The organism is Pontibacter sp. YIM B11418 (genome assembly GCF_059278805.1).
Genome location: NZ_JCAEMH010000009.1, coordinates 1 through 57671, shown reverse-complemented (window position 1 = coordinate 57671; position 57671 = coordinate 1). Strand labels below are relative to the sequence as shown.

At 50.0% G+C, this 57671-nt stretch carries 51 protein-coding genes; 33 read left to right on the top strand and 18 right to left on the bottom strand.

Annotated features, from left to right (window positions below; all coding sequences use genetic code 11):
- The first annotated feature begins 10 nt into the window (after positions 1-10).
- Entirely contained in the window at positions 11-1390 is a 1380-nt protein-coding gene (locus AC4QZR_RS19025) for a sigma-54-dependent transcriptional regulator (RefSeq protein WP_494482333.1), read from the top strand.
- Here AC4QZR_RS19025 and AC4QZR_RS19020 read toward each other — a convergent pair.
- The 4 genes from AC4QZR_RS19020 to AC4QZR_RS19005 form a co-directional block, all read right to left on the bottom strand.
- Positions 1387-4107, bottom strand: coding sequence for an ATP-binding protein (locus tag AC4QZR_RS19020; RefSeq protein ID WP_494482332.1), 2721 nt, complete (start codon positions 4105-4107; stop codon positions 1387-1389). The two genes, AC4QZR_RS19025 and AC4QZR_RS19020, sit on opposite strands and share 4 nt — an antisense overlap.
- 167 nt (positions 4108-4274) lie before the next feature.
- Positions 4275-5057, bottom strand: a complete 783-nt coding sequence (locus AC4QZR_RS19015; RefSeq protein ID WP_494482331.1) for a TPM domain-containing protein — start codon at positions 5055-5057, stop codon at positions 4275-4277.
- Positions 5058-5063: 6 nt separating this feature from the next.
- Positions 5064-5501: a TPM domain-containing protein gene (locus tag AC4QZR_RS19010; RefSeq protein WP_494482330.1), complete on the bottom strand. Its 438-nt coding sequence runs from the start codon at positions 5499-5501 to the stop codon at positions 5064-5066.
- 89 nt (positions 5502-5590) lie between these two features.
- The gene (locus tag AC4QZR_RS19005) at positions 5591-6169 is read right to left on the bottom strand and encodes a LemA family protein (protein ID WP_220626875.1); all 579 of its coding nucleotides are present in this window, start codon (positions 6167-6169) and stop codon (positions 5591-5593) included.
- 748 nt (positions 6170-6917) lie between these two features.
- Between AC4QZR_RS19005 and AC4QZR_RS19000 the strand changes: the two genes are divergently transcribed.
- Positions 6918-7919 (top strand): sugar phosphate nucleotidyltransferase, encoded by a 1002-nt coding sequence (locus tag AC4QZR_RS19000; protein ID WP_494482329.1) that lies wholly within the window; start codon positions 6918-6920, stop codon positions 7917-7919.
- A 27-nt stretch (positions 7920-7946) separates the two neighbouring features.
- On the opposite strand, the gene AC4QZR_RS18995 is transcribed toward AC4QZR_RS19000, so the two are convergent.
- A complete protein-coding gene (locus AC4QZR_RS18995; protein WP_494482328.1) occupies positions 7947-8603 on the bottom strand; it encodes a 2OG-Fe(II) oxygenase in 657 nt (218 codons plus the stop codon).
- A gap of 219 nt (positions 8604-8822) precedes the next feature.
- Between AC4QZR_RS18995 and AC4QZR_RS18990 the strand changes: the two genes are divergently transcribed.
- From AC4QZR_RS18990 to AC4QZR_RS18975, 4 genes are all read left to right on the top strand, one after another.
- Entirely contained in the window at positions 8823-11033 is a 2211-nt protein-coding gene (locus AC4QZR_RS18990) for a prolyl oligopeptidase family serine peptidase (protein WP_494482327.1), read from the top strand.
- 150 nt (positions 11034-11183) lie between these two features.
- Positions 11184-11627 carry a DUF5362 family protein gene (locus tag AC4QZR_RS18985; RefSeq protein WP_494482326.1) on the top strand — a complete coding sequence of 148 codons (444 nt, stop codon included), beginning with the start codon at positions 11184-11186 and terminating at the stop codon, positions 11625-11627.
- A 132-nt stretch (positions 11628-11759) separates the two neighbouring features.
- The gene (locus tag AC4QZR_RS18980) at positions 11760-12503 is read left to right on the top strand and encodes an acyl-[acyl-carrier-protein] thioesterase (RefSeq protein WP_494482325.1); all 744 of its coding nucleotides are present in this window, start codon (positions 11760-11762) and stop codon (positions 12501-12503) included.
- Between the two features lie 288 nt (positions 12504-12791).
- Positions 12792-13265, top strand: a complete 474-nt coding sequence (locus tag AC4QZR_RS18975) for a GNAT family N-acetyltransferase (RefSeq protein WP_494482324.1) — start codon at positions 12792-12794, stop codon at positions 13263-13265.
- A 153-nt stretch (positions 13266-13418) separates the two neighbouring features.
- Here the strand turns inward: AC4QZR_RS18975 and AC4QZR_RS18970 are convergent, their stop codons facing one another.
- Complete coding sequence (locus AC4QZR_RS18970; RefSeq protein WP_494482364.1) at positions 13419-13742, bottom strand: DUF4286 family protein; 324 nt, start codon at positions 13740-13742, stop codon at positions 13419-13421.
- 49 nt (positions 13743-13791) lie between these two features.
- Between AC4QZR_RS18970 and AC4QZR_RS18965 the strand changes: the two genes are divergently transcribed.
- Positions 13792-14427 carry a YdeI/OmpD-associated family protein gene (locus AC4QZR_RS18965; RefSeq protein WP_494482323.1) on the top strand — a complete coding sequence of 212 codons (636 nt, stop codon included), beginning with the start codon at positions 13792-13794 and terminating at the stop codon, positions 14425-14427.
- A 216-nt stretch (positions 14428-14643) separates the two neighbouring features.
- On the opposite strand, the gene AC4QZR_RS18960 is transcribed toward AC4QZR_RS18965, so the two are convergent.
- From AC4QZR_RS18960 to AC4QZR_RS18945, 4 genes are all read right to left on the bottom strand, one after another.
- Positions 14644-15210 (bottom strand): hypothetical protein, encoded by a 567-nt coding sequence (locus AC4QZR_RS18960; protein ID WP_494482322.1) that lies wholly within the window; start codon positions 15208-15210, stop codon positions 14644-14646.
- A gap of 262 nt (positions 15211-15472) precedes the next feature.
- The gene (locus tag AC4QZR_RS18955; RefSeq protein WP_494482321.1) at positions 15473-16042 is read right to left on the bottom strand and encodes a hypothetical protein; all 570 of its coding nucleotides are present in this window, start codon (positions 16040-16042) and stop codon (positions 15473-15475) included.
- A gap of 53 nt (positions 16043-16095) precedes the next feature.
- The gene (locus AC4QZR_RS18950; RefSeq protein WP_494482320.1) at positions 16096-18444 is read right to left on the bottom strand and encodes a TonB-dependent receptor; all 2349 of its coding nucleotides are present in this window, start codon (positions 18442-18444) and stop codon (positions 16096-16098) included.
- Between the two features lie 232 nt (positions 18445-18676).
- Complete coding sequence (locus tag AC4QZR_RS18945; RefSeq protein ID WP_494482319.1) at positions 18677-19003, bottom strand: hypothetical protein; 327 nt, start codon at positions 19001-19003, stop codon at positions 18677-18679.
- 316 nt (positions 19004-19319) lie between these two features.
- Between AC4QZR_RS18945 and htpG the strand changes: the two genes are divergently transcribed.
- From htpG to AC4QZR_RS18930, 3 genes are all read left to right on the top strand, one after another.
- On the top strand, positions 19320-21143 hold the full coding sequence (htpG, locus tag AC4QZR_RS18940) for a molecular chaperone HtpG (protein ID WP_494482318.1): 1824 nt from the start codon (positions 19320-19322) through the stop codon (positions 21141-21143).
- A gap of 229 nt (positions 21144-21372) precedes the next feature.
- On the top strand, positions 21373-22275 hold the full coding sequence (locus AC4QZR_RS18935; protein WP_494482317.1) for a toxin-antitoxin system YwqK family antitoxin: 903 nt from the start codon (positions 21373-21375) through the stop codon (positions 22273-22275).
- 73 nt (positions 22276-22348) lie between these two features.
- A complete protein-coding gene (locus AC4QZR_RS18930; protein WP_494482316.1) occupies positions 22349-22633 on the top strand; it encodes a hypothetical protein in 285 nt (94 codons plus the stop codon).
- A 58-nt stretch (positions 22634-22691) separates the two neighbouring features.
- Here the strand turns inward: AC4QZR_RS18930 and AC4QZR_RS18925 are convergent, their stop codons facing one another.
- Entirely contained in the window at positions 22692-23054 is a 363-nt protein-coding gene (locus AC4QZR_RS18925; protein ID WP_494482315.1) for a YraN family protein, read from the bottom strand.
- Between the two features lie 168 nt (positions 23055-23222).
- On the opposite strand from AC4QZR_RS18925, the gene lipB reads away from it, so the two are divergent.
- From lipB to porN, 9 genes are all read left to right on the top strand, one after another.
- Entirely contained in the window at positions 23223-23939 is a 717-nt protein-coding gene (gene lipB, locus AC4QZR_RS18920) for a lipoyl(octanoyl) transferase LipB (RefSeq protein ID WP_494482314.1), read from the top strand.
- On the top strand, positions 23940-24344 hold the full coding sequence (locus AC4QZR_RS18915) for a hypothetical protein (protein ID WP_494482313.1): 405 nt from the start codon (positions 23940-23942) through the stop codon (positions 24342-24344). It begins immediately after the preceding gene.
- A 31-nt stretch (positions 24345-24375) separates the two neighbouring features.
- The gene (locus tag AC4QZR_RS18910; protein ID WP_494482312.1) at positions 24376-25542 is read left to right on the top strand and encodes a DUF4271 domain-containing protein; all 1167 of its coding nucleotides are present in this window, start codon (positions 24376-24378) and stop codon (positions 25540-25542) included.
- Between the two features lie 61 nt (positions 25543-25603).
- Entirely contained in the window at positions 25604-26395 is a 792-nt protein-coding gene (locus AC4QZR_RS18905) for a uroporphyrinogen-III synthase (RefSeq protein ID WP_253401804.1), read from the top strand.
- A gap of 154 nt (positions 26396-26549) precedes the next feature.
- Positions 26550-27509 carry a PorP/SprF family type IX secretion system membrane protein gene (locus AC4QZR_RS18900; protein WP_494482311.1) on the top strand — a complete coding sequence of 320 codons (960 nt, stop codon included), beginning with the start codon at positions 26550-26552 and terminating at the stop codon, positions 27507-27509.
- 225 nt (positions 27510-27734) lie between these two features.
- Complete coding sequence (gene porK, locus AC4QZR_RS18895; protein ID WP_253401808.1) at positions 27735-28754, top strand: T9SS ring complex lipoprotein PorK/GldK; 1020 nt, start codon at positions 27735-27737, stop codon at positions 28752-28754.
- 76 nt (positions 28755-28830) lie between these two features.
- The gene (porL, locus tag AC4QZR_RS18890; protein WP_253401810.1) at positions 28831-29631 is read left to right on the top strand and encodes a type IX secretion system motor protein PorL/GldL; all 801 of its coding nucleotides are present in this window, start codon (positions 28831-28833) and stop codon (positions 29629-29631) included.
- Positions 29632-29679: 48 nt separating this feature from the next.
- Positions 29680-31278, top strand: a complete 1599-nt coding sequence (gene porM / locus AC4QZR_RS18885; protein WP_494482310.1) for a type IX secretion system motor protein PorM/GldM — start codon at positions 29680-29682, stop codon at positions 31276-31278.
- Between the two features lie 24 nt (positions 31279-31302).
- A complete protein-coding gene (gene porN, locus AC4QZR_RS18880) occupies positions 31303-32160 on the top strand; it encodes a type IX secretion system ring subunit PorN/GldN (protein WP_253401814.1) in 858 nt (285 codons plus the stop codon).
- Between the two features lie 272 nt (positions 32161-32432).
- Here porN and uvrC read toward each other — a convergent pair whose 3' ends face one another.
- Genes uvrC through porW form a run of 3 tightly spaced genes read right to left on the bottom strand, consistent with a single transcriptional unit; the run spans position 32433 to position 39450 of the window.
- Entirely contained in the window at positions 32433-34250 is a 1818-nt protein-coding gene (uvrC, locus tag AC4QZR_RS18875; protein ID WP_494482309.1) for an excinuclease ABC subunit UvrC, read from the bottom strand.
- 12 nt (positions 34251-34262) lie between these two features.
- On the bottom strand, positions 34263-36569 hold the full coding sequence (locus tag AC4QZR_RS18870; protein WP_494482308.1) for a penicillin-binding protein 1A: 2307 nt from the start codon (positions 36567-36569) through the stop codon (positions 34263-34265).
- Between the two features lies 1 nt (position 36570).
- The gene (gene porW / locus AC4QZR_RS18865) at positions 36571-39450 is read right to left on the bottom strand and encodes a type IX secretion system periplasmic lipoprotein PorW/SprE (protein ID WP_494482307.1); all 2880 of its coding nucleotides are present in this window, start codon (positions 39448-39450) and stop codon (positions 36571-36573) included.
- A gap of 315 nt (positions 39451-39765) precedes the next feature.
- Here porW and AC4QZR_RS18860 point away from each other — a divergent pair, with 315 nt between their 5' ends.
- The 11 genes from AC4QZR_RS18860 (at position 39766) to AC4QZR_RS18810 (ending at position 49051) form a co-directional block, all read left to right on the top strand.
- The gene (locus AC4QZR_RS18860) at positions 39766-39996 is read left to right on the top strand and encodes an AtpZ/AtpI family protein (protein ID WP_253401823.1); all 231 of its coding nucleotides are present in this window, start codon (positions 39766-39768) and stop codon (positions 39994-39996) included.
- A gap of 5 nt (positions 39997-40001) precedes the next feature.
- Positions 40002-40385 carry a hypothetical protein gene (locus tag AC4QZR_RS18855; RefSeq protein WP_494482306.1) on the top strand — a complete coding sequence of 128 codons (384 nt, stop codon included), beginning with the start codon at positions 40002-40004 and terminating at the stop codon, positions 40383-40385.
- A gap of 44 nt (positions 40386-40429) precedes the next feature.
- A complete protein-coding gene (gene atpB, locus AC4QZR_RS18850; protein ID WP_494482305.1) occupies positions 40430-41464 on the top strand; it encodes a F0F1 ATP synthase subunit A in 1035 nt (344 codons plus the stop codon).
- Between the two features lie 37 nt (positions 41465-41501).
- Positions 41502-41765: an ATP synthase F0 subunit C gene (atpE, locus tag AC4QZR_RS18845; protein ID WP_007653345.1), complete on the top strand. Its 264-nt coding sequence runs from the start codon at positions 41502-41504 to the stop codon at positions 41763-41765.
- Between the two features lie 133 nt (positions 41766-41898).
- Positions 41899-42393, top strand: coding sequence for a F0F1 ATP synthase subunit B (locus AC4QZR_RS18840; protein ID WP_494482304.1), 495 nt, complete (start codon positions 41899-41901; stop codon positions 42391-42393).
- A gap of 54 nt (positions 42394-42447) precedes the next feature.
- Positions 42448-43005, top strand: coding sequence for an ATP synthase F1 subunit delta (atpH, locus tag AC4QZR_RS18835; protein WP_220627318.1), 558 nt, complete (start codon positions 42448-42450; stop codon positions 43003-43005).
- Positions 43006-43007: 2 nt separating this feature from the next.
- The gene (gene atpA, locus AC4QZR_RS18830) at positions 43008-44588 is read left to right on the top strand and encodes a F0F1 ATP synthase subunit alpha (protein ID WP_253401829.1); all 1581 of its coding nucleotides are present in this window, start codon (positions 43008-43010) and stop codon (positions 44586-44588) included.
- A 68-nt stretch (positions 44589-44656) separates the two neighbouring features.
- Positions 44657-45544, top strand: a complete 888-nt coding sequence (gene atpG / locus AC4QZR_RS18825) for an ATP synthase F1 subunit gamma (RefSeq protein ID WP_253401831.1) — start codon at positions 44657-44659, stop codon at positions 45542-45544.
- A 169-nt stretch (positions 45545-45713) separates the two neighbouring features.
- Complete coding sequence (gene pafA, locus AC4QZR_RS18820) at positions 45714-47432, top strand: alkaline phosphatase PafA (RefSeq protein WP_494482303.1); 1719 nt, start codon at positions 45714-45716, stop codon at positions 47430-47432.
- A gap of 48 nt (positions 47433-47480) precedes the next feature.
- Positions 47481-48053: an inorganic diphosphatase gene (locus AC4QZR_RS18815; RefSeq protein WP_253401835.1), complete on the top strand. Its 573-nt coding sequence runs from the start codon at positions 47481-47483 to the stop codon at positions 48051-48053.
- A gap of 113 nt (positions 48054-48166) precedes the next feature.
- Positions 48167-49051 carry a UbiA family prenyltransferase gene (locus AC4QZR_RS18810; RefSeq protein WP_494482302.1) on the top strand — a complete coding sequence of 295 codons (885 nt, stop codon included), beginning with the start codon at positions 48167-48169 and terminating at the stop codon, positions 49049-49051.
- On the opposite strand, the gene AC4QZR_RS18805 is transcribed toward AC4QZR_RS18810, so the two are convergent.
- The 4 genes from AC4QZR_RS18805 to AC4QZR_RS18790 all read right to left on the bottom strand — a co-directional run bounded on the left by AC4QZR_RS18805 (position 49048) and on the right by AC4QZR_RS18790 (position 55399).
- On the bottom strand, positions 49048-50559 hold the full coding sequence (locus AC4QZR_RS18805; RefSeq protein WP_494482301.1) for an NAD(P)H-hydrate dehydratase: 1512 nt from the start codon (positions 50557-50559) through the stop codon (positions 49048-49050). The genes AC4QZR_RS18810 and AC4QZR_RS18805 overlap by 4 nt on opposite strands.
- A gap of 136 nt (positions 50560-50695) precedes the next feature.
- On the bottom strand, positions 50696-53110 hold the full coding sequence (locus tag AC4QZR_RS18800) for a DUF5686 and carboxypeptidase-like regulatory domain-containing protein (RefSeq protein ID WP_494482300.1): 2415 nt from the start codon (positions 53108-53110) through the stop codon (positions 50696-50698).
- An 81-nt stretch (positions 53111-53191) separates the two neighbouring features.
- Positions 53192-54049, bottom strand: a complete 858-nt coding sequence (locus tag AC4QZR_RS18795; RefSeq protein ID WP_494482299.1) for a phosphatase PAP2 family protein — start codon at positions 54047-54049, stop codon at positions 53192-53194.
- Positions 54050-54193: 144 nt separating this feature from the next.
- On the bottom strand, positions 54194-55399 hold the full coding sequence (locus tag AC4QZR_RS18790; RefSeq protein ID WP_494482298.1) for an NADH-quinone oxidoreductase subunit D: 1206 nt from the start codon (positions 55397-55399) through the stop codon (positions 54194-54196).
- A 223-nt stretch (positions 55400-55622) separates the two neighbouring features.
- Here AC4QZR_RS18790 and AC4QZR_RS18785 point away from each other — a divergent pair, with 223 nt between their 5' ends.
- The 3 genes from AC4QZR_RS18785 (at position 55623) to AC4QZR_RS18775 (ending at position 57502) form a co-directional block, all read left to right on the top strand.
- Positions 55623-56423 (top strand): hypothetical protein, encoded by an 801-nt coding sequence (locus AC4QZR_RS18785; RefSeq protein WP_494482297.1) that lies wholly within the window; start codon positions 55623-55625, stop codon positions 56421-56423.
- A gap of 86 nt (positions 56424-56509) precedes the next feature.
- Positions 56510-56971 carry a hypothetical protein gene (locus tag AC4QZR_RS18780; RefSeq protein WP_494482296.1) on the top strand — a complete coding sequence of 154 codons (462 nt, stop codon included), beginning with the start codon at positions 56510-56512 and terminating at the stop codon, positions 56969-56971.
- Between the two features lie 45 nt (positions 56972-57016).
- Positions 57017-57502, top strand: coding sequence for a hypothetical protein (locus AC4QZR_RS18775; protein WP_494482295.1), 486 nt, complete (start codon positions 57017-57019; stop codon positions 57500-57502).
- The last annotated feature ends 169 nt before the right edge of the window (positions 57503-57671 follow it).

The window sequence follows — 57671 nt, the reverse complement described above, 5'->3', positions numbered from 1 at the left end:
GCTTATGATTATGCCCAAGATACTCTTAATCGACGACGATCCTACCTTTTGCCTGATGCTGAGCACGTTCCTGAAACGTCAGCAGTATGAGGTAAAAACCGCCTATACCGCCGGCGAAGGCCTCAGCCAAATCAAAGCCGACACCTTCGACCTGATCCTGACCGATTTCAGGCTACCCGACAAAAACGGGCTGGAACTGCTTGAGCAAATCCGTGTGCTCGATACCCGAGTACCTGTCATCCTGATGACGCACTACGCCGACATTCGCACAGCTGTGAGAGCCATCAAAATGGGTGCCTTTGAGTACTTGGCCAAGCCCATCAATCCGGACGAGACGTTATTGACCATCCGAAAGGCCCTGACCCTTGGGCGTGAGGGCCATGTCGCGACGAAGCCCGCTATACCTGCGCAGGGCGGCTTTACTTTCGTGAAGGGTGCCAGCCCCCAGTCCAACCAGTTAGAGGAATACATCGCCCTGATTGCGCCCACTAATATGTCGGTGATCATAGAAGGCGAGAGCGGCACGGGCAAGGAGTATGTGGCCCGCAAAATACATCAGCGCAGCAAGCGCCACGACAAACCCTTTATCGCTATAGACTGTGGTGCTTTGTCCAAAGAGCTGGCCGGAAGCGAACTATTCGGTCACGTGAAGGGATCGTTTACGGGTGCCATGGGCGACAAAGAAGGACAGTTTGAGGCAGCCAATGGCGGCACGCTGTTCCTGGATGAGATCGGCAACCTTTCTTATGAAATACAGGTGAAACTGCTGCGGGCCATACAGGAGCGCAAAGTGCGCAAGATCGGCAGCAACACCGACCTTGATGTGGACGTGCGCATCATTGTGGCTACCAACGAGGACCTGGTGCAGGCCGTGAGCAAGGGCGAGTTCCGGGAAGATCTGTACCACCGACTCAACGAGTTCAAGATCAATATTTCCCCGCTCCGCGACCGCAAGGCGGATATCCTGCAGTTTGCCAATCACTTTCTGCAAGTAGCCAATCACGAACTTGAGCGCAACGTATCAGGCTTTGATGCCGCTGTGATGGTGGCGCTGGAAAGGTATAGCTGGCCGGGAAATTTGCGGGAGTTGAAGAACGTGGTGAAGCGTGCTGTGCTGCTAGCCAAAGGTTCCGAAATAACATTAGACGATTTGCCACCCGAAATCGCCTACCATATACCTGAGCCGACCACTATTGTGGCGCAACCGGATGCCACGCAGGTAGCCCTGCCTGTGACAGATCTGCGCACCGCTACAGAGCGCAGCGAAAAAGAGCTGATCATCGAAATGCTGGAGCGCGTGAAGTATAACAAATCCAAAGCAGCCCGTTTGCTCAACATTGACCGCAAGACGCTCTACAACAAAATGCGACAGTATAACATCGAGGCTTAAGCGGCGGCTTCTTCAGTTTTTTTGCGTTTGCTGAGCTCCGTTTCGAGTGATGTGAGTACCAGGGTGGCCTCGTGCTGCAGTTCTTTGGCTATAGCAGGCAGGTTGTTGGTTGGTAAGTCCGGTTGGTGCAGCACCTGCTCGAGCGCATCAATGGAAGGCAACACGGCATGAGCCTGCAGATGGCGGAAAGCAGTTCTCATCTTATGCGCCAGTTCGCCCGCCTGATTCCAGTCTAAAGCTGCCGCTGCAGCTGCCAATTGCACCACGGAGCGGCGATTATCCGTTACCAGCACCTCCACAATCTCCCAGAGCGCCTCCTGGTCATCCCCCACAAAAGTACGAAGTTCATCTAAGGTATAGGTGGTAGGTATAGGCTCGTTCGTTTTTTGTGCTTTGGCTTCCGATTCTGCAATACCAGATGTGCCTGCTATACCTTGAGGTTCATTTATACCTTGAGTGCCTGCTATACCTGTCACCTCTATTTCCTTTCCCTTTTCAATTAGAGTTGCGGGTTCAGGAGTCGCTCCAGGTATAGCCTGAGTAGACAGTGCTTTGCTGAGTTTCAGGTATAGGTCCTGTTCGGTGAAAGGCTTGAGCAAATGGTCTGATATACCTGTTTTGGCAAAGAAACGCTTGTTACTGCTCATGATGTTGGCCGTGAGCGCCATGATAGGTATACTCGGATTCTCTTTCCGGATCGCTCTGGCAACTGCTTTTCCGCTCATACCTGGCAGCTGTATATCGGTGAGCACAATGTCAAACTGCTTCTCTTTGATCAGTTGCAGCGCCTCCTGTCCGTCATTAGCCAGCGTGACCTGCATGCCTTTGCGGCCCAGAATCAATTGGCACAGGGTACGGCTGTAGGCATCGTCGTCAATTACCAGCACGGCTTTGCCTGCCAGCACATTGGTGGCCGAAAGTTGCGGCTGAGGTATAGGCTCGGTTTCGGGTGCTGCTGCCCGCTGCATCGGTAGCACAATGCTGAAGGTGGTGCCTTCGTTTGGTACGCTGCGCAACGTAAGCGAGCCTTCCTGCATCTCCACTAGTTTCTTGCTGATCGACAGTCCCAGTCCCGTGCCGCCATACTTCCGGATGATCGAATCATCGGCCTGATTAAACTCACCGAACACATGGGCGGTCTGTTCCATCGGTATACCTATACCTGTATCGGATACCTCAATCAGCACCACGGCGCGATTACGGCGCTGCGATTTGAGTATGCACGATACACGTACCTCGCCGTCGTGGGTGAATTTGATGGCATTGTCTACCAGGTTGAAAAGCACCTGGCGGAGCCGCAGCGAATCACCTGACAGGTAACCGTTCAGTTGTTCATCCATCGTGCAGGAGAAGCCAATACTTTTGGTGCTGGCCTTGAGCCGGAACGTGCGTTCCACCTCTGCCAGGAGTTGCTTCATCTCGAAAGGCGCCATGTGCAGGTATAGCTTGCCGGCTTCGAGTTTTGAGAGGTCCAGCACGTCGTTTACAATATGCAGAAGGTGCTGACCTGCCCCATGTATGGCCTGCAAATGCTCCTGTTGCTGCTCCTGCAATTGAGTATGGCCCAGCTGCTCCGAAAAGCCCAGCACTACGTTGAGCGGTGTACGAATCTCGTGACTGATATTCGCTACAAAGGCCTCCTTGGCGCGTGCCAGCTGAATGGCCTCTTTGCGGGAGCGCTTCAGTTCGGCTTTATACCTGCTGCTACGGCTAAGGTCCCGGAGGATGATCAGAATGAAGGCGATGCCGCTGGCAAGTCCGAACACGCCGACCAGCAAAAGCACAAGCGATGTTTCTTTGGCTACTTCCTGTGCCTGCGCTGCATTCTGGCTGGCCTGTTGTAATTCGTAGCGCTCCAGGTCGTAGACCATGCGGCGCACCTGGTCCATAATCTGTTTATCCTGTTGCAGGAGCGCCAGTTCTTTGGCCACCATGGCTTCCTGCTGCTTTTGCAGTTCACGCTCCACATCCTTGAGCACAATGCGCACCTTGGCAATAGAGGCCATGTTGGTTGGTGCAGCTTTGCTGGTATCGGCACTATATTCCTGCTTTACATTTAGTTGCGGCACAACAATAGGCTGCGGTGGCTCCTCCTGCTGTTTTGGCTCGTTTCGTTTGCCAAAGAGTTTGTTCAGCAGGCCTTTCCTGTTCTCGTTTTGTGGCGGTTTTGTCGTTACCGTATCTGTATTGTAAGCCAGCCTGTCGGATATGGTTGTTTTGGTGCGCTGGTTAATGGTGGTGGTAGCAGGCTGTCTGGTAGCCGCCGACGCGATCTGCTTCAGGGCTTTGTCGGTATAGGCGTTGCTGCCGCGCTGCTCCTTTTTCTTGTTCACGTGCTCCTCCAGGCTCTTTCGCTGAGCCAGCAGCAGGGTAGACACCGAGTCGATCTGAGCCAGTTCAGCGGGATTATCCTGCATGAGGGTACAGAGCGAATCGAGTTGGCTGTTGATGTTGCCCAGGTTGTCGAGGTACTCCCGGAAGTGCTTGTCCTCGGTGGTGAGGGTATAGGCGCGGATAGCACTTTCTGCCGTGGCGATGTCAGCGAGGGTATGCTGCAGCTTGGCCAGCTTGGCATTTGGTTCCGCCAGCACGTTAACGGAGCTGAGTAACAGCGTGAAGCTGTTGTAGGTTAGGTAAATGGCAAAAACCACCACCGAAAGTGCCAGCGTGAAGCCGATGACGACCTTCGATTTAATGTTTTCGTTGTTTATTTTCATACGCGCAGATTCCCCTCCATTTGCAAAGATACGGATTTTCGGGGAGCTATACTTTCTGTAACGGCAAGTAAGCCAGAATCATATACAGAAGGCAACAACGCTTGCAAAAGGTTGAAAATGGGCTACGTTGTGGTAGAGTTTAGGAGAGAACCAGCAGGTATAGCGGCTTACCAGCTACTGCTGGCACCGCCGCCGCCAAAGGAACCGCCGCCAAATCCGCCGAAGCCTCCGCCTCCGCCACCAAAGCCGCCACCACCTCCGAACATGCCACCGCCCGTGCGGAAAGTACCAAAGGAACCCGGACCTAAAATTGGTCCTCCGAGCGTGCGCACGCCACGGCCTCCTCTGCCTCCGCCACCTTTAAAGCGTGACATGATGAATACCAGCACAATGACGATAATGATGATGGCCATCAGCGAAGGCCCTTCGCCTTCTCCCTGGCTGGCCTGTGGGTCGGCCTGGTACTCGCCACTCGCCAGACTAATGATCAGGTTGGTCGCTTCGTTCAGTCCTTTGTAAAACTCCCCCTGTTGGAAGTTCGGCTTAAGTGTGCGCTCGGTAATGCGTTTGGCAATGGCATCGGGTATGATGTGCTCCATGCCGTAACCTGTCTGTATGGCCACTTTGCGCTCATCCAGCGCGACCAGTATGATAAGGCCGTTGTCGTTTTTGCTGCCCCCTACGCCCCACTGCTCACCCAACTCGGCGGCATATTGGTTGGCGTCGTAGTCGCCTATGGATTTAATGGTGACAATGGCGATCTGGGTAGAGGTGGTATCGTTGTAGTTGACCAATTTCTGTTCCAGTGACTGTATTTCTCCTTTGCTCAGGATGCCAGCCAGGTCATTTACCAGGCGCGGTGGGTTAGGCCTGGGCGGAAAATCATTGATTTGCGCAAAGGCCAGGGTGCTACACAAAACAAGGTATAGGAACAGAATAGATCGCTTCATGGTGTGTTATTTTCCGAACGAAATATCATCGCTCAGTTCGTTAAGATCGCCTTTGTCGTTGTAAGGGAAGTGCGATTTGAGTTGCTCGCCCGCCCTGATCACGCCTTTGGCAAGACCCGCTGCATACTCTTGTTTTTTGAAGTGCGAAATCACCTCAGCCGTAATGTCTTCCCAGAAATGGTCGGGCACGATGGCGTTGATGCCGGCATCTCCTAGCACAGCGAACTGATGGTCTTTGATGGCCACATAGAACAGAACACCGTTGCGTTGCTTGGTCAGGTGCATGTGCAGTTGGGCAAATACCTCGGTGGCACGGTCGAGCACGTCGCCTTCGCAGTTGTTCTCGATGTGCACGCGTATCTCGCCGGACGTGTTGCGCTCCGCCTGCTGTATGGCCTCCATGATGACCTTTTCGTCCGCGTCGGTTATGGTATCTTTAGGCATATTGTTGATGGCTAAATGGTTGCATGGTTAAATTGTTAAATCATTAGCGAGCCAACCATTTAACAATTTAACCATTTAGCAATTAAGGTCTAAAACTGCACGGTAGGAGCACGTTCGGCACCTGGGTCGGCCTGGAAGTGGCCTTTGCGTTCGAAGCCGAAAATGCCTGCCATCAGGTTATTGGGGAAGGACCGGACTGTTGTGTTATAATCCTGCACGGACTCGTTGAACTTACGCCTCTCCACCGAAATGCGGTTTTCTGTACCTTCGAGCTGCGCCTGCAGTTCCAGGAAGTTCTGGTTCGCTTTCAGTTCCGGATAGCGCTCTACCGAAACAAGTAGTCGGCTCAGAGCGCCTCCCAGTTCATTTTGGGCAGCCTGGAAGCGCTGCAGGTTTTCTGGCGTCAGGTCATCCGCATTAAGTTGCACGCTGGTGGCTTTGGCGCGTGCGTTGATCACACTTTCCAGGGTTTCGCGCTCGAAGTTAGCGGCACCCTTCACGGTGTTCACCAGGTTGGGTATCAGGTCAGCGCGGCGCTGGTAGGCGTTCTGCACGTTCGCCCATGCTGTTTCCACAGTTTCGTCTTTCTGCACCATCGTGTTGTAGCCACAAGACGAAAGCGAGTTGATCATCAGGAAACCGATCAGGTAGAAGAAGATTTTTTTCATGTTTATTGAGGGGTATAGTTTGTATACGATATAAGTACAAAGCTAAGCGATATGATTACGGAAAACATAGGATGACGTTGTAAAATTGGTTTTTGGAGGTAAAGCTATGACTCTATGTTTGGCATAACAGATGCTTCTTGTAGGTATAGCAACCAGAATTGTTTCATAGTTTCGCCTGTACGGCGGGCACTTACTTTTTTCCTTGATGAAAAAAGTAAGCAAAAAAATCAAGACCCTCCAAACTCGCTGAACGCTCGAACAGTGGAGTGTCGTTTGGTGCACCTGGTGAAGGCTATTGGTTTCATAGTTGAAGGGGCAAGTTAGTCTTGCTATACCTGTCAGGGGTGTGTGACTGGAACTACAACGCCTTATACTAATAAATCGGCAACGGCAGAAAGGCCCCCTCCTGTTTTTAGGAGGGGCTAGGGGAGGTAATTCCCCTTCGAAGGGGCAGGGGGATGTTCAGTAAGGTAGCGTCTTAGATTGAAGAAACCACGAAGCTATACCTGAAAAACTGAAAATATTCGAGACCCCATTTTTAGATAAAGGCTCTCGCCTTATAAAGAGGGGCAGGTATGGCAAGCGTTCCTGCGGCCTCAGTAAATTCTCTAGTACTGTAACTCCGTGTAATAGCAGCCCTATACCTCGCTCCTGACAATTATTTCCATCTAAACTTCCTCCTCATTTCCTCCTCTTTATCCACTAAATCTTGACGAAAAATTACTATATTGCTGCAAATGTGTAGTATATGAAAGTCGTGATTCCTGTTGCTGGTGTTGGTTCTAAACTCCGTCCGCACACACATACCCAGCCCAAATCGCTGGTGCCGGTGGCAGACAACACAATACTGGGCCATATTGTGGAGCGGCTCATACAGGCAGGTATACAGGACTATGTATTCATCATTGGCTACCTCGGCGACAAGGTGGAAAACTACGTTCGGCAAAAATATCCTGAGATCAGGGCGCAGTTTGTAGTGCAGGAGCCCCGCGAAGGGCTCGGACACGCCCTCTGGATCGCCCGCGAAACCTACCGCCACGAAGAGAGCGTGCTCATCATGCTCGGCGATAACATTGTTGAGGCGGATCTGCCTGCCATTATCGCTTCCCCTAAATCGGTACTGGGTGTGAAAAAGGTGGCAAAGCCCTCGCTGTTTGGCGTAACGGAAGTCGGGAACGACGAGTACATCGTGAAACTGGTGGAGAAGCCGAAGATTCCGAAATCGAATTTTGCGCTGGTGGGCCTCTACAAGATCATGAATCCTGAAAAGCTGGTGAGCTCACTCGAATACATTATCACCGAAGGTATACATACCCACAACGAGTACCACCTCACCGATGCGCTCATGCACATGATCCGGCAGGGCGAGAAAATGGTGACCTGGAACGTAGACAACTGGTTTGACTGCGGCCGCAAAGAAACCCTACTCGAAGCCAATGCCAAAATTCTGAGCCGCCCCCGTTTTCGGGATATGGATTACTCAAAAGAATATCCGGGCAACATCATTATTCCGCCGGTGAGCATTGGCGCTAACTGCAACATCACCCATTCCATCATCGGGCCTAATGTAGCCATTGGTGAGAACGCCACTATTTCGCGCACTTCGCTGAGCAACTCTATTATTGGAGCTTACTCCGAGCTGCAAAACGCTGTGATGCACGACTCCATCATCGGCTCCGACGCCAGCTTCAAAGGCCTCAGCCACAGCCTCAACATCGGTGACAGCACGGAAATTAATTTTGCGCAGTAACCTGGTATCCCGCTTAAAGCATTGATCCTACAAAAACGTCAGCTCGTTCAGCTGGTCTAGCATCCAGCCGGTGAGGCTGTAGCGGTGGCGGTTAGCGGCCAATACCTCGTGCGGGATCATGTCAGCACGGAAACAGGCCAGGCGACCGGCAATAGGCAGTACATCCACTTCTTCTTCCGAACCGTCTCCGTTAGGCAGGTATAGGCGCAGGTTGCCCCCGTTTTCAGGCTGCCAGTCTTCGTTCAGGTAGCAAATGAACGACAGGCGACGGTGGTCATCGGTCCTGAACTGGTCGAGGTGGCGCTGGTATACCGTGCCCGGAGGGTATACGGTAAAGTGGAATTCAAAGTCCCTGAGCCCCAGAAAACAGGTGCGGTTGATGTAGCGCAGTAGTTCGTGCATACGGTCTAGGAAAATCTGGGTGGGAGGCAATGCTTCTGATGGCTCGATCCAGCGGATAAAATCGCCGCGTACCTGTTTATTTACTGTAACGCTTTCTGCGGGGCCAATGCCGGCTTTTTTGAAAGTGCCTTCTTCATGCTGGTGCTGCAGCACCTCCAGCAAATTACGAACCTCGTCCGGCTGTAAAAAATTATCGATAATCGCATATCCCTTGTCAGACAATCTGTCCGCAATCTGCTCGAAATGCAGCAACTCTACTCCCTCTTCTTCTTCGTTTATCATATATAAAGAATCTGCTTTCTTAAAAAAAGCCAACAAATGTAGTGCACAGATGCATTGCTTGTATGTGCTGACCGGAAAGATATTTTATGAGCATACGTTGCTGATTCCTGAGAAGTATCGTATGCCCATTTTGAGCACCTAGAGGGCGATTATACCTATTGTGAAGTAAAATGTTTATCTTAGTTGCATGTTAGACCTATGTCCAAACGATAAATCTGTATGAAAAAAACAACTGTCCTTTTACTGGCAGGCGGCCTGACCGCCGTCTCGGCCTGCAAATCCACCCAAACCGAGAATACCGCCACTGGCATGAATACCGAAACCACAACAACGGCGCCCGCAACGGCTGCTGACACACCAACAGAAATTCAACTAAATTACCCCGAAACCAAAAAAGTAGACCACACCGACGATTATTTCGGAACGAAGGTGGCCGACCCTTACCGCTGGCTCGAAACTCACAACGAAGAAGTGGACCAGTGGATAGAGGCGCAGAACAAAGTAACTTTTAACTACCTCGATGGCATTGAGTTCCGCGACCAGATCAAAGATCGCCTGACCAAGATCTGGAACTACGAGCGCTATGGCGCCCCGTTCGAGGAAGGCGGCAAGTATTACTTCTACAAAAACGATGGTCTGCAGAACCAGAGCGTGCTCTACGTGCAGAACTCCCTGGAGAGCGAGCCGAAAGAGTTCCTCGACCCGAACAAATTCTCCACTGACGGTACAGTGGCTCTGACCGCACTGGCTTTCGACAAAGACGCCAAGTATGTGGCATACGGCACTTCAAGCGGCGGTTCTGACTGGAACACCTACGAAGTGATGGAAGTGGCTACCGGCAAGAAGCTCGATGACAAAGTGGAGTGGGTGAAGTTCTCCGGCCCGAGCTGGTACAAAGACGGCTTCTTCTACAGCCGCTACGATGCCCCGACCGAAGGCAACAAACTCGCCAATAAGAACGAGTACCACAAGGTATACTACCATAAGATCGGCACGCCGCAGAGCCAGGACAAGCTCGTGTACGAAGACAAAACCAAGCCGCTCCGCAACTTCTACGGCCAAACCACAGACGACGAGCGCTTCCTGATCCTGAACGTGTCGGAAGGTGCCAGCGGTGCCAACGCCCTGTACTACCGTGACCTGAAAGATCCGAAGTCTACTATCAAGCCGATCATCGATAATTTCGAGTCGGAGTACAACGTGGTGGACAACATCGGTGATAAGCTGCTGGTGCGTACCAACAAAAACGCCCCACGCTACCGCCTGGTGCTGATCGATCCGAAGAAGCCACAGGAGCAGAACTGGAAAGTAGTAGTGCCGCAGAATGAGAATGTGATGAACAACGTATCCTTCGTAGGAGGTCGCATCATTGCTTCTTATATGAAAGATGCCGCCAGCGAAGTGGTGGTATTCGACACTAACGGCAAGCAATTGAATAAAGTAGAATTGCCGTCAATCGGTACGGTAGGCGGTTTTGGTGGTGAGAAAGACGACAAAGAGACCTTCTTTACGTTTACGTCCTTCACTTATCCTCCAACCATTTACCGCTACGATGTGCCGAACAACAAAGTAACGCTGTTCCGCAAGACAGAAGTAGACATTGACACGGAGGCGTTTGAGACCAAGCAGGTGTTCTATACCTCAAAAGATGGTACCAAAGTGCCGATGTTCATCGTGCACAAGAAAGGCCTGGAGCTGAACGGCAACAACCCGACCTACCTGTACGCTTATGGTGGATTCAACATTTCGCTTACGCCAAGCTTTAGCATTGCCAATATGCTGTGGCTGGAGAACGGCGGCGTATACGCCATGCCGAACCTGCGCGGTGGCGGTGAGTACGGCGAAGACTGGCACAAGGCGGGTATGACGCCGAACAAGCAGAACGTGTTTGATGACTTCATCGCGGCAGCAGAGTACCTGATTGCCAACAAGTATACCTCCAGCGAGAAACTGGCCGTGGGTGGTGGCTCGAACGGTGGTTTGCTCGTAGGTGCCTTCATGACCCAGCGTCCGGAACTTGCAAAAGTAGCCCTTCCTGCCGTAGGTGTAATGGACATGCTCCGTTTCCACAAGTTCACCATCGGTTGGGCCTGGGTACCGGAGTACGGTTCTTCTGACGACGAAGCACAATTCAAGAACCTCTATACCTTCTCGCCGCTGCACAACATCAAAGAAGGCGTAAAATACCCTGCTACAATGGTGAAAACAGCCGATCACGATGACCGCGTGGTGCCAGCGCACTCCTTCAAGTTCATTTCTGAGCTACAGGACAAAGGTGCTCCGGGCAACCCATACCTGATCCGGGTAGATGTGCGTGCAGGCCACGGTGCCGGCAAGCCGACTTCCCTGGTGATTCAGGAGTGGGCCGATACCTGGGCGTTCATGTACAAGAACATGGGTGTGAACCCGTATGCCAAGCAGCAGCCGTAACAGGTATAGCTGATATTTGAAACCAGAAAAGCCAGTGCTGCAGCGATGCAGTGCTGGCTTTTTATTTTTAGTGCCGGTCAGGAAGTTTATTTGATTTATATAGGAATATTGTTATGTTTAGATAGTCGTCCAACCTTAAACGATAACTGAATGGATACAGAATTTTACAACGAGCAGCCTCAAGGGTTAAGCATTAATTTAGAGTCAAGAGATTTTCTGCAGAACACGGCAAGGTGGGGCAAGTTCTTGGCCATTGTTGGTTTTGTAGGAGTTGGCCTAATGGTCCTGTTTGGGATTATGGCTTTATTCATGGGCACTAGCCTTGGCGGTGGAGCGATCAGTGAGGCCTTCCTGAGTCTGTTTTATCTGCTTTTTGGGGCGCTTTATTTATTGCCGGTTCTATACCTGCACAGGTTTTCCACCAAGATGCTAGCAGGACTAGACCGAGACGATGAAGCGACAGTTACGCACGCCTTCAAAAACCTGAAATCGCTTTTCAAGCTCTTGGGTATTTTGACAATAGTTATGCTGGCGTTTTACTTATTAATGATGATAGCGATGAGTGCAGGGGTCTTTTTTGGACGATCTCACTAACATTATAAACAGCATAACAATATACAACAGAAGCACACCTGCAGTAGGTGTGCTTCTTTATTACAGCTATAACCTGGCTTGACCCCAACCCTGATTCTTGCGTACCTTGCAAAGCGAACTACCCCACATGCTATGAGATCAACGACAGGACAGAGCGGATTTACCGTGCGCTCAACCGAAACAGACCTGAACGGTCAGGCGACCTTGCCGGCGCTGGTCGGCTACATGCAGGAAGCCGCCTGGGACAACACGGCTACCATGGGTATCTCGATGTATGAGTTGCTGGAGCGCGGTCTCACCTGGATATTGCAGCGCATGCGTGTCGAGATGTTCCGCTACCCGAAGCACCGTGAAAAGATAACCGTCGAGACCTGGGCCTCGGGCCGTGAGCGAGTCTTCCTACACCGCGACTTCAGGGTATACGGCGCCGACCGCGAACTCTTGGGGCAGGCAACCAGCGTATGGCTGGTGATGGACGTAGTGAAGCGCCAATTGGTATCGGTGCCCGATTTTATCACGGCCATAGAAGTAGTGCCAGGACAGGAGCCATTGCCTTTCGCCAAAGGCAAACTGCCGCAACTGGAGCAGGTCAGCTACGAGCAGCAAATGCCCGTCCGCTGGCACGACATCGACCTGAACCGCCACGTCACCAACACCCGCTACCTGCAATGGGTACTCGAAACGCTACCTGTAGAAGTGCTCGAAAAGCAGCAACTACAGGAAATAGACATTATCTTTAAGGCCGAAACCACCATCGGTGACTCCGTAGTAGCCACCGCCGGGCCAGCCGAAGAGGCTAATACGTTCCTGCACAAACTCACAAGCCTCGAATCAGGTAAAGAACTGGTACAGGCGAAGACGAAGTTTGGGAGCTAGAAAGTCGGGGAGTTTGATAATTTAAAAGATTCAGGTAGCATAGAGAACCTGTAGACCTGTCCGAATCGTGCAAGAAGATTTCGTTTAGGGGCAAGAAAGTATGCTATCAACTTCAGGAATAGAGAATCTAAACTGTCATCTCGAAAGAATTGAGAGATCTGGATTATTTCAGAACCTTAACTACATTTCAGATTTCTCCCAAAAGTCGAAATGATAGAATAGCCCTTAAGTTGGCGTCATTGGGGCAGAAGGGGTAACAATGAACAAACAGCAATTAACAATTCAGAAATGATCAACATCAGAAGAGGAACCATAGACGACTTGCCTCAGGTACACGATTTAATAAAAGAGCTGGCTGTGTACGAGAAGGCGCCGGATGAAGTGACCAACACGGTTCAGGATATGCACTGGGACGGCTTCGGGGAAAACCCGATTTTTAAGTTCTTTGTGGCCGAGGCCGAAGAAGGTATAGTAGGTATAGCACTTTACTATATGGCGTATTCCACATGGAAAGGGAAGATGCTTTTCCTAGAGGACCTGGTGGTGACCGAGCGTTTACGCCGTAGCGGCATCGGCAAAATGCTATTCAACGCCGTCGCCCAAGAGGCGAAGGAAATCGGTGCCAAACGCATGAAATGGCAAGTGCTGGACTGGAATGAGCCGGCTATCGCGTTCTATAAAAAGATAGGCGCCAACCTGGATGGCGAATGGATCAACTGTAACTTCAACGAAGAACAAATCAAAGGATACAGCGCTAACTAAAGAGTGGTAGTTTATGCCTTGTTGGTGTGCTGTTCGCGGTCCATTGGGTGAAGCTATACCTTGAATAAGCATTCTGGCACTACGCAGTCAGATAAAAACTGGCCCGTGCTATACCTAAGCACGGGCCAGTTTTTTATCAGCAGTAGTTGATTACTACTCTCGTTCCACATCCCGGCCAACGATTTCCAGCAAAGAGCGGAAAGCGACGTATTTCTCCGGGTAGCGCTCCTGTGCCTTCGCCTGTAGGGCGGGGGCATGGTCGCGCTGGTATTCTTCCAGGTCCTCCAGGCTGCGGCAGGTATACTGCACCGCGTAAGTGGTGCCGCCATTGTCCTCTTCGTGCAGCAGGCGGGCTATCTGGTTGTTCAGGAAATAGCCGGTGGCCATCACCTCCGGTATGTGCGTGCTCTTCATCCAGTCCAGCCACTCTTCGGCCACGCTGTTGTCGATATTGATGGTTACGTTGTATATGATCATACTCAAAATTACGATTTTTCTGTTAGTTTAGAGCTCTAATAGGTATACGATGATGCAGGACATAGCCAATAAATTAAATCTAAAAGCAGAGTGGCAGGTGCTGGTGCTCAATGCACAGGCAGGTATAGCGGAGGCTCTAACGGCCCAGGGTATAGACGTACACAGTACACCTGCTATAGGTATAGCCTATGATGCCGTTCAGGTGTTTGCCACCGATAGTCGCGAACTCAACTACTACGTGCCACTTGCCGTGCCTTCCCTCAAACCAAATGGGCAGCTTTGGATAGCCTATCCCAAGAAATCGTCAGGTATAAAATCGGATCTGAACCGCGATAACGGTTGGGAAGTGGTATCAGGTTTAGGATACGCTGCGGTCAGGCAGGTGGCGATAGATGATACATGGTCTTCGCTGCGGTTCAAACACGAATCCGAAAGAAGCGCGCCGTCTAAGTTTGGGGTTGATGCGCCAGGTATAGACCGCAAGAACAGAACAGTAGAAATACCGCAGGACTTGCGCGAAGCACTGGAGTCGGCTGGGTTGCTGGAGACATTTGAGAAGCTGGCCTTTACGCACCGCAAAGAACACGTGCTGGCCGTGCAGGAAGCCAAACGACCTGAAACCCGTGCCAACCGCATCGGCAAAACCATTCAGATGCTGATGGGGCAACAACTCCTTGGCCGCTAGTGTTGTTATAACGTAGATTTTGAGCGTATTCAATTCGGCTTGGTTCAGTTTGCCGACTTGTATCTGGCAGATAAGGTATAAGCCAACTAACCTCGAACAGGTATAGCGCTAGTGGACAACAGATAAGGATCATGTTCTATACTTGACACCAAAAATCAAAAGACCGCAGCGGACTATACCTGCTGCGGTCTTTTTTTATGAGTTCTGAGAGAGCGCTTAGTTCGTCACGATCACATTGAAGCTCACATCGACGTCCGTTTCGCCGACAGTTGTGTTGGTGCCCGTTTTGAGACCTCCCGGCTGATGCTTCAATACTACTTTTAACTTGCCATTGCCTATACCTGACCCAGTTGTCACAGTAGACTCTAGCCCGACAGGGCGGTTATTCTGATCAAGGTCGGTGATGGCCACATTTACTGTCGCATTGCTGCCTGCATCCGGTGTGAAGGTATACACAAGCAGGTGCTCGTCACGCTCGTTTTTGATCTCTGCCGTCATATCGGCTACAGGGTTTTTGCTTTCGTCGGTTATGGTCACCACAGCCGTGTATTCGGTGCCTGGCCGAAGTGTGAGCGGTGCGTTCTGTACCGGTGTACCGGTCAGGGTACTGATGGTTGCTTCTGTGTCCTGACCTTTTCCGGTCGGGGTCAGCGAGATGGTGACAGCAGTTATTACCTCCTGTTCATCCTCCGGACCTGGCTCGTCGTCATCTTTGCAGGAAGAAAAAGTGAGCAGGCTGCCCATCAGCAGGAAAGCGAGATATGGTCTGAGTAGTTTGTTCATGCTTTTTAGTTTCGTGAGGATTCTCCAGTTAATCAGGGGCTAAATATAGTGTTTTATTCAGAAGATGGAGCGCTGCAAGTGCCAGTGCATTTCCAGGCAGCTGGTTAAGCGGATTTACGCCAAATACAATGCTGTAGTTATAAAGGCCCACTGCTAAACCGGAAGCCGCTTTTTCACAACTCAATCATTTAGTCCTATGTGATGAATGAGAAAGGGGGCGCCGACTGGCTCCCCCTTTTTGTGTTATGCAGCTATCTAAAGGCTACTGAACTTTGGTGTTAAACGTGATATCCACGTCCGTCTCGCCGGTGTTCTCGTTGCTGGTGCTGCTCTTTGTGCCCGGCTGGTGCTTCAGTAGAATACGTACTTTTCCTGTTCCAGCAGCATTGGTTGTTGCCGATGTTTCCAAACCTATCGGGCGGCCATTGGCATCCTTATCGGTTTTGCTGAAAGAAACCAGACTCTGTGGCGTCACCTGGTAGAAAATCTCGTGTGCTGTTCCTTCTTCACGAATATCCGTTGTCAGATCGTGCGTGTCGTGGTGATCGCCGTGCGCTTCCTCAGAGGCAAAGGCGATGGAGCCTGTATATGTGGTGTTGGCGCTGAGCACTAACTGATCTATTACCGGAGCTTTGCCGCCCGGGCCGTCCAGGTCTTCCCAAGTAGCTGTAATTGCCTGGCCACCATTGGCAGGTGTAAGCGTCAGGGTCACAGTGGTTACCACATCGTGCTCGTGGTCTGGCTCCGGATCCTCTTCATCTTTACAAGCCGAAAAAGTGAGCAAGCTGCCCATTAGCAGAAAAGCGAGGTATGGTCTGAATGATTTTTTCATGATTACTAAACTGTTTTAGGTTTAATTAATTGAATCTCTAAAAATAAAGGTGACTACAGCGGGACCTTGATGCGGAACATGATCATGCGGCCCATCTCGTCGGCAAAGTACCGGAGACGGTTCTGATAATCGCGGTAGCTGGTGTTGAGCACGTTACTGCCCACTATACCTAGCTCCACCTGTTGCTTCCCGAACTGCAGTTGCGTGCCCGCCTCGGCGTGCAGCAGGAAATAAGCATCAGGTGCGGCTAAAACAGGATCAGACTGCGCATCAGAACGGCCCTGGCGACCTACATACAACCCCCCGAGCGCCAGGTAGCTGTCAGATAGCCGGGAGGCACTCCTGTTCTCGAAGCTGTAACGAAGGGTATTGTCGGTGCGGCCAGGCGTAATGAACGGCAGGTAACTGTCTGTTTCCCTGTTCTTGGCGTATACCAGCGACGTTTTGTTGTTCAGCGTCAGCCGGTTGGTCAGGGCATAGTCCAAGTTAAGGTCCGCCCCCCAGAAACGCGCATCGGCCTGCATGTACTCGGCCTGCAGGTAGGCGCCCCCTATGCCTAGCGCATAGTCTGGCAGTATCTGCAGGTAAATGTAATTGTTAATGGTGTTGTAATAGAGACTAAGCTCCCCGTTCAGCCGGGGGTTAGAATGGTAATTGAAAGTGGCCATCGTGTTCACGGCATCTTCTGAAATCAGTTCCGGGTTGCCGCGCTCAAAAGAAGCCGCGCTGTTGTGCAGCCCGTTGGCAAACAACTCATAAGCATGCGGTGCTCGGGAGGCGTAGCCCACATTGGCACTCAGCGTAACGTGGTAGCCCAGGTCGTACAGTGCACCGAAGCTTCCGGAAAAGTTATGAAACGTGTAAGACGGGCGCAGCACGCCCTCCGTACGATTCCACCGCTTAATGTCGAGCGATTTGTTGTCGTAGCGGATGCCCGCCTCCAGTTGCAGGTTATCCTTTCGCCATTTCTCCGAGATAAAAGCACCGATCGTGGTATTGATAAAGTATGGCAACAGGGGTCTGGTGTTGGCAGCATAGGTATTATTCTGCCAGATAGTAGATACCCCCATGCTTCCGGAGAGATTAGCAACCGGCTTGTGCTCCCATACCAGCTCGGTCGTGTGCGTCTGCAGGTCCAGGTCCAGTTGCGGACGGTCGCCGGTGTTGCGGTGGCGGTCATACTCCTGCCGCACGTTCTGCTGCAACCCGTAGGTGAACTGCAACTCACCGGCCTCACCTGTCTGGTAAAAAGCCTTAGCCTTGAGCAGGTGGTGTGTCACGTCCTGGTAAGGGCGGGCAATGGTATAGGTAAAGCTGCCCGTCTCCTCCGGCTGTTCCCGCCCGATAGCGTTGGCCAGATCCGTCAGGTTACCGATGTGCGCCGATGACAGAAAGCCCAGCTTGGTGTGGAAGTAACTATAGTAGAGTTCTGCCCCGAAGCGCTGCCGCTTATAGCCTAGGGTAGCTGCCAAGTTCTGCTCTTCAAAGCCTGTGTTGTCTAAGTTATACCTGGGAGCCTGCGCACTGCCTGCTTTCTTAACAGAGGTATGGAGGCGCCAGCTCAGCGGCAACTGCCGAAGCCTGCCCTCTGCCATGCCGGCTACCGTGCCCATGCGGTTGTTGGTACTGCCAATCAGGGTAAACTCGCCGCTTATACCTGCAGAGTCCGGTAACGGACTAGGCTCTACCAGCACAATGCCGCCAATGGCATCGGAGCCGTAGCGCACCCCCGCCGCCCCTTTGATCACCCGCATCTGCTGGGCGTTCAGCGGGTCGATTTCCGGGGCGTGTTCGTTCCCCCACTGCTGCGATTCGTGCCGCACACCGTTGTTCATGATCACCACGCGGTTGCCGAACAGGCCATGTATAACAGGCTTGGAAACAGTTGGGCCTGTTTGCACAGAGCTTACTCCTGTCAGCTTTTTCAGCGACTCGCCCAGCGAAAGTCCGCGGGTTTCCTCCAGTTCGCGGCCTTGCAGCGTTTCGGTTGCCTGCGCCTGCTCCTGCAGGCGGCTTCCGGTAATCTCTACAGCTTCCAGTTGCTGCGCATCGATATGCAGGGTCAGGTTTCGCACGGTAGAGGTGGTCATCCGAAGCGAAGGCCTTTCCGTTACATAGCCGATGTAGGTCACCTTTAAGGTATAGCTGCCGCGGCACAAATGGTGAAAATGGTAGTTGCCGTATTCATCCGACAACGTGCCCCGCTGCAGCTCCTCTATATAAATAGTGGCGCCGATCAGTGGTTCCCGGGTGTCGTGGTCCAGCACCTTACCCGAGAGGGTCAGGCCGCAGTCTTGTTCCGGATTGTCGCCGTCCAGGTATAGCTGCTCCTGCGCCACTGCAAGAGGAGCAATCAGGAGTAACTGCCACAACAGCAGGAAAATGCATTTAGATCTGAACACAGAATGTTTAGAATTTAGGTATAAGGTATAGACTACAGCGTCCCTCTAACCCGTCGGCTGAAAAAAAACCGCAGGTATAGGTATAGCTATTATGCCAGGAAAATAAACAGGATACCAGCAGGCAGCACACAGCGTCGCATCAGGGCAGCAGGTATGCAAAACTGATAAACCAGCCTAAAGACAGGTGTCGGGAGAGGCGACACGCCGTAAGACCGGAAAAAAAGCGAAAGGTTTAGCCGAGTGCGGGCGGGCCGCGAAGTTTGAGGCGGGCAAATGAATTAAAAGCCGAGTACTGGGTATACCGGGCGGTATACTTTGTGAGTACAACAGGTGCTGCAAAGGTATAGACTGTGGTGGCGCTTTGATAGGGCGCTCCAAACAAATCCTCGACCGGACAGTGGTTGTGCTTCTTCTCGACATGCGCGTTTTTCTGGTCGCCTGGGTGGCTATGCGCTGTGTGGGCATGGCTGTGCAGGCTAAGCAGCAACTGGTCCGGCACCATGGCGCGCGTGAACAGCAGCAGCAGAAAAAGGGCGATATATGTTGTGAACCGGTACACCTAAAGCAAGGCTATAAAACAAAGATAATCGTTTTTCAACATTGTTGTATCAACAATTAAACATTTCGCTTGCTCAGGTTCAATCTGTTGCCAAAGCAAACAGCGAAATCATGCCAAAACAACAAGTTTTATACCTGTGTGCTCCTTAACGCAGAAGGTATAGCGGATGTTTTCTGACAACCTGTCACAAACAGGCTGGTTCTATACCTGTGGAACAGGATTTGAAAGCGCTTGGGCAGGAATTCCCTTGTCCTTTTTGCAGGCATTGGTTTCAAAGACATCACTTATTAAAAGATAGATTTTAAAAGTATAGCACATGGAAGAAAGAGGTAATATTTCGATTCACACCGAAAACATTTTCCCGATCATCAAGAAGTTTCTTTACTCCGATCACGAGATTTTTCTGCGTGAGCTGGTGAGTAATGCCGTGGACGCCACTCAGAAAATGAAGCGTTTGTCTGCCATTGGCGAGTACAAAGGTGATTTGGGCGAGCTGAAAGTAGTGGTGAAAGTGGACAAAGATGCCCGAACCATTTCAATTTCAGATAACGGCATCGGTATGACAGCCGAGGAGATCAAGAAGTATATCAACCAGATCGCCTTCTCGGGAGCTACTGAGTTTGTGGAGCGCTACAAGGATGCCGGTGAGCAGAACCAGATCATCGGTCAGTTCGGTCTGGGCTTTTACTCAGCCTTCATGGTGGCTGATCGTGTGGAGATCGTTACTAAATCGTACAGAGAAGGCACAGAGGCAGCGCACTGGACCTGCGACGGCAGCACCGAATTTGCCATCGCTCCGGCGCATAAGGAAGACCAGGGAACAAACGTGATCCTGAACGTGGCTTCCGATTCAGAAGAATTCCTGGAGACAGCCCGCATCCGCACCATCCTCGACAAATATTGCAAGTTCCTGCCAGTACCGGTGGAGTTCGAAGGTGAGATCATCAACAACCCGAACCCGATCTGGACCAAGCAACCGTCTGAACTGACGGACGAGGATTACAAGAACTTCTACAAAGAGCTATACCCATTCTCAGAAGCGCCGCTTTTCTGGATTCACCTGAACGTGGACTATCCGTTCAACCTGACAGGTATACTCTACTTCCCGAAACTGAAAAACGACTTCGAGATACAGCGCAACAAGATTCAACTCTACTCCCGCCAGGTGTTCATTACCGACGAAGTGAAGGACGTGGTGCCTGAGTTCCTGATGCTGCTGCACGGCGTGATCGACTCGCCGGACATTCCGCTGAACGTGAGCCGCTCGTTCCTGCAGGCCGACTCCAACGTGAAGAAGATCAACACTTACATCACCAAAAAGGTGGCCGATAAGCTGAACGAGATCTTCAAGAAGGACAGAGCCACGTTCGAGACCAACTGGGAAGACATCAACGTGTTCATCAAGTACGGCATGCTGAGCGATGACAAGTTCTATGAAAAAGCCAAGGACTTCGTGCTGCTGCAGAACACCGAGGGCAAGTACTATACCTTAGAGGAGTACAGGGCGCTGACGCAGGCCAACCAAACCGACAAGAATGACCAGTTGGTGATGCTTTATACCACCGACGCCGACAAGCAGCACGCCTTCGTGGAAGCCGCGCAAAACCGCGCCTACGATGTGCTCAAGCTTGACTCGGTTATAGACAGTCACTTTATCGGCATGCTGGAGCAGAAGCTGGAGAAGACTTCACTCAAGCGTGTGGACTCTGAAACGATCGGCAAACTGATCGAGAAAGACGAAACCAAAGAGAGTGTACTGAACGATACCGAGAAAGAGGACCTGAAGAAGATCTATGAGACGGCTATCAGCAACCAGAACATGCAGGTGGAAGTAGCGCCGATGGCTCCGGACGATGCGCCGGTGATCATTACACTGCCGGAATTCATGCGCCGCATGAAGGACATGAGCAAGAGTGGCGGTGGCGGTATGATGTTCATGGGCAACATGCCGGACACTTATAACGTGACCATCAACGCGAACCACAGCATCAACCAGCGCATCCTCAAAGCGAAAGACGACAACAAAGAGCGCATCGCCCGTCAGGCCTTCGATCTGGCCCTGTTGTCGCAGAACATGCTTTCCGGCTCAGCTCTGACTGCCTTCGTGAAGCGCAGCGTGGATTTGATCGACAAAGAATAACAGTACTTTTCATAATTACACTTAACAGCACGAAAGCGGCACCTGACTGGGTGTCGCTTTCGTTTTGAGGGGCTTTTGGTGAACTAAGGCGCCGGGCTTAAAGTTATAGGGACTATACCTGGCAGACCGGTAGTTGGCAGGTATATGATTTATCTGCATATTTACGTTACCTTAAACAAGGTATAGCTTTTTGGAAACAACAGAAGTGCATTTATCTGAACGAAAACACATGAGGCACATGCTCTATCTTGTCGGGTTTGTTTTGTCTGTGGTGCTGGGTGTTGCGGCATGCAAGCCCACGGCTTACAACAGCGACTACAACCTGAGCCGGGCCGCTGAAAAAGAGAGCTCAAAAGCTGATGCTATTGCTTTGGCTGATACCGCCAAGCCTACTGTGCAGATAGGCGATTCGCTGGATAAGGTAGAGGAAAAACAACCAAAAAAGCGCAAGAAGAAAGCCGACAAGCGCTACTTCATGGGCGACAGGGTAGCTCGTGGCTACGTGAAGACGGGTGGCCGTGGTCCCCGGGAGGTAATTGAATCCTTCAGTTACCTAGTAGAGTTTCAGCAGCCTGATCCTTATGCTCCCGAAAAATACTACTACGATACCAAGCGTCGCAAACTCTACAAAAGCCGCGGCGAACTGGACCCGGAGCAGCACAAAGTTTTGCATGGTCCTTACAAAAAAGAGCAGGCCGGTGAGGTAATCGAAGCAGGCTACTTTTATGTCGGCACCAAACACCTGCGCTGGGAACGCTACAACCGCGATGGTATACTGCTGGCAAAGGAGCATTTTGAGAAAGGCTACCTGCGCGATGCCGTGGTGAAGTATTACGAGGGCACCAAAAAGATAAAAGAAGTGATCCCTTATGCCTATGGCGAGGTTCAGGGGACTTATTACCGCTTTTATGAGAACGGGCAACTCGAGTGGATGGGACAGTACCAGAAAGGCCGCAAAGTAGGTCTCTGGGTGAAGCACTTCGACTTCAGGGCACGCCGCCAGTTCGAATACCAATACCCCAAAACACCTTACGAACCACAGGCAGAGCCAGTCCTGGTGAAGCAATACGACCGCCACGGTACCCTCATTTTCGAGAAAGACAAGCTGGACAAGCGGGCTTCGAGCCGTTAAGGTATAGGTATAGCCTACTGCTCTCTGTAAAGTTATTCCCCATTTTCGGCTACCAGTTCACTTCGACTACATCATGTCTACAACCGACGAAAGCAGAATCAATGAGGCGATCAGTGCGCATCTCAAAACATGGTGGACAGCGGAGACGAAGCAGGAAATCGAGTTGCAGTATGGCCAAGGTATACTGCATGGGATAATATCGATCTATGATTTTGCAAGCCAGTCTGAGTTTTGGCTGACGCTGGAGCTTAATACCGCTTATAACCTGGCTGTAGAACGTCTTAAGAAGCAGTACCCGTTCTTGTCTGATGACGCTGTAAGGAAGATTGCGAACATGGCTGCATATAGCTGGAAATAAGCAGGGAGTAGCCGCTCTGTGAAACTTTAGAAGAAGCACAAGATACAATGTCGTTGAATCAATGAAAGGCATCTTCGATGTGGAACAGTTCCGGCGGTTTGCTCATCGTGATGGCAATAATATCGAAGCGAATGTCCTCCTGCCAGCCTGTTTTCACGATATAAGCGTCCGCCGCGTTGAGGATCATGCGCTGTTTACGGCGGTTTACAAACTCCTCCGGGTAACCAAATTCATCGTTGGTTCGGGTTTTCACTTCTACAAACACCAACACATCATTTTGGCGGGCAATAATATCGATCTCGGCTTTACCCATGCGCAGGTTGCGTTGCAAAATGTGATAGCCTTTCTGGTGCAGCAGGTCGCAGGCCAGGTCTTCGCCGTTGGCGCCGGTAGAGAGGTGTGGTGCTTGCGGTGTCATCATAAGAGCTTTAAACTTGTAAGAGCGGCCGCTGGTTTTATTACGGCAGCCGGAGTAGTTGTTTGCGTATGCCCGCAAGCGACCGTATCTTTGTTGAAAACTAGAGGTATAGAGTATCGGTTGGTATTGTAGCTAGCCCTGAGCTATACCTTGAGAGAAGGGAGAAAAGACGTGTCACAGAACAAGACCATACAATTTGAGCACCTGGGGCTGATCGATTACAAAGAGGCCTGGGATTATCAGGACAAGCTCTTTACAGGTATACTGGATATGAAGTCCCGCAACCGAAATGCTGCACCCGAAGCGCAGGAGGTGACGCCAAACTACCTGCTTTTCTGCTCGCACCCGCACGTCTATACCTTGGGCAAAAGCGGCCATGAGTCCAACTTGCTCATCAACGAAGAGGGGCTCAAAGCCAAAGGGGCTACTTTCTACAAGATCAACCGTGGCGGCGACATCACCTACCACGGCCCAGGACAAATCGTAGGCTACCCGATTCTGGACCTGGACCACTTCTTTACCGACATACATAAGTACCTGCGTTTTCTGGAAGAGGGGATCATCCTGACCTTGAAAGATTATGGTATAGAAGCCGGTCGTATATCTGGCCTCACCGGCGTATGGCTGGACCATGTGGAGCAGAAGAATCCGCGCAAGATCTGCGCTATGGGCGTGAAGTGCAGCCGCTGGGTGACTATGCACGGTTTCGCCTTCAACATCAACACCGACTTAGACTATTTTAATAACATCGTGCCCTGCGGCATTACTGATAAGCAGGTAACGTCGCTGGCAAAAGAGCTGGGCCGCGAATTGCCGATGGCAGAAGTAGAAGAAAAACTCCTGAGCCACCTGGCTACCCTTTTTGAGGCAAGCATTACAAAAGATTAAATGAAGAAGGACATAGATTTTACCCCGGTGCAGGGTGTGGCCGTGGCCATTGCTTTCACGGGCGAGTCGCCGGAGGAGCGCATCTGGAACGTATACCTGATCAACAACAATAGTGAGGCCCTCGAAAATGTGTTTGTCACATCCAAAGGCTATGGCATCATAAAGGACGAAGAGGTAAAAACATCGGTGCTGCGGCACATGTTTGAGCGTGTGAAGGCCAAAAGCTTTGTGCAGGTGGAAGTAATTGATCCATCAGTTTTCAAGCTCAACAACGAGTACTGGGTAAGCTACTACATCGATGGCAAGATCTATGACAAGCGCTTTGTTTTCGTGCCTGACTCAATCACTGATGAGCATCTCATCGATATCAGCATGCTGCAGATGCAGGGTGTGCTGCATTCTTAAGGTATAGCTTCTCAAATTTTTCACCCTGACCGTGAATTTCACAAACCGCATAAGGTATAGCTTCGGGCTGATGCTACTGCTTTTAGTGCTAACCTGGCCGCTACAGGCACAGGTGCTGCCACTGGAGCAGAAGAACACCCTGAATGGTAACTGGCAGGTATACGATGCCGGCTCCAGTGACCTGGTGCCTTATGCTGCGACCCTGCACGGCGGCTACAGTGCGGTACATCAATGGGTGACCATGGCGCCTGCCAAGCCTTTTGTGATTGAATTTACAGCCCAGAAAGACTTGTGTCTTTTCCTGAACAATCAGCTCATCTTCACGGCAGACTCTACTTCTACCTATACCTTCGACCTGGCCACGTGGAACAATCGGGTGAAGCCGGTGAACGGGCGTTACCTGCTGTCGGTATGGCATCCGTCGCAGCACCCCAACATAGGTTCTTTCCGCAACCGGGTGCAGACAGAGCGACCCGACAGCGAAACCATGCAGGGGAGCTTCTCGGTACGATTGCGCGAGTACGTGAACCAGAATGCGTTCATCATTTTCACGCTGCTGATCGGGCTGCTGTATGGCGGGTTGAAAACCACGTTCCCCTCCGACTTTCAGGCGGTGTTTGGGGTGCAATCCTTCTGGCGCACCCGGTCGCTGGACGAAGGCATCCTGGCAAAACCGCTCAGCACCTGGTCCGGCATGCTCTTTATCATCGCCTTTTCCATGTCCATGGCCTTGCTGATTGCGGCCATCCATACCAATGTGCAGCATGTACGCATTTTCAACCGCCTGTTTCCGGTGTCAGAGGCCGATATAACGACCAAGATCCTGTTCTATACCTTCCTGATCTTCGCGGTCGTCCTGCTAAAGTACTTTTTCCTGAAAGTGATGGGTTATATTTTCGGATTAGAGCAGATTGTGCAGGTCCAATTCAGTGAGTTTCTGCGTTCTCTGTTGTTTCTGGGCCTCTTTCTACCAGTGGTTATGCTGCTATACCTGTCGCTTAACCACGTAGCCCCCGATGCCGTACTCACAGTTTCGAGCATGGCGGTCCTTTTGCTGCTGGTAATCACGGTTATTCGTGTGTTTGTGACAGTAAATAAGCAGACATCTGTGATAAATTTGCATTTATTTTCTTACCTTTGCGCCACAGAAGTGATTCCGTTGACCATCATGCTGAAGTTTATCGTGTTTAACTTTTAAAAACACAAAATCGACGGTTTCGGCAGGCGGCTAATATATAATAAACAGACTTCCATACTCTATGGCTGAAAGCAAAGAAAAGGCTTGGGCAAATCCTGAAAGACATAAAATTCCGATCAGGAGCATTCTCGTGACGCAACCACAGCCTACTACCGACAACTCTCCCTATCTCTCTATAGCAGACAAGTACGGGATTAAGGTGGATTTCAGGGCGTTTATCGAGGTAGAACCTGTTTCCTTCAAAGAGTTCCGCAAAGACAAAGTGGACATCCTCTCGCACACGGCCGTGATCTTCACCAGCCGCAACGCCGTGGACCACTTTTTCAGAATTTGCCAGGAAAGTAAAATAGAGATGCCGGCTGACATGAAGTACTTCTGTATTTCGGACCAGACGGCCTATTACCTGCAGAAATACATCACCCTGCGCAAGCGTAAGTTGTTTGTAGGCGAGAAAACAGCCAAGGATTTGTTTGAGGTGATCAAGAAGCACAAGAACGAAACTTTCCTGTACCCTTGCTCCAACATCCGCAAAGACGATATTCCGGGTTTCCTGAAAACGAATAAGATCAAACACACGGAGGCTATCATTTACAAAACAGTAGAAGCCGACCTGTCGGACCTGGACGATGTGACCTACGACTGCATTGCTTTTTTCAGCCCCTCAGGTATAAGCTCGCTGTTTATCAACTTTCCTAACTTCAAGCAGAACAACACCCGCATAGCGGCTTTTGGCCCAACCACAGCCAAAGCGGTACGCGATGCCGGTTTGGAACTCGACATAGAAGCGCCAATGCCAAACGCCCCTTCCATGACGGGAGCCATAGAGGTATACATACAGAACCAGAAGAAATAAGCGAACCTATTTAAAGGTCGGGTAAAACAGTAAAACGCAAAAGCAAGTAGAATCAACCATCTGCTTGCTTTTGCGTTTTACTGTTTAATATATATATTTGGTTCAACTCTGGCTCTTTAACGTCCAGTTAACGTTTGCTTGGCTGCAACATTCTATGAAAAAGATTATACCTGTCGTTTTGTTGTTGTTAATCTGCCACCTGAACTCCTGGGCGCAGCAACAACCTCAATTTACACATTACGGATTCAACGGCATGTATATCAGCCCGGCTTACGCAGGTATAACCAACCGCCCGGAAATACAATCTATCTACCGCTACCAGTGGCTGAACTACGATGCCTCGTTTGACGATGGTGGTTCGCCGCGCACACTACTCCTGACAGCGCACACCCCAGTACGCCTTTTAAAGGGCGGTTTAGGTATAACCCTCATGCAGGACCAGATCGCCAACACCCGTATACAACAGGCGGCCATTTCTTACTCTTTCCACCTGAATGTGGGCGAAGGCAAGTTGGGCATCGGCCTGCAGGGCAATATAAATAATATAAGAAAGGGCAGCTACCGTTTTATCGATGAGGGCGACCCGAACATTCCCTTCAACAGTTCCGACTCTAAATTCGACATGGGGGCAGGGGTTTGGTATGAGTCCGAGCAGTTCTATGCAGGAGGCGGCGTGACCAATTTGCTGGGTTCAAGCTACCAGTTTATGAACGTGGATAACACAGGAGGTGGCCGCGTTGTAGGCGAGAACCACCTATACCTGACAGGTGGCTACCATTTGCCGCTCACCAACCAATTAGTGCTTACTCCAACAGCCCTCTTAAAGCATGATACAGAGACATTTTCGTTTGATGCAGGCGCCCGTATAACATTTGATGAAAAATATTGGGGCGGATTGAATTTTCGGCATCAGGAAGCTGTTAGTGCGCTTGTGGGTATAGCGATGTTGCAGGACAACGCGCTGCGGGTAGGATATGCATTAGATCTCACAACATTTAATAAAGAGGCCAAGGCCCCAACATCACACGAAGTGATGGTCTCCTACCGATTACCTGAGCCAGTTGTTCGGTTCAGGCCTCCAGTGCGAACCCCTCGCTATAATTTCACAAAATAAATATTCAGGATATTGTATTTATCGCTGAAAAGCTGTATTCTTGAAAAAATACAGTTAAAATAAATTGTATATGGTATAATATTCTTGATATTGTACCGTTTGAAAATTATTAATAAGTGAGAATTTCAATTGTTTTTGTTTTATTTCTAATTCTCAATATATTTGCTACACCAGAAATAGTGTGCATTAATAATTGCTAAAAAATTTACTTTTTCCAAAGTCATCATGAACAAACTATTAAAGCTGTCTTCCTTCGCTTTGGCGGTGGTACTGCTTGCGAGTTGTGGGTTAAGAAGAGGACCGCAAGGCGACCTAGTGGGCGCAGAGGATCGACCAGACTACAATCCACAGGCTGTACCCTACGGCATGATCGCCGCTCCGGGCGGAACTTTCCACATGGGTCAGGCAGATCAGGATATAGCGGCAACTATGGCGAACCTGAACAAGCAGGTGACAATTGGTGGCTTCTATATGGACGAAACCGAGATTACCAACAACGAATACCGTCAGTTTATCGAGGTAATGGTCAATGACTCGATCGATGTTCTGGGCGAAGACTTCGTGATGACAAGCCTATACCCTGACACGACCGTTTGGGTACGCGACTTCACTTACCACATGGGTGATCCCTTGATGGAATACTATTTCTCTCACCCTGCATTTGATGAATATCCGGTGGTGGGTGTAAACTGGTTTGCAGCCAAGTATTTCTCAGACTGGAGAACGAAGCATAAGAACCAGGCCAATGCCGATAACGGCATGGCGCCAATGCCGCAATTCCGTCTGCCTTCTGAGGCAGAGTGGGAGTACGCAGCGAGAGGGGGCCGCGATATGTCAACCTACCCTTGGGGTGGTCCATACCTGCGTAACGCCAAAGGCTGTCTGCTGGCTAACTTTAAGCCGGGCCGTGGTGACTACTACAGCGATGGCTTTACCTACACGGCTCCTGTAGCCCAGTTCTTCCCGAACGACTTTGGCCTGTACGACATGGCCGGTAACGTATCTGAGTGGTGCGAAGATGCCTACGCTGATGCTACTGTTCCGATTACCTGGGACTTGAACCCTGTTTACTATGATGACAACGAGCCTCGCAAAGTAGTGAGAGGCGGCTCCTGGAAAGATATTGCATACTTCCTCGAAACTGGTACCCGTAACTTCGAATATCAGGACTCAGCCAGGTCATACATCGGTTTCCGCAACGCGATGATCTACCTGGGACGCTCTTCAGGAAGAGAGTTCAGATAGTCCACCGAAGTGTTCTAAAAGTTGAAAACTTAACAATTTAATACCCAATCGTTCACATTTAATTTTTGAAAACAAAATGAGCAAAGCTAGAGGTCGCAGTTTCTTGTACGACGTGTTGATGCCCAAAATCTATGGTCTTGGTGCCGCAGTCGTAATTATCGGAGCATTGTTTAAAATTCAGCACTGGGCAGGTGCCGACATCATGCTGATCGTAGGTCTTGGTACAGAGGCCGTTATCTTCGCGCTGAGTGCGTTCCAGCCACAGCCACACGATCCGGATTGGGCAAGAGTATACCCACAACTGGCCGATGACTACACTGGCGAGGCGCTTATCCCAACAACAGCGTCGAACAACAACACTTCCGTTACAAAGGAACTTGACAAAATGATGCGTGACGCTGACATTACGCCAGCTACCATCAACACACTGGGCATGGGCCTGAACAGACTGAGCGAAACTGCAGCACAAATGGCTGACTTGAGCCAGGCTACAGCTGCTACTAATGAGTATGGTGTACGTGTGAAAGCTGCTGGTGACGAGCTGGGCCGCATTACACAGGCTTATGCTACAACAGCAGATGCACTGTCTCAAATGGCAGTTGCCGCTAACGATACACAAGAGTATCATACCCAAGTACAGAGCATGACAAGAAACTTAGGTGCTTTAAATGCTGTTTACGAAATGGAGCTTCAGGATGCCAACACTCACCTGAAAGCAATGAACAAGTTCTACGGAAACCTGAGCATGGCCATGGAAAACCTGACTGACGCCAGCAAAGACACGGAGCAGTTCAAGCAGGAAGTTTCTAAACTGACGCATAACCTACACTCACTGAACACAGTGTACGGTAACATGCTGACAGCCATGAAAGGTTAATTGCGCATTTCCTAAATCAACAAGAAAACAACAGTAACTAAGTAGAAAATGGCTGGAGGAAAAGAGACACCACGGCAGAAGATGATCGGTATGATGTACCTTGTACTGACCGCACTTCTCGCCCTGCAAGTGAACTCTGCTATCCTGTTAAAGTTTCAGTTTATTGATGAAAGTCTCAAAGACGTCAACGATAAAACTTTAAAGGATAACAGCGGAGTTGTAACGAATATTAAATCCAAGGTCAGCGAAGGCGGTAACCGAGACAAGGACAAAACTGTTTTGGAGAGTGCCAATGCTGTTAGAAAAGAGACAGGTGAGCTGGTAGAGTATATCCGTGGTCTTCGTAACACACTGATTGAAAAAACAGGGGGTGAGAACGAAGAGAAAACCGGATATGCAAACCCTAGTGCCGAGGATCTGGTAGCTATTACCATGATTGGGCCTGCAAGTGCTAAAAACGGTGCGGCTTATGAGCTGGAGCAGCGTTTGAACAACTATGCAAAGTTTATGAAGCAGTACAACCAAAACATGCCGGACATCCTGGCTCGTGACGGAAAGACTGACCCAATGGCTGCCAAAGACCGCGCTCAGCGTAACAAAGACTTTGCTCAGCTGAACTTTGAAGCTACCCCACTGGTGGCAGCGCTTGCAACTCTTTCTCAGAAAGAAGCCGAAGTACTGAAGTACGAGGCAGATGCTCTGCAGAACCTGGCGCAAAAAGTTGGTGCTGACATCATCAAGTTCGAAAAGATCTTCGCGATGGCACGAGCTGAGTCTAAGACAGTAGCTGCCGGTACTAAGTATAAAGCTGATATGTTTATTGCTGCCTCATCTGACGCGATCACGCCAAAGATGACGTTCCAGGGTAAGCCGATCAATGTAGTAGACGGTAAAGGCCAGATTGAATTCACTGCTGCAGCAAACAACTACGACGCTGACGGTAACTCTAAGCAGACTTGGAAAGGTCAGGTGATCATCGACAAAAACGGTGAGCAGGAAGTACTAGACGTAACAGAAGAGTATATCGTAGCGAAGCCAGTTATCCAGGTGCAGTCAGCTGCAGTTCAGGCGCTATACCTGGGTTGTGCGAACGAACTGAATGTACAGGTTCCTGCATTGGGTGCTGTATATGATCCGAGCTTCTCTGCTTCTGGTGGTTCTGCCATCAAAGGTGCTAAGAAAGGTCAGGTAACCATTATCCCAACTACTACTGAAGTGAAGCTTAACGTAAGCAGCGGTGGTAATGCAATCGGTTCTGAAACATTCAAAGTTCGCCCGGTACCAAGACCGTCTTTGCAGACTGTAGTGAATGGCAGACCAGTAGACCAGAAGAGAGGTTTACCGGCTCAAGGTATCAGATCGGTTGAGATACAGGCGATCGCTGACGAAGGCTTCAAGCAATTTTTGCCACAAGAAGCACGTTATAGAGTAACGAAGTGGAGAGCATTCCTGGTTAGAGGTTCAAACCCGGTAGATCAGGCTGAGTTTTCGAGCCCAACTGGTGACTTGTCCCGTTTTGCAGCAAAAGCTGGAAAAGGTGACCGCGTAACCATCGAGGTATTGCAAGTGAAGCGTTTGAACTACCAGGGAGCGCCAGTTGATGCGAAACCTACAGGCGACGGTATCTTCACTATCCCACTTAACTAATTAAGATTAGAAGCTTACAGGAGTATGAAACTTATCAAAGTAATAGGTGTAGCAGCTGGTATGATGCTCTCTTACGGAGCAGTAGCACAGCAAGTGTCTACCACGCAGTCCAGTAATCCATCAGCAAGACCTATTCCGGAGTCTGATGTATTGTTTAAGAAAACGGTTTGGCGTAAGATCGACTTGCGCGAAAAGCAAAACAGACCCTTGTTTTCTGAAAACAGAGAGATCACCAAAGTTTTGATCGACGCTGTAAAAAGCGGCGAACTGGTGGCCTATAAGACAGACTCTGTAAATGTACCTTTATCCAGAGAGGAATTCATCGCAAACATGACCGGCAAAGATATGGGCGGTGGTTTGACAGAGGAGGAAATCGCAGCTGGTTTTGGTCAGGAAGAGGAAGAAGAGGATGCCTGGGGTGCTGCCCTTGGTACAACTGCTACGCAAGATGCAGCTCCCGTAAGCAATGAATTTTTTGCAAAGCAGCTATACCTGCTGGAGCTGAAAGAGAACGTAGTATTTGATAAGAAGCGTTCCCGTATGTACCACGACATTCAGACGATCAGCATTAAAGTGCCTGCTACACTTAACCCACTGGGTTTTGAGCAGACAGTAGGTAGCTTTAAAATGAGCGATCTGGTGAAAGTATTCAGAAACAACCCTGAAACTGCTATCTGGTACAACGCGCAGAACGATGCTCAGCACAAGAATCTGGCTGATGCATTCGATCTTTGGCTGTTCAGCTCTTACATTACCAAAATATCTAACCCGAACGACAGAGCACTGGGTGATATCTATGGTGGTGGTAAAAAAGGCCTGTTAGCCGCTCAAGAAGCGCTAGAAGCGTTGATCGAGTACGAGTACAGCCTGTGGAGCTACTAATTGCAAGACAATCATAAGAAAGGGGGAGATCTGAAAAGATTTCCCCCTTTTTTGTTTTAGGCCAAGCCATGACCAGGTAATTACTCCTGGAAGTAAGGTATAGCTATTCTGCTGGCATCAGGTATAAGATAGGCTAAAGCTATATATTATCTGCGTATAAATTTCCAGATAGCAAATGAAAAGGAGGCAGAATAAGAGCAGATCAAGGAACTGACATCGATACTGTTCGAAGGCAATTCTGTTTGAAAGTATAAGAAAGCAGAAGCCCCGAACTAAGGCGCTCCTTCAACCTTATGAAAATAATCGAAAAGGATATGCGCTTTGCGTTGGCCTACTTCCTCTGCTAATTCTGCCAGAGAGAGTTCTTTGAGCTTCTTTACGGACCTATATTTCTGAAGAAGCGCATCAGCAGTGGTAGGTCCAATACCTTTCACATCAGTCAATTCAGTCTTTAGAGTACCAGCATCACGGCGGGAACGGTGGAAGGTGATAGCAAAACGGTGTGCTTCGTTACGCAGGCGCTGAATCAGTTTAAGGGACTCTGACTTCTTATCAATGTAAAGCGGCAATTTATCACCTGGGTAAAAGATTTCTTCCAGCCGCTTGGCTATACCTACAATCGCTATCTTACCCCAAAGATTGAGGTCCTTCAGCGCCTTCACGGCAAAGCTTAGCTGGCCCTTGCCTCCATCAATAATGATCAGTTGGGGAAGAGGTTGGTTCTCATCTATAAGTCGCTTGTAACGACGGGTGACAATCTCGTACATTGACTCAAAGTCATTGGGACCAACGACAGACTTGATATGAAAGTGGCGGTAGTCCTTTTTGCTTGGCTTGCCGTTTTTAAAGCACACCATTGATGCAACCGGATTATCCCCCTGAAAGTTGGAGTTGTCGAAGCATTCGATCTGGCGAGGCAGCTCTGTTAGCCGAAGGTCCTTTTTCAACGTCTCTAACACGCGAACTTCACGTTGCTCGCTTAGGCCTTTATTCTGCTCCTGTCGGCCTTCCCTCTCTTTGCGCAAGTACATGACATTCTTCAGCGAAAGGTTCAGGAGCTTGCGCTTATCGCCTATCTGAGGCTGTGTAATGGTGATGTTATCCAGTGGTAGGGTGAGTTCAATGTTGGTGATAATCTCACGGGAGGTACTCTCGAACTCATGCCGCAGCTGCACGATGACAGTAGCAAGCAGCTCTTCATCACTTTCATCCAGCTTCTTGTGTAGCTCTAATGATTGGGTTTGAATGATAGAGCCGTTCATAACTTTGAGGTAGTTCACAAAGGCGCACTTCTCATTCGAGGTGATCGAAAAGACATCGATGTTCGAAAGCGTGTTGCTTACTACGGTTGACTTAGCCTGGTAGTCTTCCAGTAGATCAAGCTTCTGCTTGTAGCGGTGTGCCTGCTCATATTGATAATCCGCCGCCGCCTCGGCCATGCGTTCTTTGAAATAAGTCTTAGCGATGGCCAGGTTTCCTGACAGAATGTTTCTGATCTGAGAAATGTACTGGTTATAAGTTGTCTCGTCGATCAGATCCTCGCATGGACCTTTGCAGTTGCCGATGTGATACTCCAGGCATACCTTAAACTTGCCAGCCGAAATGTTTTCCGGCGACAGGTTATAAGTGCAGGTACGCAAAGGGTATAGCGTCCGGATAAGATCCAGTACGATGTGCATGGTCGTGCCACTTGGGTAAGGACCAAAGTAGCGGGAACCGTCATTGATCTTATTCCGCGTGCTGATGACACGCGGAAAACGCTCGTTCACAATACAGATGTAGGGGTACGTCTTTCCGTCTTTGAGCAGGATATTGTACTTGGGCTGGTACTGTTTGATCAGGTTATTCTCGAGCAAAAAAGCATCAGCCTCCGTGTCCACAATCGTGAACTCGATATCCTTTATCCTGGAGATAAGCTTAAGCGTTTTTTTATTATGCTGGGCAGAGCGATTGAAATAGGAGCTGACACGCTTCCTGATATCAATCGCTTTGCCTACATAGATGATGCCCTCGTCATCAAAAAACTTATAAATGCCCGGTTTATGTGGTAAATGGGAAATCTTCTCCCGCAGCTTCTCGTTTGCAGCCATGCTTAATTCTCATTAGAAAGCATCTAAGTCGATCGGGGCAGGAACCTGGTAAAACTCATCTTGCTGAGAAGAGTCTACCGGCATGCCGTTGTTATACTTAGCGCAATCTAATTCTACCGATAAAGGCGTAGAAGGTTTAGGGAATGGATCTTTTGATCTTTCCAGTGATTTGTCGGCGTATACCTTTTGCAGGAAGTTACCATAAATAGGCATCGCCAGTTTATTACCCTGACCAAGCGCAATGGTACGGAAGTGAATAGAACGGTCGTCGCCGCCAACCCAGGCGCCTGCCACCAGGTCCGGAGTTATACCCATGAACCAGGCATCAGAGTAATTTTGAGTGGTACCTGTTTTACCTCCGATCTCGTTTTTGAGTCCGTTGCGGTGGCGCAGGCCATAGTAGGCGGTTCCTCCCGGCTCAGCAGCGGCTTTAAGCATATGCACCATCATGTAGGCAGTTTCTTCGCTGAGCGCATCCACTGTTTTTGGCACAAACTCGTGCAGCACATTGCCATGCTTGTCTTCGATACGGGTAATGAAGTTCGGCTCTATCCAGGTACCGCTGTTCACGTAAGTACCGTAAGCACCCACCATATCAAACAAAGTCACGTCGTTTACACCCAGTGCAAGCGAAGGATTTGCCTCCAGCGGTGTAGTGATACCCATGCGCTTGGCCGTTTTAACCAGTGTTTCAGCTCCAAGCTTGTTCACCAGGAACGCAGAGATCGAGTTAATAGACTTTGCCATCGCATTGCGCAGCGTGAATTTCTCGCCGGAGAATTTATTATCGGCGTTGTTCGGGCACCACATGGTACCGTCACCTAAAGGTATACATACCTGCGTATCGAGTGTTTCGTAGCATGGGTAGTAGCCATTTTCGATAGCTGCTGTGTACAGGAAAGGCTTGAAAACAGAACCCGGCTGGCGGGCACCCTGTTTCACGTGGTCGTACTTGAAATGCTTGTAATTGATGCCACCCACCCAAGCCTTGATATGACCTGTTTGCGGCTCCATGGCCATAAAACCGGTTTGCAGGTAGTGTTTGTAATGCTTGAGTGAGTCAAGCGGACTCATCTCTACTTCCTTCTCACCATCGTAGGTAAAGATGGTCATCGGGACCTTCTTGTTCAGGTAGTAGTTGATAGAATCCTGGTTGCCGTCAAATTGCCTGTTCAGGTTGCGGTAGCGATCGGTACGCTTAATAGCGGTTTGCAGGTAATTCGGGATTTCCTTGCCCTGGCGGTCGATCCATGGATTGCGGCCTTTCCAGTGCAAGAAGAATTCTTTCTGGCGATCCTTCATGTGCTCTTCTACTGCCTGCTCGGCATAGCGCTGCATGCGTGAGTCGATGGTGGTAAAGATCTTAAGTCCGTCAGCATACAGGTCGTAGCCATTCTCGCGGCACCATTTCAGCAGAAACTTACTGGCTTCGGTACGGAAATAAGGTGCCAGGCCGATGTTTTGGTTTTCAACGCGGTACTTTAATTCGATATCCGTGTCTTTCAGGTTGTCGTATTCAGCCTGCGTCATGTAACCGTACTTTACCATCTGCGAGAGCACCACATTGCGGCGATGCTTCGAGTTCTCAGGCTTGAATTTCGGGCTATAGTAGTTCGGGTTCTTAAACAAACCTACCAGCACAGCCGATTCCTGTACCTCCAGGTCGGGAACATCCTTGCCAAAAAAAGTCTTCGACGCGGACTGCAGGCCAAAGGCGTTGCTACCGAACTCAAAGATGTTCAGGTACATGGTCATGATCTCCTGCTTGGTATAGGACTGCTCCAGCTTCACGGCCATGATCCACTCTTTTGTTTTGTGGATCAGCGTACGGAAACCCGGCTTGTCGTTGAGGTAGCCGTTGTTCAGCTCCTCGCCACGGGTACGGAACAGGTTTTTGGCCAACTGCTGCGTAATGGTACTGCCACCTCCTTTTGAACTACCGATCATCAGGGAGCCGGCCACACGTGCCATCGCCTCTGGGTCTATACCTGAGTGCTCTTCAAATCGAATATCCTCTGTTGCCATCAGGGCATGCACAAAGTTGTCGGGCAGATCTGTGAACTCAATCGGGGTACGGTTCTCGCGGAAATACTTGCCAAGTTCCTTGTTATCGGCAGAGTAAAGCACCGAAGAAAGGGCGCTTTTCGGGTTCTCGAGCGTACGCATGTTCGGTAGGTCCCCGAACAGGTTCAGGAAATTGACGCTGACCGCATAAATGTAAAGTATGAACACAGCCAAACCACTCAGGAAGAGCAGCCAGAGTGTGGAAATGATCTTAGGGAATACCGTTTTTGGTTTGGGGCGGGTGGTTGTTGCCATGTTAATTATTCGTTCTGAAGTAATTCAGATATTCTTCTATATCCTTCTTCTGAAGCAACTTCTGCCAGTTTCCGGATGATATTGCAAAGGTAATGAATTCTACGCCTCGAATTTTGCCTATCGGGGATTGCGGCGCTTTTTGTTTTATGTTATAAGCCTGAGCTTCTTTCATGTTAGGGAAAGCCCGTAGCAGCAATATTCCCCTGTTGCCATCAAATGGCTGCTGCTCCACAGCGAGCTTTTGATTTCGGAAATACGTGTTATTATACTTCTCATACTTTGCCCCGATTTCTTTGAAAGCAGCATGTTCCGTAGGGTATAGCATCACAAAGTAGTAAGCTGAATCAGGAGCACTGGTATAAGCCTGCGGGTCAGCGGCAAGAGGCTGTACTTTTGATGCCTGAGCGCTTGCTGTGTCCTGTGCTATACCTGTTGTATCCAAAGGTGTGCCAATCTGGGCTGCGCTTGTCGTATCCTGAAGTATAGTGGTAGAATCAGGTATAGGATTCAGGTTAAGCGGGCGCGGCTGTAACGGTCTCGTGTTTTGGCCACGTGCCGATGCCAGGGCAATGCTGTTACTGACCCGTTGCTCCGGCGTACGCTCGTCCAGTTTTTGTGCCGTGGGCGGCGCAGGTGCTTCCTGACGGAGCTGTTGTTTGCTCTCGAGGTCCTGGTAGCGCTTCAGCAACTCGTCGGCGCGAGGAGCCAACGGACTGGAAGGATGCTGCTGCTTAAAGGCCAGTAGTTGCTGCTGCAGCAATTCCGGTCTTTCAGAACGGGCAGTGATCATCACATGCAGGAAAGCCACTTTGTCAGGTATATCGTTGAGCGGGTATACCTGGCTCAGTTCTGTGAGTAAAGTTGTCGCCTGCTGATATTCTCCGGATTCATACTGCGCAAAAGCTGAGTCATAGAGTGTGTGCGCTTTGATGTTGTCAAGTGCATTCTGACTCATATAATTCGGGTCGTCTACCAACTTGGCATAGATCGTATTCGGGAATTGCTGTTTGATCCTGGTGTAATATGTGTCTTTCTGCTCGCTGCCTGCCCGGCTGTAGATCAGGTATAGACTATAGTGCGCCTCAGCGGCATGCTCGGATTGCGGGAATCGCTGCAGGAACTTTTCGTAAGTAGCAGTTGCATCTTCCGGTGAGTTGAGCTTTTGTGAGTAGATGTTACCCAGGCGGAACATGGCGTCCTCCAGCAGTTTCTCGGATTGCTGCAGAGCCAGTGTTGTGGTCGGGATATTTTGCAGGTAGGTTTCGACCTGAGCCTGCAGACGAGCAGAACGTGTTTCATCGGTTTCCGCTGCTGCAGTGTCGGCGGGGGCTTCCATTGCTACCACTTCTTCCTGGCCTCCCACAGTCTCGCCACGGCTCAGGAGTCGCCAGTTGTCCTGCAGCGGACGGTCGCCCCAGCGTCTCACGAATTCGGAGCGGGCTGTGGCCATGGCCGCCGGGTTATCGAAGTAGAATACACCTCCCGTGTTATTGCCTCCGGCTGCAGCAGCATCCGGGTTATTACGACCTCCAACCGTAACGGCTGCTTGTTGCTCCTGAGAACGACGGGCTTTGCGCTGCTTTTCCTGCTCCAGTTGTTTGGCCTGCTCCTGCAAGCGTGCTTCCTCTTCTTGCTGCACAATATTTTGCACAAAAGTCAGACGCTCGCCCTCGCTCATAGCAGCCAGCTGTTGCAGACTGTCCTGCAGTTGGATCGTGTTGTATTGCTTCGTGAAATCGGCCAGCACGTTGCGGCGCTCGAGCACCTGTTCATATTCCAGGGCCTGCTGTGGGTATACCTGCACGGCGCTGTCATAATAGGCCTGTGCCAGGTCGTACTTGTTCAGGTTCTCGAAATAGATCTCCCCGGCCAGCAGGTAGGTATAGGCTTTCTGGTTAGGTATAGTGCCCGGCGTTTTCAGAGACTCCTCAATGTTCTGCAGGGCTTTGTCGTAGTGCTGCTGGCGGCGCTCAAACACAGCCATTTCGTAATAAATCTTGTCGCGGTACTCGGCGTTTTTCTCATCCCGCAGCATTTTCTGGTAGTAGCCCGCAATGCGGTTCAGGTCCTGCGCATCGTCCAGTTCCGATACCTGGCCAAGGTATAGCCGGCTGAAGAAACCCAGGTCGTAAGGCGGATTGCGGCGCAGGATGCGGCTGTATTGCTGGTAGGCCTCTTTGCTCTGGCCTCGATCCTGGTACAGGCGGGCCAGCGAGAAACGAACGCGCGACTGGTCATCCCGCTCCGTAAAGTTCGGCAGTGACAGGTCCAGGTTCTCGATCACGGCGGCGGTATCGCCCTGCATGAGGTAATACTCGGCGCGGGCCAGGTATAGCTCTCGGGCATTGTCGCGGTTCAGGCGCTCTTTTCGCAAAAACTCTGACACCTGCCAGGCATTGTCTATCTCCCCCAGTTTCAGGAAAGAGCGCATCAGCCACACCAGCGCCTCATGTTTCACGTGGCGGTCTTTGCCTGTGGAGTTCACATAGCGGAACGTCTGGGCAGCCTCCGGGAAGTTAAGTTCATAAAAGCGCACCTTGCCTATGACCAGGTAGCTATCGTCTATCCATTTGCTGTTGGGGTGGTACTGAATTGGGAAAGAGGCCTTTTTGATGACATCCTCCAGGTCGGCGGCGTGTGCTTTATAAGTAGCAGAGTCGATGGGTGGAAAGATGGGCAGGGGCCGGTTGTAATCGTAAACGGTTTGGTCCTGTATGCTCTTCTCGATGGCATCCAATTTCTCTTTCGCTAAAAAATAGCCATTGTAACGAGCCGTAGTGTTATGATAGGCTTTGCTGAGCGGATTGTTGCGCTCAGCAGAACAACCCGCCAGTAATAGGCAGGCTAGTACGAAGAGAAGGTATAGTGAGTTTTTGCTCAAAGTATCAATTGTGTGCAGCATAATTGGCCCGCCCTGCGCTTATCTTATGATAACGGCCTGGCTATACCTGAAAGTATCCAAGCTGAAACGGCGCGCAAGCTGAAAACCATCTACAAAAATACAATAATATGCCAATTATGTAAGGGTTTAGGGATAAAGCCTAAAGTCCGCTATTGAACTATAGAAAATAAGAAATGGTTTCAGGCCTCAGAAGGCGTCGGAAACGCTCCGAAAAGCTGGCTAATTAAAGTAGAATTGCACAGAACCCCATGAAAAAAGTGTAATTTTGTAAATCATTGAAAAACAACCCAACGCATGTCACAGCCAGACGAACAAAAGCCAAAGGGCGAAGACTCTTTTAAAGGCTACCTGAAGTACTCAGGGTTGGCCTTTCAGATGATCGGGGCGATGGTGCTGGCCGCCTGGGGCGGTTCGGCGCTGGACGAGCGCATGGGCAATGAGAACCCCTGGATGACGATCGTGCTGCTAGTTTTGGCAGTGGTGGCCTCTATGGTGTTGGTAATAGTATCCTTAAATAAAAAGTAACCGCATTGAAATTCTTTAAAAACCTCCTCATTTTCACAGGTGTTGTGAGCATCGGCATTGGCCTTCTCTCTTTCTATACTAGCACGGCGCTCCTTCACCCGCTAGTCTGGTATATTTTAGGTTTTATGGTCCTTGTTACGGCCTTGGCCTTTTATGTGTCGCGGTTAGGCGTGGGCTATGACCCGGATAACTTTCAGCTGTACTACTTTGGCTCGATGGGCTTCCGGATGATCCTCAGCATCGCCGTTATATTTGTTTACATATACATGTACTCCGAAAATGAGCTGCAGTTCGTTTTCAACTTCTTCGCGTTATATTTTCTATTTACCGGGTTTGAAATCTACAGCTTAATAACTAACTTCGCACCGCAATTGAAAAAGCAAGACTAGAAATAGCTTTTGTGGATTTTAACTTTGCTTTTAAATCTCTCTTAATGAAGAAGTTATTTATTTTACTGTTTTCCTTCTTGACGATCTCTGCCCAGGTAGAGGCTGCAGCGGAAGGCGGCGAGTTTAAGCCAGGCGATATGATCACCCATCACATCGCAGATGATTATACCTGGCATTTTGCCGATGGTGTAACGCTATACCTTCCTGTTATCCTGATCGATAACGGTACTCCAAAGGTGTTTTCATCCAGTAACTTCTATGACGAAAATCACGCAGTGGTACCTTACGAAGGCTACATGCTGAGCCACGGCCACATCTACCGTGCGGATGCCAGTGGCCAGCAGGCTGCTAATCAGTCTTCTCTTCTGGACTTCTCTATCACCAAGAACGTTGCCTCTCTTTTCATTAGTGTGGCCCTGTTATTAGTGGTGTTCTTTGTAATTGCCGGTAGCTACGCAAAGGGTAAAGGCAGAGCTCCTAAAGGTATACAGTCTTTCTTTGAGCCGATCATCATCTTTATTCGTGACGAAATAGCTAAGGCGAACATTGGTCCTAAGTATGAGCGCTACATGCCATACCTGCTGACGATCTTCTTCTTTATCTGGTTCAACAACCTGCTTGGTCTGATGCCGGGTGGCGCCAACCTGACAGGCAATATCGCGGTAACGCTGGTGTTGGCTACTATGACCCTGTTGATTACAGTGTTCAGTGGTAATAAGAGCTACTGGTCGCACATATTTGCTACACCTGGTGTGCCTACCTGGCTTGCTCCGATCATGATTCCTGTGGAATTGATCGGTATTCTGACAAAGCCGTTCTCGTTGATGGTTCGTCTTTTTGCTAACATCACGGCAGGTCACATTATCATCCTGTCGCTGTTCAGCCTGATCTTCATCTTCGAGAGCATATTTGTTGCACCACTAAGCGTGGCCTTCGCAATCTTCATGTTCTTCCTGGAATTGTTCGTGGCACTGCTGCAGGCGTACATCTTCACTTTGCTTTCAGCGATGTATTTTGGTGGAGCGGTAGAAGAGCACGATCATGTAGGTGACCACGGTCACGGAGATGGCGCACATTAATCTGTTTTTTATTTTTTAACTATATATAACTATAATTATGTTAGCAATTTTGCTTCAAGCAGTAGCAGCTACAACCGACTTCGGTTTGGCTATCATGGGTGCCGGTATCGGTGCTGGTCTGGTTGCCCTTGGCGCTGGTTTGGGTATCGGTAGAATCGGTGGCTCTGCCATGGAGTCTATCGCGCGTCAGCCAGAAGCTGGTGGTAAAATCCAGACTGCTATGATTATCGCGGCTGCCCTTATCGAAGGTGTTGCACTTTTCGGTGTGGTAGTTTGCTTGCTAATCTCTTTCAAAGGCTAATATCCTTTGTATTTGGTCTCTCGTCCGGACGTATGGTCCGGACAGAGAGATTAAAAATAGTTAAATAGTTAAAAGCACTGCCGGTTAAAAGCCGGTGAACTGATTAAAACCTAATTATTCAAATTCATACACAATGGAATTAGTAACCCCAGGTATAGGTTTAATTTTCTGGCAGACGGTGACTTTCATCATCGTGCTGTTCCTGCTTTCCAAGTTCGCCTGGAAGCCTATCATGAATGCGCTGAACGAGCGTGAGACTTCTATTGAAAACGCACTGAGCGCTGCTGAAAAAGCAAAGCTTGAGATGCAGGGTCTGAAGGCTGAGAACGAGAAACTGCTGGCCGAAGCCCGTATGGAGCGTGACAAGATCCTGAAAGAAGCTTCTGATGCTGGTAACGCTTTGGTAGAGACAGCAAGACAGAAAGCAAATGAAGAAGGTGCCCGTATGATCGCACAGGCGCGTGAGTCTATCGAAAATGAGAAACGTGCCGCTATCACGGAAGTGAAGAACATGGCTGCCGTTCTTTCAGTGGACATCGCTGAGCGCATTCTGCGCAAAGAACTGAGTAACCCACAGGCACAGCACGAGCTTGCCAAGGATTACATCAACGAAGTAACGCTTAACTAATCGTATCAACATAGCCAGGCTGCACAAATAGCAAAGAGGCCATAATAAAGCAATATGTCAGAAATTAGAATTGCTTCGAGATACGCAAAGTCACTGATTGAACTGGCGCAGGAAAGAGGTGTGCTGGAGCAAGTGAAGGAGGACATGGATTTGTTCGCCAAGGTGCTTGACCAGAACAGAGAACTGAAGCTCCTGATGCGTAACCCAGTAGTGAAGTCAGACAAGAAACTGGCCGTAATCAATGCGGTGTTCAAAGGCAAAGTAAACGACCTTACCCTGGCTTTCTTTAAGATCGTGGCCCAAAAAGGCCGTGAGTCGGTGCTTGTGTTTATTGCTCCTGAGTTTACGAAGCAGTACAATGTGTACAAAGGCATCACAACAGCCAGCGTAACCACTGCAGTGCCGCTTACAGAAGAACTTCGCAACGAACTTGGCCAGCGCCTGGTAGCCCAGACAGGTCAGCGCGTAGAATTAGAAGAAAAGATTGATACAACCCTGATCGGTGGCTTCGTGCTCCGTGTGGGCGATCAGCAGATTGACAGCTCTGTGAAGTATAACCTGAACAAGCTGAGAAATAAATTTAAAGACAACCCCTATATCAATAAATTATAATCATGGCAGAAGTAAGACCTGACGAAGTATCAGCCATACTAAGAGAGCAGCTATCTGGCTTCCGTTCTGAGGCAGAATTGGAAGAAGTAGGTACAGTACTGCAAGTGGGTGACGGTGTCGCTCGTATCTATGGCCTTTCCAAAGCACAGTCTGGTGAGCTATTAGAGTTTGAGAACGGACTTCAGGCGCTTGTTCTGAACCTGGAAGAAGACAACGTAGGTGCCGTAATGCTTGGCGACTACAGCGAAATTAAAGAAGGCGCCACTGTAAGAAGAACGAACCGTATTGCCTCTGTAAAAGTAGGTGATGGCATCATCGGCCGTGTGGTAAACACACTGGGTCAGCCAATCGACGGTAGAGGTCCTGTTGCAGGCGAACTGTACGACATGCCACTGGAGCGTAAAGCACCAGGTGTGGTATTCCGTCAGCCGGTAAACGAACCAATGCAGACTGGTATCAAGGCGATTGACTCCATGATTCCGATCGGCCGTGGACAGCGTGAGCTGATCATCGGTGACCGTCAGACAGGTAAGTCTGCTGTTGCGATTGACACTATCCTGAACCAGCGCGAGTTCTTCGAAAAAGGACAACCAGTGTTCTGTATATATGTAGCCGTAGGTCAGAAAGCATCTACAGTAGCCCAGGTAGTGAAGTCATTGACTGAAGGTGGCGCGATGGATTACACAGTAGTTGTTTCGGCTTCTGCTTCTGATCCAGCTCCAATGCAGTTCTTTGCTCCATTTACAGGTGCTGCTATCGGTGAGTTCTTCCGCGATACCGGCCGTCCTGCACTGGTTGTTTATGACGACCTTTCCAAGCAGGCTGTTGCTTACCGCGAAGTGTCTCTGCTGCTGCGTCGTCCTCCAGGGCGTGAAGCTTATCCTGGTGACGTATTCTACCTGCACTCTCGCCTTCTGGAGCGTGCCGCTAAGGTGAACGCTTCTGACGAGATCGCTCGTAACATGAACGACTTGCCAGAGTCTATCAAGCACCTCGTGAAAGGTGGCGGCTCTTTGACTGCTCTTCCAATCATCGAGACGCAGGCTGGTGACGTTTCTGCCTATATCCCAACGAACGTAATTTCGATTACAGACGGTCAGATCTTCCTGGAAACGAACCTTTTCAACTCAGGTATCCGTCCTGCGATCAACGTAGGTATCTCTGTATCGCGTGTGGGTGGTAACGCTCAGATCAAGGCGATGAAGAAAGTATCTGGTACGTTGAAGCTGGATCAGGCGCAGTTCCGTGAACTGGAAGCGTTTGCGAAATTCGGTTCTGACCTGGATGCTGCGACTAAGCTGACAATTGAGCGTGGTCGTCGTAACCTCGAGATCCTGAAGCAGCCACAATTCTCTCCGGTATCAGTTTCTGAGCAGGTAGCTATTATCTACTGCGCTACAAACGGTCTATTGGACAACGTGCCTGTGAACGAAGTTAGAACTTTCGAGAAAGACTTCCTGCGCACCATGCGTGCCCAGCACCAGGACACCCTGAACGCTCTGTTGGCCGGTAAGCTGGACGACGAGACGACAGGTGTTATCAAGCAGGTAGCCAGAGAGCTTTCTGCCCGTTACAAAAAGTAATATTTAGTTATGAGTTAGAGACTGCTGACAAAGGCGGTCTCTAACTTTATGCTCATAACATATAGAATATGGCAAGTTTAAAAGAGGTTAGAGGCCGCATTACATCTGTATCGTCTACGCAGCAGATTACCAAAGCCATGAAAATGGTGGCGGCTGCTAAGTTGAGACGTGCTCAGGACAACATTCTGCGTATGCGCCCTTATGCGCAGCGTCTGAGTGGCATCCTGGCCAACCTGTCTCAGTTGACAGAGGGTTCTGTGTCGAACAAATACTCTGAAAAGCGTGAAGCGAACAGAGTACTTGTGATCGCGGTAACATCTGATCGTGGTCTAGCAGGTGCTTTTAACTCAAACATCATTAAAGCCGCCAATGTACTGGCACAGGGCAAATACCGCAGCCAGTATGAGGCCGGTAACCTTACCTTCCTGACAATTGGACGTAAAGGTGCTGAGGCTTTGAGCAAGCGCGGTTATAAAGTGATCGGTGACTATACCGGTACTTTCGCAAACCTCTCCTTTGACACCGTTCGCGTTGCAGCGGAGCGTGCCATGGATGGTTTCGTTGCCCGTGAGTTCGATCAGGTGGATATTATCTACAACGAGTTCAAGAACGTGGCTACGCAGATTGTGCGTACGGAGCAGTTTTTGCCTATTGAAGATAAGCCAGTGGAGGAAACTGCCAACAGCATGGTGTCTGACTATACCTTTGAGCCATCAAAAGAGCAGATCATTGAAGAGCTTATACCTAAGTCGCTTAAGATTCAGGTATACAAAGCGGTGCTGGAGTCGAATGCTTCCGAGCACGGTGCCCGAATGACTGCCATGGACAAAGCGACAGAAAACGCCGGCGAACTGCTGAAAGAACTGAAGCTTACCTACAACAGGACGCGTCAGGCGGCCATCACGAAAGAGATTCTCGAGATCGTGGGTGGAGCAGAGGCGCTTGCTGCAAAATAAATTGAATTACCAGATATAAAAGCAACGCCCATCACACCTGGTGGGCGTTCTTTTTTTGGGGATATAATACAGTGTGTTATATTTTTGTTAAAACATCGAGTACGGGTATGTATGCCGGCCGGTAAGTTGGGGTGTGTTGCCTATATTTGAGAAACTCAACAACAAACACATGAAGTTAAGCGGTTTTAGATCCGGTTTTCAGACTTTGGTTGCAGCATTTGTATTAGTTGCAGTGCAGGCTTGTACTACTACTACTAATACAGGCAACAGCCCAAGCGTAGTAAATGAGCAACAGGTAAACCCGCCAGTGATCGGTGTAGAAGGCCGGCCGAAGCTGGTAGTAGGCATTGTGGTGGATCAGATGCGCTACGATTTTCTGTACCGTTACTGGGATAAGTACAGCGAAGGCGGATTTAAAAGACTGGTAAGACAGGGCTTCAACTTCAAAAATAACCAGTACAGCTACGTGCCGACGTATACCGGACCAGGCCACGCATCCGTTTATACCGGTAGTGTACCTGCCTTAAACGGTATTATCGGAAATAACTGGTATGATCGCACCACGGGCAAGTCTGTGTACTGTGTGGAAGATAAGACCGTGAAAACGGTAGGCAGTACTTCCGATGCCGGCCTGATGTCGCCTAGGAACCTGCTGACGACCACCATCACAGATGAACTGCGCCTTTCCAACAACATGCAGTCGAAGGTGATAGGTATAGCCCTGAAAGACAGAGGGTCTATTCTGCCAGCCGGCCATACCGCCAATGGCGCCTATTGGTTCGATTCTCCTTCCGGAAACTGGATCACGAGCACGTATTATGCGAATAACCTGCCTAACTGGGTACAGGAGTTCAACAACCAAAAGCATCCGGACAAACTGTTGGGTGAGGTATGGAACACACTCCTTCCGATCGAACAGTATACCGAAAGTACAGCAGATGATATGCCGTGGGAGCGTGCCCTGCCAGGCGAAGAAAGACCCGTATTTCCGCACAACATCCCTGCCTTACGTGGTAAGGATTATGAGCTGATTCGCTCTATACCTGCCGGCAACACAATAACCACGGAGTTTGCCAAAGCAGCCCTGCGCGGTGAGAACCTGGGTAAAGGAAAGCATACCGATTTTCTGGCGCTGAGCTACTCTACCCCTGACTATACCGGGCACTCTTTCGGACCCAACTCTATTGAAGTGCAGGATGTATACCTGCGCCTCGACCGTGAGATTGAAGAACTGATCAATCTGCTGGAGAAGGAAATCGGCAAGGACAATGTTTTGATTTTCCTGACGGCAGACCATGGCGCGGCGCATGTGCCCACCTATATGGAGTCGCTGAAGATTCCGGCAGGCACAGCCAACTCCGGCATAATGCGTGACTCGCTGGAGTTGCACCTGAACAAAATGTTGGGCAAAGGTCGTTGGGTGGAGCGTTATACCAACCAGCAGGTATACCTGGACCATAAAACGATTGAGGCCAAAAAGCTGAAGAGAGCAGATGTGCAGGAAGCGGTGGCCAATTATGTGATGCGTTTTGAAGGAGTGGCCAGAGCCATTCCGGCTGAGGCGGTACAGCGTGTAGGAGCGACTGGCGGACTGATGGCGCGCATCGAGAGCGGTTACAACGCCCAGCGCTCCGGCGATGTAGTGGTGGTGCTGCAGCCAGGCTGGTTCGAAGGCTATGGCAGCGGACCGCAGAAAGGAACCACGCACGGCTCGCACAGCAACTACGACACGCACGTGCCGCTGGTATGGTATGGCTGGAAAGTGAAGCCGGGCGAGAGCTCCGTTGAAACCGCTATAGCAGATATTGCCCCAACTATCGCCTCCTGGCTATACATACAGGAGCCAAACGGAAGCGTGGGGCGCCCCTTGCAAGATTTAATGAAGTAACAATACCTGTCGAAACAATTGGTTTCGACGACTTTTAAGAAAGATTATATGATGGAGAATTTAGAAAAGAATAACCCGTGGCACAGCGTGAGCTACGGTGAGGAGGCCCCGGCAGTCGTTACTGCTATCATTGAAATTCCAAAGGGTTCGAAAGCAAAGTACGAGTTGGACAAAGAAAGCGGCATGCTGAAACTCGACCGTGTACTTTTCTCATCGGTGAACTACCCTGCCAACTATGGTTTTATACCTAAAACTTACTGCGACGATAAAGATCCGCTTGATATCCTGGTAATCTGTTCGCTGGATGTAGTGCCTATGTGCCTGATCGATGCGAAAGTGATCGGTGTGATGCGCATGATCGACAACAACGAAGAAGACGATAAGATCATTGCCGTGGCGAACAACGACATGTCGGTACGTCACATCAACGATATTTCTGAATTGCCTCCGCACACTTTGCTGGAGATGCGCCGCTTCTTTGAAGACTACAAGAAACTGGAGCACAAAGAAGTAATCGTAGAGCAGTTCCTGGGTCGTGAGCAGGCTTACGAGATCATCAAGGAGAGCATCAGACTATATGACGCTACCTTTATCGAAACAGAGCCGAAAAGCACGATCTAAAACTTTACTTTTCCTGTAAAGCCTGATGTGGGGTAAAACCTGTGTCAGGCTTTTTTATTTACAGTCGGCCGGGGTTTGAAAGCCGTACCTGAATTGCGAACTTGCAGAGAAGGATGTTAGAAAGAGGATACAACGAGATAAGACACCAGCAACAACTGGCCAATTGGCTGAGAGCAGGTATAGAAGCTTTGCTCTACAGCAATGTGTTCATTTCGCTTTGCGCTTTCGGACTAACAGTAGAAACGTACTTACTGACAGGAAATAAGGTATCGCTGCCGATGGCGGGATTTGTGTTTCTGGCGACGCTCTTTACCTACAACACCAGCAGTTTGCAGCGCACATGGCGTGGTTGGCGTGCCGGCGAGGCCGGACAGCCCTGGAGCATCCGGCATCAGCGGAAGCTGGCGGTGTTGGCTCTGTTAAGCCTAGCAGGAGCTATCATCCTGTTCTTTCTGTTTGAGCTTAGGATTAACCTGTGGTTTGTGCTGGTGCTGGCGCTGATTTCAGTAGGGTATACTGTACCGCTTGCACGCAACCGTTTCAAACCTTTCCGGAGTGTGCCTTTGCTGAAGGTGTTTTTGATTGCGCTGGTGTGGTCTGCCGTAACGGTGCTGTTTCCTTTGATCGATGCAGCAGTGCAGGTGGATAGCCCGGTGATGCTGCTCTGGCTGCGGCGCTTCCTGTTCATTCTGGCGCTGGCCCTCCTGTTCGACATCCGTGACTATACCTACGACCGCCGTACCCGCACCCTCACCTTCCCCGGGCTGCTAGGTGAAAACTATACGCGCCTCCTATCTCTTGGTCTCCTGTTGCTATACCTGTTGCTGGTGCTGCTGACGGAAGAAGGAGCCATTCTCATAAGTTTGATGAGCGCTGCCCTGGTGGCTAGCCTGATCGTATGGAATGCGTCGGAAGAGAAGCCCCGCATCTATTATGCGCTGTTGGCCGATGGTGCCATGCTGGTACATTTTGCTTTCGTATACCTGGCTGTTAGCTAAGCGCGGCCCAACTTCTGAAAAGCCTGTGGCAAATGCTGAATCACATCCGAAGCGATAAGGGCAATTTCTCCTACCGTATCTCTAGCCAGATCACCGGCAAGTCCGTGCAGGTATACGCCCAGCAGACAAGCCTCTTTTAAGGTATAGCCTTGCGCTACCAACCCCGTCAGGATGCCGGTCAACACATCGCCGGTTCCTCCCGTGGCCATACCTGCATTGCCGGTGGTGTTGAAGTAAATGTCTCCTTCCGGCGTAGCAATGGCTGAATGACTTCCTTTGAGGACCATGTAGCATTGGTATACCCGGCAGAATTCCCGCAGTTCCTCCAGCCTTTCGTATTCGTTATTGCTTTTGCAGACCAGTCGTTCGAACTCTTTGGGATGCGGCGTGAAGATGACTTTTCCTTTCGGAAGCTGCGCCTTGAGTTTGTCGCTGCTGGCGATTAGGTTGATGGCGTCGGCATCGATGACGAGGGGCAGATCCGTGGTGGCCAGTAGTTGGCCCAGCAACGTCTTGGTCATTCGTTCTGTGCCGATGCCCGGTCCTATACCTATGGCACTAAACTTCTCCATAGATTCCGGCAGCTTAGACAAATGCCTGCGGTTGTTGTCAGGTATAAGCATGGCTTCCGGCACGGCAGTTTGCAGCACATCATAGCCAATGGCAGGCACCTGCACAGTAAGCAGGCCTACGCCGCTGCGCAGACAGGCCCTGGCCGCTAGCACCGCTGCTCCTATTTTACCATAGCCTCCGCAAAACAGCAGCGCATGCCCGTAGGTGCCCTTATGCGAGAATTTGCTGCGCGGCTTTAGCAGTTGCTGCATCTCTTTCTGCTCCACATAATGGAAGTTCGACTTCGCCTCCGACAGATATGTCGGGCTCAAACCGATGGATACAATGTGCCATTCACCCACGTACTGCTCGTGCTGGGGGAGAAAAAAAGCAAGCTTGGGCAGTTCAAAGCTTACCGTATGATCCGCCTGCACAATGGCTCCCTCTGCAGGCGTCTGCTTGTCCGTGTACAAACCCGAAGGGGTATCAATAGCGACGGTACAGCTGCTGTGCTCATTTAGCCAGTTAATGACATCGGCATAGAGCCCGGTGACGGGTCTGGAGAGGCCGGTACCGAACAAGGCGTCAATCACGCAGGCTTTGTCAGGTATAGCAGGCAGGTCATTTTTATTTTTGATGTAGTGTGGGGGTATCTCGTGTGGCAGTCGCTCCAGGTTGATCTGAAAATCCGGGGACGTTTGGCTACTATCGTTGACCAGGTATAGCTGCACGTCGTAGAGGCGTTGGTGTAGGAGTCGAGCAACTACCAGGCCATCACCGCCGTTATTGCCGGGGCCGCAGAAGATACAGACAGGTTGCTCCGGTGTGAATTTGTTTTCAAACCAACCTGTAAAGGCCCGTGCTGCCCGTTCCATCAATTCTTCTGAAGCAATGCCTTCCTCGCTGATGGTCTGTGTATCAGCTTCGCGGGTTTGTTGAGCGGATAGGATTTTCATACGTTAATTTTATACTTCTTTAACTGGAGATGGTTGTGCCCATTTTCCAGGCCTGCACTTAGCGGAATGTCTTTAGTAGGTATACAGGAACAGGTATAGAAAAGGGAATTGGTTTGCTCTCACGAAGCCCGTACAATTAAAACGCCAATGTGGCCGTCAGCTTGATTTTGAGATTATCCTTTGCTCGTGGCAGGGCATAAGGACCGTAGCGGTAAAAGGCACCAACCCCAACACCCGAAAAGGCAGAGCTGATGACGTTGTTGAGCATCAATCCGGACTCAAAAAAACCTTTGCGCATGTTAGCATACTCGAGTGGCTGGAGTTCAGGTATAGACTGGCGCAGGTCGCCGATGCCCATGTTTTGCACGAGTACCAGGTCAGGCTTAAAGAGTTTAGTGTTGAGCAGACGCTTGCCTAGGTCCTGGCGGAGGAACAAAGCCACGTACCGATCAGAGAAGAACTCGTAAGGACGCATCGTTTCAAAACCCTCGCCGGCATAAACCTTGTAATTGGAGCTGTAGCTGCCGTAGCCATTGTAGAGACTCACGAAAGGCGCATCGCCCTGCACCAAGCCGCCTGCCAACACAAAGCGGGTCTCGCCGAGGCTCCGCTGCCTAAAAGACCCTTCAGCACGCAGATCGAACTTGTTGTAGGTATAGCCGTCGCTTTCCAGGGCGTCGATGCCTTTGGCGTATTGGAGCCAGAGCACAGGGTAGCGGCTCGGCATGGGCAACAGGCGGTTGAACAGTTGCATATACTGCTCGCCATAGGCAAATCGCAGGCCTGCCGTCACTTCAGCCAGGTTGAACTCCGGCATACCTATACCTGGCTCGGGCGTGAAAAGCGGCAGCGTTGGGCGGCGTTGCTCCTGCCGTATACCTGCCTGCCATTGCACGTAGCGCAGCATCCGCCCGCTCAGGCCAGCACTTCGCTGGGTGGTATAGTCCAGGTTGGGCAGGAGAGCAGGACGCAGATCGCTGAGCAGACTCCGCTCCCGGAAAGGCAACCGACGACCACCCGGTTCTTCCACGTCTTCGGCATAAGCCGCCGAAATGGTGAGTTCAGATGGCTTGTGCAGTTTAACGGCAGCATCAGCTCCGTATTTATGTTCCTTATCACGTAGGCCATAGCCCCAGTAGCCGCCAACTGTAAAACGCTCCGAAAGAAGGTTATTGGTATGAGCGCCTATACCTAAACGCATTCCCTCAAAGCGGCTCACCTTAATTAACCGGTTAAGGTCCAGACTGATGGGGCCGATGGGCAGCTGTTTTGCCATGAGATACTCCATGGTACGGATGGTGCGGTCGAGTTTTTGCGCCTGGCCTACGCTGTCGAGGCGTTGGTAGGTGGTCTGCTCTTTCATTGACAAGGAATCGTGACGGTATTGTTGCCAGAGTTGCTCCGGTTGTCGCCAGGCATCCGGCTGCTGCTCCAGCGCAATTACCCCAAAATCGCTTCGCCGGAGCGGTGGGTTCAGGTTGACATTGGTGATGTAGGTGCGGATGTGTGCGTAGGGTTGGTGGCCCCGCATGTAGATCTGTTGCACGGTTATCTCCACATCCAGCTCCGCAGGAAACCACTGTTGATTATCGACTTTTACAAACTGCTGCTGCAACTTCAAGCCGCGCTTGTCATCGGCATGCGACTCAGCCACTACGTTCTGCACGGCCCAGCCATCACTGTTGATGTAAAGCAGTCCTTTCAGGCCATTGAAATTCTTGCCGGGCTGCGGCGCATACGAGATGATAAAGACCGTGTCTGCTCCCACTACAGCTGTTTCCTGTAGCACAAAGTCATAGCGCCTGATGCTGCCATTGCTCAGCGGGCTCAGGTAGCGCTTCCCAAAGAACACCGGCATATCGTCGTACACCGAAAACACCCGCGCCTCTGCGGCCACCACTCCAAAGCTGGGTTGCTGCAGCCCCGACACCCGGGTTGCCAGGATGGTTTCTTTTGAAAGATTTTTGCCCAGCTGCGCATAATCCGTGATGCTTTCCATCAGGAAGAGGTGCTGCTTGGCCAGCAGGTTGTGCATGCGCCATGTTGAGGAATCCTCCTCAGAAAGCCGCAAGGTATCGCTCAGGTCGAGGTCATCAGGGGCGGTGGCCGTCAGGATGAATTTGTTGTAGGTGAGGTAGGTATAAGCCGGGATGTTTTCGAGGCGGTGCCGATCACGGTTCTGATTAGCCAGCTGGATGATGCGGTGCGCCGGATTGATGCCGGATCGAATAACTACTTCCCGCAGCTGGGCTGCCGAAGGATGTAAGGCGATATCAAACTGCGAAAGCGAATCGACCGGGATGGTTTGCGGGGTATAGCCCACGTAGCTGAAGCGCAGATTGGTGATCGGGCGATGGTGCCTGATCTGGTACCGTCCCTCCAGGTTGGAAGTCGTGCCTGTTTCGCCGTCATTCACCACGATGCTCACGAAAGGAAGTTTTTCACGAGTGTTGGCGTCGCGCACCGTGCCCTGCACCTGGTATACCTGTGCGGTAGCAAGGCTCACCTGCAGGTATAGGTATAAGCATAAAAGCAGACGGCGTATGGGCATGTGGTAAAGATATAAAAAGAATTGGCGCCTGCTCACAGAGCGGAAAGCGCCAGGCTATACCTTGTTTGAAGTTACTGGAAATTAAAAGGTATATGACATCGCCATACCCATCTGCCCGTTGGGCAACACAACCGGGTACATGGCCGTGTTCAAACCGCCTCCATGGGTGAGCTTGGCATGTATCCAATAAACAGTGTTCACGGATAGTATACCTACACCAGCGCCGGCCAGCACATCAGAAAGCCAATGCGCATCGTTCAGCACCCGCAGCACACCGGTTCCGCCGGCTATACCATAACTCACCACACTTACCCAGGGACTCTTGTGCCGGAACTCTTTATCCATAAAAGTAGCGATGGTGAACGCGTAGGCCGTGTGGCCAGAAGGGAAGGCATAAGGCTTGCCATTCGGACGATCTCTATCTGTCAGTTTCTTGGTAGGCCAGACAATAGCCGATGCGAGTGCTCCGGATGAAAGGAGCAGCAAGGTCTGGCGCCCGAGTTCGTGCCTGTTCTGCGACGATATGATGTTGAAGCCATACAAGCCCACCAGCGGAGCCAGCATAGCAAAGTCATCGGCATTGGTTGCAAACTTAGGGAAGACCCTGTGCCGGTAGTTAAAAACATCATCGCTGTTCAGAATACCGTGTCCCCCCATGGTGTAAACGCCGGCACCAATAAGCACGGCAGCAGGTATAACGGCCCGCTTGAGGTAGCGTTTGTTGTCGCCCTCCCGTCGCTGCGACTCTGTAAAAGGGTGTTTCTGACCGGGAAGTATGGTGTCGGCAGGAAGGGTGAAGAAATCATCACCTACAGACCTGAGCGTATCTGTTTTCGGCTTCTGCTGCGGATGCTTCTGCACCTGTGCCATGGCTGTGGCAGGTGCAAAAAGTATACTAAGCCAAAGGAGATGTATGTTGAATAGCTGGTTCAATCTCATATGCATACTACAGGAAATTCGTGTGATTCTCGGAGTGCAACAAAAAGCACATCAGTGATTTTTAACGGCTACTATTGCCATGAGTTTTGAAAGGAAACCACAATGTATTGTCCTTAACACTGCCAGCCAGAAGTGGCAAGGGGTTTACCGGTCCACTTCGCCCAGCACGATATCCACGGAGCCTACAATGGCGATGAGGTCGGCTACCATGCAGCCACGGCTGATTTCGGGCAGTACAGAGAGGTTCACAAAGCTTGGGGCGCGGCCATGGCAGCGGAAAGGCACATCGCTGCGGTCGGTGGTGCGGAAGAAGTAACCCAGCTCGCCGCGCGGGGTTTCGCCCCGGAAGTAGAGCTCCTGCGTGCCGGTCATGCGCATCTTCTTGGGGCAGGCAGCCTGCGGATCGAAGTCGGGGGTGCGCTTGTGCTCACCTACCAACTTATCGAGGCATTGGCTGATGATCTTGACAGACTCACGGCATTCGAGCGCCCGCACATAGTTGCGGTCCCAGCAGTCGCCGGTGGTGCCCATCATACCTTCGCCGATCGGCACATCAAATTCCAGCTCCGGGTATACGCTATACCCATCCACGCGGCGCAGGTCGTGGCGCAGGCCGGAACCACGCAGCATCGGGCCGGAGCAGCCGTAATTGATGGCCACATCCAATGGCAGTATACCCACATTGGCCGTGCGGTCAATGAAAATTTTGTTGGTGAGCAGGATGGTGTCGAGTTCGTCGAGCTTGGGCTTCAGGTAATGGATAAACTCCCGGCAGCGCTCCTCGAAACCGATGGGCAGATCGTAGTACAAACCACCCACCCAGATGTAGTTATACAGCATGCGGGCGCCGCTCGTCCACTCGAGCAGGCGCTGAATGTGCTCCCGGTCGCGCAGCAGCCACAGAAAAGGCGTGAAAGCCCCGATGTCGATGGCGTACGTACCGATAGCCAGGAAGTGCGAAGCCAGTCGGTTGAGTTCCGTCACCAGCACCCGAATATACTCCACCCGCTTCGGAATCTGATCGGTTATACCTAGCAGCTTCTCCACGCCCATGCACCACACATGCTCCGAGTTCATGGCAGCCAGGTAGTCCATGCGGTCCACGTAGGGAATGGTCTGGTTATAGGCCATGCTCTCGGCATGCTTCTCGAAACAGCGGTGCAGGTAGCCGATGTGCGGCGCCACTTCAGTTATGATCTCCCCGTCTGTGACCACTTCCAGGCGCAGTACACCGTGCGTACTCGGGTGTTGAGGGCCCATGTTCACGATCATCTCGCCCGCCCGCAGGTGTTCCAGGCTGAACTTGTTCGGCTCCGACTGCAGCAGGTATTCTTTGTGCGTGGTAGACAAGGGAGATTTAGTTATGAGTTTAATATGAGTTGAGCAAAGTTCGGAAAAATGGGGGAATTATGGAGGAGTAGTTTTCAGAGAAGGAAATTGGAGGTTTGAAGTATAATCTAAATGGTATATAGTATATTCGGTAGTCCGGTTCCGGTTATCTGCCGAAAACGACAAAAAACGGGATGTTTATTCCGTTTATACACTAGTTGGCAATTATTGATAAAGAGGAAAAATGTTTAAAAATCTTTTTGGGAAAAGCAAAAATGAAAATCTCTCCTCATCAGAGATGGGAGTAGACTACTCTACAGAGTACATCGACATTAAAGGATGGAAACTAGAAATTGATACCTCCAATATGAAGGATTTTTCAATTTTAGATTTACCATACAACCTCGATTTTCATCTGGAAAACTGGAACCATAATATCCAAGAAAGGACCTCTAAAAAACTTGAAGTATTACCTGGAAAGGTTCTTGAATTTTGGACGCTACCGCACTATTCCCACATGATTTCTTCAGAGGTTATAGAATCATTTAAAGCAATTTTTAAGCAGACGCAAACGAACAAAGGGGATACAGAAGATTATTGGGAGAGAACTGCGGAAATTGAAACTGAGATACTCGACAAATATTTACAAGAAATAAAAGAACTTGTTTATCAATTCGACCACACCAACTATGGTTACAAAATGTTTCAGATTCAATCGAAGTATGAAACGACCAATCTAAGAGGCGGCAGTGGGTATCAGGCAAATTGGGGAACGCAGCATACGTTTGATAAATCAAACGGAAAGAGAGAATTTATAAAGTTTGAAGTTTATAATAACGGAGAACAACAGATTGAATGGATTCCAATTGAGGATAGAAAATTATACCTTTTTGATAATCCTGTAACAAATACAAAAGAGGGCTTTATTATCCGAAAAAATTTCCCTGAAGAAAGCCAAATAGAACAGTATGAAAGGGTTGCTGAACTTTTAGGTGTTGCCCAAAATAATAAGCTATCTATAAAAACGAAATATCATCAATGTTAAAAAAACGAATTGCCAACAAGGTGCAGCTTTAACCCTTGCTACGCTTCGGGCTTCGGCTGCACAAGTACGTTAGCCAAATTATTACTATGATGTATATCCTGTTACTAACATTAATGCTTAGTATAAGTCCTAAGGCTTTTGCTCAAATATTGCAGGGAGTATGGAAGTTAGAAACCTCATCTTCTTTGCCGGCGACGTCTATGCCATTGAAAAAAGAAATTATACTTAAGATAGTCAGTGAAGATAGCGTTAGCTGGGAATTACATGAAGATCAGGTGATCGGTACTTTGGTTGATGAAAAAGGAAACAACGCAGGTTTAGAAAAACACACTTTAACTGAAAAAGGGAGTGGTAAGATCATTAAAGGGCTAACAAAAGACAGTCCGACTCTTCGGCTAAACATTGTATATTCATCATTCCATCATGAAGAAAAGCTTGTCAAAGAGTATAGCTTAAGCATGAAGAATAACGCTTTGTTATTGGAAGCTCTTGACTGTGAAGAGACATTGGAATTACAACGATTGGTACAAAAGCCTGAAAGGCATTAAAGCAAATTAATCCTTACTATTTGGCTAATAAAACCTCCACAGAAAATGTCCTCTATAGCAAGTTCCTTGATGTTTTTGCTCTTATGCTTTGCAGCACTTAGCGACGCTGCAAGTAATGAATTAAAAAGATCTTTCTTTCTTCATTTTAACGATGTTAACAATCCCAAAACTTTAAAAGGCAAAATCTCGGAAGCAGAAGCCAAAGTAGCGATCGATTACTTTGTTGCTTTTACAAATGCCAAGGGGAGAGTGGAGAGAGTGGAGCAGATAAGCCTCAATAAGGTAAAAATGACATTGGTGTATTCTTATACAGGAAAGAGGGTAAGCAAACTTACAAGCTTTCAATTTCATAAGGGGGCATTTACAAAATGTGATAACACTTTTGAAAAGAAGATCCGGAACACAGCATGCTATGATGAGGCCGGAGCTTTAGTTTCAAAGGAAAGCTATAACAAACTGACGAGAAATTACTCGGTTGAAAAATTTGACTCAACCGGAAAGATGATTTTTCATGAATGGGGCCAATTTTGAATAAACAGCCTGCCAGATTAATGTAATAAAGAAAATAACTATGGCTAACAACTAAGGCTTCGTTGGGTACGGAGTGCCCACAATGAAGCCGTGGTTGCACGGAACCGGGCGACGCGTTATGGGTTTTAAGTCGGAAGAGGCTTGCCCCTGAACTACTTGTTGGGGCTAT

Coding starts and splice junctions, on each gene's coding strand:
- AC4QZR_RS18915 (WP_494482313.1), top strand. CDS start 23,940: ATGAAGAAGGACATAGATTTTACCCCGGTGCAGGGTGTGGCCGTGGCC.
- AC4QZR_RS19005 (WP_220626875.1), bottom strand. CDS start 6,169: ATGAAAAAAATCTTCTTCTACCTGATCGGTTTCCTGATGATCAACTCG.
- AC4QZR_RS18975 (WP_494482324.1), top strand. CDS start 12,792: ATGATCAACATCAGAAGAGGAACCATAGACGACTTGCCTCAGGTACAC.
- AC4QZR_RS19025 (WP_494482333.1), top strand. CDS start 11: ATGCCCAAGATACTCTTAATCGACGACGATCCTACCTTTTGCCTGATG.
- atpA (WP_253401829.1), top strand. CDS start 43,008: ATGGCAGAAGTAAGACCTGACGAAGTATCAGCCATACTAAGAGAGCAG.
- AC4QZR_RS18780 (WP_494482296.1), top strand. CDS start 56,510: ATGATGTATATCCTGTTACTAACATTAATGCTTAGTATAAGTCCTAAG.
- AC4QZR_RS18935 (WP_494482317.1), top strand. CDS start 21,373: ATGAGGCACATGCTCTATCTTGTCGGGTTTGTTTTGTCTGTGGTGCTG.
- porK (WP_253401808.1), top strand. CDS start 27,735: ATGAACAAACTATTAAAGCTGTCTTCCTTCGCTTTGGCGGTGGTACTG.
- AC4QZR_RS18905 (WP_253401804.1), top strand. CDS start 25,604: ATGGCTGAAAGCAAAGAAAAGGCTTGGGCAAATCCTGAAAGACATAAA.
- AC4QZR_RS18840 (WP_494482304.1), top strand. CDS start 41,899: ATGGAATTAGTAACCCCAGGTATAGGTTTAATTTTCTGGCAGACGGTG.
- AC4QZR_RS18960 (WP_494482322.1), bottom strand. CDS start 15,210: ATGAACAAACTACTCAGACCATATCTCGCTTTCCTGCTGATGGGCAGC.
- atpG (WP_253401831.1), top strand. CDS start 44,657: ATGGCAAGTTTAAAAGAGGTTAGAGGCCGCATTACATCTGTATCGTCT.
- AC4QZR_RS19010 (WP_494482330.1), bottom strand. CDS start 5,501: ATGCCTAAAGATACCATAACCGACGCGGACGAAAAGGTCATCATGGAG.
- AC4QZR_RS19000 (WP_494482329.1), top strand. CDS start 6,918: ATGAAAGTCGTGATTCCTGTTGCTGGTGTTGGTTCTAAACTCCGTCCG.
- AC4QZR_RS18955 (WP_494482321.1), bottom strand. CDS start 16,042: ATGAAAAAATCATTCAGACCATACCTCGCTTTTCTGCTAATGGGCAGC.
- AC4QZR_RS18925 (WP_494482315.1), bottom strand. CDS start 23,054: ATGATGACACCGCAAGCACCACACCTCTCTACCGGCGCCAACGGCGAA.
- AC4QZR_RS18785 (WP_494482297.1), top strand. CDS start 55,623: ATGTTTAAAAATCTTTTTGGGAAAAGCAAAAATGAAAATCTCTCCTCA.
- AC4QZR_RS18805 (WP_494482301.1), bottom strand. CDS start 50,559: ATGAAAATCCTATCCGCTCAACAAACCCGCGAAGCTGATACACAGACC.
- AC4QZR_RS18965 (WP_494482323.1), top strand. CDS start 13,792: ATGATGCAGGACATAGCCAATAAATTAAATCTAAAAGCAGAGTGGCAG.
- porM (WP_494482310.1), top strand. CDS start 29,680: ATGGCTGGAGGAAAAGAGACACCACGGCAGAAGATGATCGGTATGATG.
- AC4QZR_RS18810 (WP_494482302.1), top strand. CDS start 48,167: ATGTTAGAAAGAGGATACAACGAGATAAGACACCAGCAACAACTGGCC.
- atpH (WP_220627318.1), top strand. CDS start 42,448: ATGTCAGAAATTAGAATTGCTTCGAGATACGCAAAGTCACTGATTGAA.
- uvrC (WP_494482309.1), bottom strand. CDS start 34,250: ATGGCTGCAAACGAGAAGCTGCGGGAGAAGATTTCCCATTTACCACAT.
- AC4QZR_RS18795 (WP_494482299.1), bottom strand. CDS start 54,049: ATGAGATTGAACCAGCTATTCAACATACATCTCCTTTGGCTTAGTATA.
- AC4QZR_RS18800 (WP_494482300.1), bottom strand. CDS start 53,110: ATGCCCATACGCCGTCTGCTTTTATGCTTATACCTATACCTGCAGGTG.
- AC4QZR_RS18980 (WP_494482325.1), top strand. CDS start 11,760: ATGAGATCAACGACAGGACAGAGCGGATTTACCGTGCGCTCAACCGAA.
- AC4QZR_RS18970 (WP_494482364.1), bottom strand. CDS start 13,742: ATGATCATATACAACGTAACCATCAATATCGACAACAGCGTGGCCGAA.
- atpE (WP_007653345.1), top strand. CDS start 41,502: ATGTTAGCAATTTTGCTTCAAGCAGTAGCAGCTACAACCGACTTCGGT.
- AC4QZR_RS18930 (WP_494482316.1), top strand. CDS start 22,349: ATGTCTACAACCGACGAAAGCAGAATCAATGAGGCGATCAGTGCGCAT.
- htpG (WP_494482318.1), top strand. CDS start 19,320: ATGGAAGAAAGAGGTAATATTTCGATTCACACCGAAAACATTTTCCCG.
- AC4QZR_RS19020 (WP_494482332.1), bottom strand. CDS start 4,107: ATGAAAATAAACAACGAAAACATTAAATCGAAGGTCGTCATCGGCTTC.
- AC4QZR_RS18815 (WP_253401835.1), top strand. CDS start 47,481: ATGATGGAGAATTTAGAAAAGAATAACCCGTGGCACAGCGTGAGCTAC.
- AC4QZR_RS18990 (WP_494482327.1), top strand. CDS start 8,823: ATGAAAAAAACAACTGTCCTTTTACTGGCAGGCGGCCTGACCGCCGTC.
- porN (WP_253401814.1), top strand. CDS start 31,303: ATGAAACTTATCAAAGTAATAGGTGTAGCAGCTGGTATGATGCTCTCT.
- AC4QZR_RS18860 (WP_253401823.1), top strand. CDS start 39,766: ATGTCACAGCCAGACGAACAAAAGCCAAAGGGCGAAGACTCTTTTAAA.
- AC4QZR_RS18995 (WP_494482328.1), bottom strand. CDS start 8,603: ATGATAAACGAAGAAGAAGAGGGAGTAGAGTTGCTGCATTTCGAGCAG.
- AC4QZR_RS18775 (WP_494482295.1), top strand. CDS start 57,017: ATGTCCTCTATAGCAAGTTCCTTGATGTTTTTGCTCTTATGCTTTGCA.
- porL (WP_253401810.1), top strand. CDS start 28,831: ATGAGCAAAGCTAGAGGTCGCAGTTTCTTGTACGACGTGTTGATGCCC.
- AC4QZR_RS18900 (WP_494482311.1), top strand. CDS start 26,550: ATGAAAAAGATTATACCTGTCGTTTTGTTGTTGTTAATCTGCCACCTG.
- AC4QZR_RS18985 (WP_494482326.1), top strand. CDS start 11,184: ATGGATACAGAATTTTACAACGAGCAGCCTCAAGGGTTAAGCATTAAT.
- atpB (WP_494482305.1), top strand. CDS start 40,430: ATGAAGAAGTTATTTATTTTACTGTTTTCCTTCTTGACGATCTCTGCC.
- AC4QZR_RS19015 (WP_494482331.1), bottom strand. CDS start 5,057: ATGAAGCGATCTATTCTGTTCCTATACCTTGTTTTGTGTAGCACCCTG.
- AC4QZR_RS18870 (WP_494482308.1), bottom strand. CDS start 36,569: ATGGCAACAACCACCCGCCCCAAACCAAAAACGGTATTCCCTAAGATC.
- pafA (WP_494482303.1), top strand. CDS start 45,714: ATGAAGTTAAGCGGTTTTAGATCCGGTTTTCAGACTTTGGTTGCAGCA.